Raw genomic sequence first — 57,671 nt, forward strand, 5'->3', positions numbered from 1 at the left:
CCAGGCCCTGGTTACGTGCTGCGGAAACGCCGACGTTCCGTTCGTTGTCGAACAGGCGGATGCGGGGATCGGGGTTGCCCTCCAGGAACTCGCGAATTACCCGGGAGGAGCGATCCGGGGAGCCGTCAATCACCACCAGCAGCTCAAAGTCGGGGTCGGTCTGCGCCAGAACGGATTCAATTGCGGCGACAACGCTATCAGCCGTGTTGTAGACCGGCATGATGATGCTGGTGCGCGGTGATGACATGGTACCCCTTTGGAGCATTGATGACGGAATTACATATAGATACATCATACGGGGGCTAGGAGCATCTGACCCCTATTCCAGCTTCACACTCTCTTCATACTCTGGGAACTTAGGTAACCCTATGGAAAACGCATGGGGTGCTTCCTACACTGGAAGGGCAGATTAATGACCGAGGGGTTGCCCACCCCGCACCACCCGCCAGGTGTACCACCGAAGGAGCCGCGCATGAGCCGACGCACCGACGCGCCCGCCCGATCACCACGACGAGCTGCCCTCGCCAGCTGGATAGGCTCCGCCCTCGAATACTACGACTTCGCCGTCTACGGCACCGCCGCCGCAATCGTGCTCAACCGCATCTTTTTCTCCGAGGACACCGCCGCCATCGGCATCCTCAAGTCCATGGTCGTTGTGGGTGTTGCCTACGTCGTGCGTCCCTTCGGCGCCATGATCGTCGGCCCCCTCGGTGACCGTTACGGCCGCCGATTCGTCCTGATGCTCACGCTCTTCCTGATGGGTAGCGCGACCTTTGCCATCGGCTGCCTGCCGACCTATAGCCAGGCGGGTATTCTTGCACCCATCCTACTGGTGGCCTGCCGTATGCTTCAGGGCCTTTCCGCCGCCGGCGAGCAGGCAAGCTCCATCTCCATTTCTTTGGAGCACGCCCACGAGCACCAGCGCGCCTTCACCACCAGCTGGACCCTGCAGGGCACCCAGTTCGGATCTCTGCTGGCGACCGCTGTGTTCATCCCCTTCGCGGCCCTGCCGGATGAGCACCTGCTCACCTGGGGCTGGCGCGTGCCCTTCTGGCTCTCCGCATTCGTGGTGGTGACCGCCTGGTTGATTCGCCGCACTCTCTCCGAGCCGCCCGCCTACCTGCAGCGCGAGAAGCTCACCGAGTCCCCGCTCGTGCTGGTCTTCAAGCACCACAAGCGCGCCGTGCTCACCATTGCCGTGTGCGCCATGGTCAACACTGTGAACATGGTCTTCACGACTTTCGCGCTGTCCTTCGCCACCAAGGGTTACGGCCTCGACCGAAGCACCATGCTGCTGGTGCCGGTCGCCTCGAATACTCTCGGTCTGGTTGCGATTCCGCTCGCCGCCATGCTGGCCGATAGGATTGGCCGCAAGCCCGTGTTCATTACCGGTGCGGTGGCCTCTTCCCTGGTGATGTTCCCGTACCTCGGCGCGATTACCGAGGGTAACTGGGTGGGCATCTTTGTCTACGGCGTACTCATGCACGGCGCGCTCTACTCCATGGCGAACGGCGTGTGGCCCTCCTTCTACGCAGAAATGTTCCCGACCCGCGTGCGCGTGACCGGCCTGGCGCTCGGAACCCAGATTGGCTTCGCAATTTCTGGAGGCGTTGCCCCCGCCGTGGCGACGAGCCTCGCCGGCGCCGACCTGCATAACGCGGTGCTGCCCGCCGCGTTCACGGTCGCCATGTGCGTGCTCGTGGCGCTGGGCGCACTCACCGCTCGCGAGGGCTACAAGAAGTCCCTGGCCGAGCTGGATGCATAGCCCACGCAATATATTCTGTATATAGAATAAATACGGGTGGGGCTGGATAGTTAGCTATCCAACCCCACCCGTATTCTATGTTCTGGCGTTTCAGGCGTTAGTTACCCCCTGCTGGGCCGCAATCAGCGCCTCAAAATGCGCCGCCATATGCTCGGCGTTCGGTTCTAGTCCGGTGAAGAGGCGGAATGCATCCACCGCCTGGCCCACCGCCATGTAGCCACCCGTCAGCACCTCGCAACCGGCGGCCCGCGCCGCGCGCACCAGCTGCGTCTCTTGCGGCAGGTAGATGACGTCCGCGACCCACAGGCCTTCACGCAGCACCCCGGCGCTCAATGCCGACTCGCTCAGCGGCATGCCCGGATGCACGTGCATACCCACCGGGGTTGCGTTCACCAAACCCTGAGCCTCCAGTAGAGCCTCAATGAGGAGCGTATCGTCGGTCAGCACCTCGATCCGAGTCTGCGGGAAGAGCCCGCCCAGCTGCTCCGCAAGCCCCTGAGCCTTCGCCGCGTCACGCTCGAAGAGGCTCAGGCGGCGCACCCCCAGGCGGCACAGGGCGTACGCCGTGGCGCTACCGGCACCGCCGGCACCCAACTGCACCACGTGCTCCAGGCGCGCCGGATCCTCCGCCACCTGCGGTAGGCCGCGCTTCAGCCCCGCAATGAATCCCGAATAGTCCGTGTTGTCCCCGTAGAACGTACCGTCCTCGCGAATCACCACGCAATTGACCGCGCCCAGGGCGCGCGCCGCATCCGAAAGTTCGTGCAGGTGCTCCATGACGGACTGCTTGCACGGGTGCGTGATGTTGAAGGCGTTAAAGCCCAGAAGGGCCGCCGCATCCAGAAGCGCCGGTGCGGATGCGCCGTCCAGGTTCAGAGCGTCCAGGTCGACGGGGCGGTACAGGTAGCGCACCCCGTGCGCGTCGGCCTCGGCCTCGTGCATGGGCGGGGTGAGGGAAGAGGTGATGCCATCGCCGATGAGGCCCACCAGGAAAGATTCAGTACGCAAACTCATGGTTTCACTCTACGGGTCGGCGCCGGGGGAGGGGAACCGGGGGCCGGACAATTTCACGGGTAACCCCGCCGAACAAATTCAACGGGTAACCCCGTCGAGCCGCCCCGCCGAACCGTCGGGCGAGGGGGCAGAGGTGCGGAGCGAGTATTTTTCGATAAGATTTTGGGCCCGTCGAGCGAATATGGCGAATATATCTGACATCTTCACCGTAAGGGTATAAGCTGGATATAACCCATTTGGGTGGTGCCGTCCGCGCGACCCGCGTGGAGTTGCACAGACACCGTCACAGTGAAGTGATACCTACCTTCGGAGGATAGATTGTCAACGACTGACAAGGCTATGGCACGCTTCGCTGGCGCCGATGCATGGATCGAGCAGTATTTTCTGAACAGTCCTGACGATGAGCGTGAAGAATTCACCTCGGCAGAATTAGAGGATTTGGCTCGCACCCATCGTGCGCTAGCTGAAATCCGCGCCCCTAAGACGCCCGTCGTTGCCGCGCGCAATGATGACTACAACACCACGCTGTACGTCGCCACGGACGACATGCCCCATATCGTAAGCTCCCTGACCGCCTATCTTTCGGCGCATTTCGGCGGATTCCTCGCGATTTTCCACCCCATCTTCCTTGCCGAACGCGATACGGATGGCAAGCTCATCAGCCTGCGCGGCACCGGCACCCGAGCCAACCTGGCCAGCGGCGACACCGCCGCCGTTGGTATGCCCTCTCTGCAGCTTTCCGAGGGCGCTCCCGAGGGGTCCACGGTCACCATTGAATCCTGGATTGCGATTCGTCTGACCCGCTACCTGAACGAAGACGACCTGCGCCTGCTGGAGCACGATGTGCGTCGCGTGCTCGCCGATGTGCGCGCCTGCTACACCGACCTGGAGGGCATGGTCACCGCGGTCTTTGATATCTCCCAGGCCATGTACGAGCTGCGCGGCGCCACTCTCGGCCACGGCGAGGAATCCTACGCCGCCAACCCGCGCGGTGTGGAGCCCGCCTCCCGCGTGGAGGTGGCACAGGACTTCCTGCGCTGGCTCACCCGAGGCAACTTCGTGTTCATGGGCGTTAAGGAGCGCGTGCTTGACGGCACCTCCGGCGCTATCGCCCTGGTGGACCGCCCCGGTTCGGCGCTCGGCATCCTGCGTTCGACCGAGGGCAAGAGCCGCATCCCGCTTTCCGGCGACACCCTGGACCGAGCTCTCTTCCCCCGCCCCGTGTACATCACGAAGGCTAACTCCCGTTCCACGGTGGCCCGCAACGACTACCTGGACTACATTGGTGTGCGCCGCTTCGATATGAGCGGCCGCGTCATCGGTGAGTACGTGATTCTGGGCCTGTTTACCCGGCAGGCCTACTCGCTACCCGCCATCGAGACTCCCCTGGTGCGTGAGCGAATCGCCATGGTGCGCCGCCGCCTGGGTTACCACCCCGGTTCCTACTCTGATAAGGCCCTGCTCGGGGCGCTGGAAGATTACCCGCGCCTGGAGCTGCTGCAGGCCTCGGTCAACGAGCTGACCGAGACGTTCAGCGGCATCATGGGCCTGGAGGAGCGCCGCAAGACCCGTCTCTTCCTGCGCGCGGATCGATTTAATCGGTTCATTACCGCCGTGGTGTACCTGCCCCGCGATCACTACAACACTGACGTGCGGTACCGCATCGAGCGGGTGTTCCGACAGGAATTTGATTTGAGTGCCATCGACTACGAGGTGTACCTGTCCTCCTCGTCGCTGGCCCGCCTATTCTTCCGTATTCGGCTCACCAACCCCAACGATGTGCCGACCACGGATTATCAAGCTCTCGAAAAGCAGATGCAGCAGGTCACTCGCTCCTGGGTGGAATCCACCGCAGCTGCCATTGAGGCATGGAAACCCGGTGCGGAAGGCCGCCGACTCGCGTCAGCCTGGGCCGACGCAAGCAGCGCAGCTTACCGAGCCGATTACACAGTAGAACAAGCAATCGAGGATATCGTGATTCTTGAATCTCTCTCGGGCAAGAAGCCCGCCGCAATCAAGGTTGAAGCCGGCGAAGCCAACACTACCCGACTGAAGACCTACCTGTCCGCACCTCACACTCTCACCGAGCTCCTGCCGGTGATGCAGAACATGGGCCTGGTCGTTGTGGATCAGAAGCCCTACGAGTTCAAGCCTGAGGACGGCGAAGAGTACGGCTACCTCTACGACTTCGGGGTCGAGTTCCCCGAGGGCGTGGACCCCAACGCCGTCGCATCCCTCTACGAGGATGCCCTGAACGCCTACCTGCTCGGTGAGCGCGAGTCCGATACTCTGGACCGCCTGATTCTCTCCGAGGGCCTCACCTGGCAGGATGTACGCCTGTTCCGCGCCCTGAACCACTACCTGATTCAGCTGGGCCTGGGCTACACCCCCTCGTTCATGTCGAACACCCTGCTCGCCAACCCCGGCATCACCAAGCACCTGGTGGAGTTCTTCAACGTCAGCTTCGACCCGAACAACGGCCTGAACGACGAGCAGCGCAACGCACGCCGCGAAGAGATTGAGGTGGCCCTGGTTGAGGAACTGAACAAGATTCCCACCCTGGACGCCGACCGCTACCTGCGCTCCCTGAGCAAGGTTATTCGCGCCATCCTGCGCACCAACGCCTACCTGGGCCGCGAGGCATTCGCCATCAAGGTTGCACCGCAGCAGATTGACTTCGCACCCCTGCCCCGCCCCAAGTTCGAGATTTTCGTCTACTCCCCGCGCGTCGAGGGTGTCCACCTGCGCTTCGGCGACGTCGCACGAGGCGGTCTGCGCTGGTCCGACCGCCGCGACGACTTCCGCACCGAGGTTCTGGGCCTGGTCAAGGCTCAGATGGTGAAGAACGCTGTCATCATCCCCACCGGCGCAAAGGGCGGTTTCTACCCCAAGCAGCTGCCCGACCCCGCCGTGGATCGCGACGCCTGGATCACCGAGGGCCGCGAGTCCTACAAGGTCTTCATCCGCTCCCTGCTGGATGTCACCGATAACCTTGAGGTTGGCACCGACGGCTCCGAGACCGTCGTTCGCCCCGAGGGCGTCATCGCACGCGACGAGAACGACTACTACCTGGTGGTCGCAGCGGACAAGGGTACCGCCGCATTCTCCGACACCGCGAACGCTATCAGCCTCGAGCGCGGCTTCTGGCTGGGCGACGCCTTCGCATCCGGCGGCTCCGTCGGTTACGACCACAAGGCAATGGGCATCACCGCACGCGGTGCCTGGGAGTCCGTTAAGCGTCACTTCGCCGAGCTCGGCCACGACGCTCAGACCGAAGAGTTCACCGCCGTCGGTATCGGCGACATGTCCGGTGACGTGTTCGGTAACGGTCTGCTCCGTTCCAAGGCAACCCGCCTGGTCGCAGCGTTCGACCACCGCGACATCTTCCTGGACCCGAACCCGGACGCAGCCGTCTCCTTCGAGGAGCGTCAGCGCCTGTACAACCTGCCCCGTTCCTCCTGGCAGGACTACAACCGCGAGCTGATTTCCGCCGGTGGTGGCGTGTACTCCCGCGGCCTGAAGTCCATCGAAATCACCCCCGAGGTGCGCGAGGTTCTGGACCTGGACGAGTCCGTCACCGAGCTCGCACCGACCGAGCTGATTTCCGCCATCCTCAAGGCACCGGTCGACCTGATTTACAACGGCGGTATCGGTACCTACGTGAAGGCCTCCACCGAGACCAACGCACAGGTTGGCGATAAGGCTAACGACGCCCTGCGCGTCAACGGCAAGGATCTGCGCGCCAAGATTGTGGGCGAGGGCGGTAACCTCGGCTTCACCCAGCTGGGCCGCATCGAGGCCGCACGTAACGGCGTCATCCTCAACACCGACGCTATCGACAACTCTGCAGGTGTGGAGACCAGTGACCGCGAGGTCAACATCAAGATCCTGGTGGACCGCCTCGTGGCTCGCGGTGAGCTCTCCAGCGAGGAGCGCGCCTCCTTCATCGAGTCCCTGCAGGACGAGGTTGGCGGCAAGGTCCTCGAGACCAACGTCAACCAGAACGTACTGCTGCAGGGCGAGTTCCACGGTTCCTTCCTGGGCACCAACCTGTACAAGCGCCTCATGCACGACCTGGAGGAGCACGCCGGCCTGAACCGCGCCGTCGAGTTCCTGCCCACCGACGAGGAGCTGGACGAGCGCCTGGAGACCACCGGTGACCGCCTGACCCGCCCCGAGCTGGCTGTCCTGGCTGCGTACGTGAAGATTTACCTCACCCACGCCCTGGAGCAGACCGACTTCGCGGACGACCCCTACCTGGAGGGCGTGCTGCGCAGCTACTTCCCGGCAGCACTCGTCGAGCGCTTCGGTCAGCACCTGGACTCGCACCCGCTGCGTAAGGAAATCATCTGCACCCGCGTGGCCAACGAGCTGGTCAACATTGGTGGCATCACCTTCGCGTACCGCATCATGGAGGAGTTCAACGTCGGTATCGACTCCGTCGCCCGCGCCTTCATCGTGGCCCGCGAGCTCTTCGAGCTCGGCACCGCCGCTAAGCTGCACAGCGAGCTGTCCCCGAAGACCCCGCTGGATGCATGGTTCACCGTGCTGCGCGACAACCAGCGCGTTCTGGACCGTGCGGTCCGCTGGTTCATCACCGAGCGTGGCGTGGTTGCCGGCGCAACCATCTCCGAGCTGCTCGAGAACTTCGGTTCCGTCGTCGAGATGCGTCGCAACCTGCCCGAGTACCTCTCCGGCAGCTCCCGCGACCGTGTTCGTGCAAAGCGCGACGCAGGCGAGGCATGGGGCCTGCCCGAGGAGCTCATTGTCATCTGGATCCGCGGCTTCGAGGGCTACGCCCTGCTGGACGTGATTCGTTCGGCCGCCGATCACGACTTCGAGGCAACCTCGCTGGCACCGGTCTACTTCGCCACCTACGACCGCTTCAAGGTGGACGAGCTGCTCGGCCTCATCACCGAGTTGCCCCGTAGCGACCGCTGGGAGATTCTGGCACGCCAGGCAATGCGCGGTGCCCTCTACGAGACCGCCGCAGAGCTGGCACTGTCCGTGGCTGAGGGCGCGAAGGGTGACTTCTCCACCGTGGACGGTGCACAGCAGGCTCTGGCCAGCTGGATTGAGGAGCACCCGACCCGCGTGGGTAACATCGACCGCATCCTCGACGAGATTGCTGAGGCAGCTCCGGATGCAACCGGTCACCCGCGACTGGCTGTGGTCTCCGTGGCCCTGCGCACCCTCGCTAGCGCATCCTAAACGCGAGGCGGTAGCCGCGCCGTACCGTCGCACAGCGGTGAATGCGGTACGGTAACCGTACATTGAGCATCCCGGCTTCCTCCTGCTGGAGGGGCCGGGATGCCTTGCATATGCACCTAACGGCATATGAACATGAGAGCAAAATGTGTTCCAAATCGCCTAAAATTCAAGTTAGGGTTGAATAAAAGTTCAACATTTTGCTTGACGCGTACAGTATATTGATGACGGCGGCATCGTTGCGTGCGCAAGCTCCGCGCTAAATTAGGCGTAGGGGAGGGGCTACACACGCGATGTTTTGGATGCTTGCCCGGCCAAATAACCCCCTCGGGTGGATGAGGCTGATCCGGCATGCATTGACGGTACGAATCCGATGGCCCACCTGGCCGCCGCGAGGGGTGCCATCTCTGTACGACATAACGCACGACACCATCACTCACTCAACGTTAATCTCCGGCCCGTTTGCGGGCTGGGCCCGCATACTCTCTATTTCGACTGAAAGTCTTCAACGTTGTCCACCAACCACGGTAGCGAGGAACAGCGCGCTAGCGCGTGGCGCCTCCTCATTAACTTTCTGCTATACGTTTCCCCGGTCGCGCTGCTGACCACTGTCTTCCCCATCGTCACGCCCACCATCAACAGGTACAACTTGGGTGGCGTGCCCCTGATTCAGGTGATTCTGGCTGCATCCATCACCGTGCCCTGGCTTAGCCAGGCCGCCTGTCTGCCGCTCTATCGAGCCATTCAGATGGAGCATAAGAAGATTGCGGATGCCCGCGAAACCCTGCGCATCCAGGCTGAGACGCTCGAGAATCAGCTCAAGCGTGCCGAGGCGAAGGCTACCCGCGAGCGTCTGAACGAACCCCAGTTCCAGGACATTACCGACCTGGCCGCGTTCAGCCGCAACTGGATTTACCTCTTCTTCGTGACCATGCCGCTGGTGTTGCTTTTCGCAATTCCGGTTGCCCTCGTCCTGAAGTGGAACGCGACTGCCGTCGGTGCCTTCTTCGTACTCGGCGTGCTCAACATTGCCTTCGCGCAGCTGCTGGTCATCCCCAACCTCGCGAAGAACCGCGTTATCTGGTTCATCGCCTGGCTCGGCTACACCCTGGCCCTGTACTTCTTCCCCATCATCTGGTTCCTGCCGCCGCTCGTTGGCTCGCTTATCCTGCTGATTGGCCTGGGTAAGAACTTTGTGCACCTCTTCCGCTTTGCGCATATTCCGCTCAAGGACGTCGCAAAGGATGCTCTGCGTGGCTTCCTGACCGGCTCCATCATCTGGGCCGATAAGTACATGCTCTTCCTGGCCACCTCCGGTGAGATTAACGTTGTGGCCATTTACATGAGCCTGATTCCCGCCGTGATCGCTTACAACTACTTCTTCGTGGTAGAGGCCGATCGCGTCAACGACGCAATTCAGTACCTGTGGACCGTGTTCGAGCGCCTGCCCTACAACCGCGTTCGCGAAGAGGCTCATAAGGCCACCCGTGCCTCCGACCGTTCGATTCGCAACTCGCTACTCGTCTACATCGGTAGCGGCATCATTACCGGCATCCTGATGTTTATCTTCATGCTGGATTCCTTCCCGCTGGCGCTGATGGGTCTGGTCGTCGCGTTCCTCTTCGTGGCCGTCGCCCTGCTCATCTACCAGATTGAGTACATGACCATGTTCAAGACCGTGCAGGTGCTCTCCGCGGCGCACCTCATTCTGCTCATGATCTGCTTCGCAATCCTGCCGAACGAGACCGGATACCTGCCCATCATCGTGGGCGAGGCGGTCCTTGCGTACGCCTGCTACCGGGTGTACCGTCAGGCTTGGCAATCACCCGAATACTCTCTCTTCTGGCGCCGCGCACTCGCCTGGTAACGCCTGCCCGCACGCCGGTCCGCAGACATCGTTCTGCGGGCCCGGCCAAGAACACACCACGTAGCACGGCCCGTGAAAGACACAACCAATGACTGAACAGATGTACCGAAACCACTATGCTCCTCTGCAGCTTCCGGAGCCCGGAGAGCACTACACCGATCCCGAGTACCCGGATGTCGATGTCGCCATCATCATGGAGTCCACCTACCCCTACCTCAAGGGTGGCGTCTCCGCGGTGGTGCACGATATCGTCTCTGAGAACCCCGACCTCTCCTTCGGCATTATCCACATCGCGTGGGATAAGAACTCGCCGCACGAGGATCTCTACGGCATGCCCAAGAACGTCAAGTGGGTTAAGGTGATCTACCTGAGCCTCGACGTCAACCGTGCTGCCTTCGCCGCCGAGTGCGATCCCGACAGCCTGCACATGAAGATGCCGCAGCGTCGAGAGCTGGCTGATCGACTCATCCAGGGCTTCAACGCGCTCATCGCCGGCGACGTCAACCCCCTCTGGAAGCTCTACGACGAGGGCATCAACCCCGCCACCCGCACCTACAACCTCTTTGGGCTCTTCGGTACCCGCGAGTTCATGCAGGTTATCGCCAACCTCGGGTTCTTCAGCGAGGTTCCCTTCGGCGAGCTCTTCTGGAAGGTACGCGACTTCGTTTCCATCCTCTTTGCGCTGCTGCACGAGCGGATGCCCCATGCCCGCGTGTACCACGCCCACACCACCGGCTACGCGGCTCTCATCGCTGCCGCTGCCGCCCGTGACCACGGCACCAGCTTCCTGCTGACCGAGCACAACCTGTACATTCGCGACACCATCAACACCAAGCTCGAGCGCAACATGGCGAAGCCGATTACCACCGACTACGCTTTCCTCGCTGAGGAGCGCGAGCACCCCGGCCTGGGCCCCGTCACCCTTGACGAGCGAGCCTGGTCCGTCTGGTTCCTGGAGATGGGTCGCTTCTGCTACCCGAGCGCCGATATGGCCACCTACCTGTACCCCAAGGCACTGGAGGAGGCGCGCGGCATCGGTGCGCCCATCGACCAGATGAACGAGGGCGAGAAGGACCGCGCCATCATTCTGCCCAACGGCATGCTCATCGAGTCCGTTGCCGAAGCCTACTACGCCCGCCAGGCGGCGCGTGCCCGCATCCTCGCCGAGGGACGCGGCCACGTGTGGCGCTTCGTGTTCATCGCCCGCGTGGTGCCCATTAAGGGCCTCACCGACCTGATTCGCTCCCTCGCGGTACTGCGCGACCAGGGCCTCGTGAACTTCCACCTGGATGTGCTCGGCCCCAAGGACCACCTGCCCGAGTACTACGAGCTGTGCCTGCGCACCATCGAAGAGCTCAACATGGGCGAGTACATCACCTTCCACGGAACCGTGAATGTGCGTGCGATGCTCGACCGCTTCGACCTGCTGCTTATGCCCAGCTACAATGAGGGTCAGCCGATTGTGGCGCTCGAGGCGATGGCTGCGTCCATCCCGCTGGTCAGCACCGACGTGGGCGGTATGTCCCAGCTCATCGACGATGTGCTGGTCGCCCCCGACGGCCACGAAATCGGTAACTGCGGTATCTTGACCATCCCCGGCGATATTCACGGCTTCGCGGCGGCGCTGCGCACCCTTATGGAGGAGCCCAGCATCTACGAACGCTACTGCGTGAACGCCTACGACCGTATCGTGAGCTTCTTCCAGCTGCGACTGGTCATGGACCGCTACAACACGATCTACCGCGAGCTGGGCAAGCTGCCCCCTCGCGCCCCCGAATTCGACCCGGAGTACGATGGCCACGAGTAAGTTTGAACGGCTCGGCGGCCCCGGGAAGTTCGGCGCGTGGGTTCGCTACGGCGGTAAACCCATCACCCAGCAGCAGCTCGACTTTGCGGTCAAGAATTACTCCGTGGCGATTCTGCAGCCCTGGGAGCTGGAGGCTGCCCGCTACCTCAAGAAGCACGCCCCGCAGATGGTGGTCCTGGCCTATAAGTGCCTGTCCTCCACCCGCTCCTACGAGCCGGGTCCCATCTACTCCTCGGGTCTGTCTTTCGCGCAGGCCGTCTCGCTGGCGAATTCCGGTAAGGATTTCTTTGCGCACCGCCTCAACGGCGACCGCATCGAGTGGAAGGGCTATTCCAAGCACTATCAGATGCAGGTGTGGAACCCCGGCTACCGCTGGTACTGGGTGGATTCGGTGGTGCGCGAGATGCGTGACTCGCCCTTCGACGGGGTCATGGGCGATAACGACGTGGAGAACGACTACTACGGCCTGAATCTGCCCATTCAGGGCGTGCAGTCTATGACCACGATTCGTGAGGGCCTGGACCGCCTGGTGGCTTCTGCCGGCGCCGAGCTGAACGGCATCGGCAAGATTCTGGTGCCCAATATTGCCGAGTCGCGCCTGCGCTGGGGCAAGTGGGAACGCCACAGTGCCTACGGCGGCGGTTTCGAGGAGGTGTGGCTCGGCTGGGGCCCGAACGATTACCTGGCTTCGCCCTACGCCGTGATGCAGGGCCGCGATATTGCGCGCGGTTCCGGTGGCGACGTGTCGCTCGGGGTGTACCTCACCGGCCTGAAGCGCGGTGCCTCCACGCAGAAGAAGGTGACGATTCTGCGCACCCCCCTGAGCGGCCGGAAGTCGCCCCTGACCGGTACGGACGAGAACTTCCTCTACGGCCTGGCCGGCTTCTGGGTCTTTGGCGGGGGAGCCTTCACCGGCATTAGCGCGACCCACCATGACGCCTACGACGAGATTCCCCACGCCCCCGAGCTCACCTTTGATCTGGGGGATGCCGCGGGCGGCATCGTGGTTCAGGGAACGGTTCAGACCCGCACCTTTACGCGCGGTTGGGCTGCCCTGAACACCGGCTCGAAGGATGTGACCGTGAAGGTTCCCTCTCATCTGGTGGATGCGGCAAACCGCCCGGTGCCTTCGAGCTTCACGCTGCGGGCGCATCAGGGTGTGGTGTACCGCCGTAAGGCGTAATTTACCGTAAGCGGTAATTTTAAGGGCTGATTCACAGCGTAGTAGCCCTGTACTATGAAACAAGCGGCTGGAATATAGCCAACCGTTCTCGCGGTGTTGAGTTTAAGGAGTGAACTACAGTGAATATTCTTTTGATTGACGGCGGTAAAGCATTCGCCCACTCGGCGGGTCGTCTGAACCACACCCTGCATCAAGTAGCCCGTGATACGTTATCGGCGCTCGGTCATCATGTGCGAGAAACTGTGATTGACGACGGGTACGATATTCACCAGGAAGTAGAAAAATTCCAGTGGATGGATGCGGTCATCTGGCAGATGCCCGGTTGGTGGATGCACGAGCCGTGGACCGTGAAAAAATATATGGACGAGGTGTTTACCGCCGGTGCGGGTACCCTGTACGCTAATGATGGTCGCCACAGGGTCAGCCCCACTGAAGGATACGGCACGGGCGGTCTTCTTCAGGGGCGGCGTCATATGCTGTCGCTGACGTGGAACGCGCCTCGCGAAGCTTTTACCCGGGAGGGCGACTTCTTTGAGGGACTCGGGGTAGATGCCCTCTATATGCACTTTCATAAGGCCCATGAGTTCATGGGGACTACCCAGTTGCCCACCTTTATTTGCTATGACGTGATTAAAAATCCGCAGGTCGAACAGTATCTCGCTGACTATACTGCCCACCTCAACGAGGTCTTCGGTCAGGCGTAAGGGTTTTAAGCCTGCATGCCTTCATAAGCATGTCTGAGGTGGATGCGGAAAACCGCCCGGTGCCCTCGAGCTTCACGCTGCGGGTGCATCAGGGTGTGGTGTACCGCCGTAAGGCGTAATTCACCGCTCGCGTAGCTCTTCTGAGCTTCTGTGCGACACCCCTTATTTGCGCATATAACCTCATAAACAAACCCACCGGCAATATAACCAAATGGCTATATGTACCGGTGGGTTTGTTATATGCGTGCTAGATGAGCTGGGGTAGCTTACTTAGCGGGGTAGGAGGGCACTTCGTAGCCGCCCATACGCTCCAGAACGCGAATCACCTGGCAGGAGTAACCGAACTCGTTGTCGTACCAGACGTAGACAATTGCGGAGTCATCGGTCACCACGGTAGCCAGCGAGTCCACAACACCTGCGGTGCGGGAACCCACGAAGTCGGTGGAAACAGCCTCAGGGGAATCCGAGTAGCCCACCTGGCGGCGCAGCTCGCCGTCGATGGACTCGCGGCGGAACAGCTCGTTCAGCTCCTCAGCGGAACCTGCGGGCTTGGTCAGCTTCACGTTCAGGATTGCCATGGAGACGTCCGGGGTGGGAACGCGGATAGCGTTACCGGTCAGCTTGCCTTCCAGCTGCGGCAGAGCCTTCGACACGGCCTTAGCTGCACCGGTCTCGGTGATGACCATGTTCAGCACAGCGGAGCGACCGCGGCGGTCACCCTTGTGGAAGTTGTCAATCAGGTTCTGATCGTTGGTGAACGCGTGAACGGTCTCAACGTGGCCGCGCTCAACACCGTAGGCGTCATCCAGAACCTTCAGCGCCGGAGTAATCGCGTTGGTGGTGCAGGAAGCGGCGGAGAGAATCTTGTCCTCATCGGTGATGACGTCGTCGTTCACGCCGAACACGATGTTCTTCATGTCGCCCTTGCCGGGAGCGGTCAGCAGAACACGAGAGATACCGGGGCGGTTCAGGTGCTGCTCCAGGCCCGGAACATCGCGCCAACGGCCGGTGTTGTCCACCAGCAGGGCGTCCTTAATGCCGTACTCGGTGTAGTCGACAGTGTTCGGGTCCGAGGAGTAAATGAAGCGAACCGGAACACCGTTAGCGATGATGGTGCTGTTCTCCTCATCCACCTCAATAACGCCCTTGAAGGGGCCGTGAACCGAGTCGCGCTCCAGCAGGGAGGCGCGCTTAACCAGGTCCTTATCACCGTTCTTACGCACCACCACGGCGCGCAGGTTCAGGCCGGAACCCAGCGGCGAGGAGGAACGCTCCAGCAGGATGCGGGCCAGCAGGCGGCCAATACGACCGAAGCCGTACAGCACAACGTCCTGCTCCTTCGGCTGGTCACCCTGGTGGTTCACGGAGGAACCCAGCTGCTCGGGCAGCCACATGGACAGCTCGGGGGAGCCAGCCTCGCGGTGTGCCTTGTGCAGGGCAGCGATGTTAATCGAGCAAGCGCCCAGGTTCAGCTCAGTCAGAGCACGAACCAGCTCGAGGGAGTGCGCGGGGTTCAGGGGCGCACCATCAATGTGGGATACGAAATCGTGCAGCTTCAGCAGCTCAATGACGGACTTGTTGACCAGGCTGCGGCCGTGAATGCTCAGCACCACGCCGTTCTCGCGGTGCAGCTTACCGATGAGGGGGATCAGCTCCTCTGCGGTAGCCTCACGGTTAACCCAGGTAGCGGTTGCAGTCGTCACGTATGACCTTCTTCCTAACTTCGTTGTCGGAGGGTAGGCGCGACGATGCTGTCGCGTCAATACCGGGCCGGGCGTAAGACCCGGCGTCGGTTTAAGTCTAACCCGTACAAACCCTTCCAGAGCCTCAAAATCAGCGATATTGAGGCTAAAAGTCAGAAGAGACCGAAGGCAGTTTGTGAACCCACACGGCAAGCCAACAGAACCCGTCAGAAGGGAAAGCAAAACCACTTGAAATCCCCACAAAAACGCACTCTCCCGAACGGACTGGCCGAGTAGAATTGAAACCATGTTGACTGTAATCGGTGAAGCACTCGTAGACGTCGTCCACCAGCACGACGGAGAAACCCACGCATACCCCGGCGGATCCCCCATGAACGTCGCCGTTGGCGCATGCCGCCTCGGCCACCCCACCAACTTTGTCGGCCACTACGGCCCGGACGCCTACGGTGAAAGCATCAACGCGCACCTGAACGCCTCCTCGGTGCAGCTGCCCTTCGAACCCACCGCGGAGCGAACCTCCGTCGCCCAGGCCACCATTGGCGCCGACGGTGCGGCGGAATACGAATTCGATATCGAGTGGGCCCTGGACGCTATCGCCGAGGAGCTGGCTGAACTGGCCCGCAGCTCCGACGCAGTGCACACCGGCTCCATCGCCGCCATGCTCGAACCCGGCGCGCATGTGGTCGCAGCAGCTTTCGAAGCCGCTCGCGACAGCGCCCTGCTCAGCTACGACCCGAACTGCCGCCCCACCCTCATCCACAACGTTGACGAGGGCCGCGCTTGGGCTGAAAAGTTCGTCTCCTTCTCCAGCGTCGTGAAGGCATCCGACGAGGACCTGCAGTGGCTCTACCCCGACCGTTCCCTCGACGACACCGCACGCGCATGGCTTGACCTCGGCGCCGAGCTGATGGTCATCACCCGCGGTGAAGACGGCCCCATCGCCTTCACCAAGAAGTACCCCGAGGGCATCAGCCAGCCCGCACACCGCGTTGAGGTTGCGGACACCGTCGGTGCTGGCGACTCCCTCATGGCGGCTCTTATTGCGGGCCTGCTGGACCGCGGTATTGCCGGCCCCGAGGCTCGCGCCAAGGTTGCCGCACTGACCGCCGAAGACATTACCGACCTGATGCACTTCTCCGCCACCGCGGCGGGCATCACCGTCTCCCGCGCGGGCGCCAACCCGCCCACCCGCGAGGAACTCGTCGCCGTCCTGAACGGCTAATAAATGGCGCGCGGCCGGCGGATAGCTCACCCTATCCGCCGGCATCGTCATATACACGGCCCCCTACCCCGTGGCAATACAACCATCGCGAGAAATCACGAGGAGAATCATGAGCTCCATTGGCTCCGCGCCCCTGCCCCGCGAACCCTACGCGGGTCTGCCCGAACTTCCTGAATTCACCCTAACCTCGACCGACGTGCAGGACGGCGGCACCGCCCCCGAGTGGATGCGCTCCGCCCTCTTCGGCGTGACAGGCGGTCAGGATCGCTCCCCGCAGCTGTCCTGGAGTGGATTCCCCGAAGGCACCAAGTCCTTCGTGCTCACCTGCTTCGACCCGGATGCGCCGACCCCCTCGGGCTTCTGGCACTGGACCGTCTCTAATATTCCCGCCGAGGTGACCAGCATTGACACCGGCGCGGATGCACCTGCCGGCGCCCTGACGCACCGCAACGACGCCGGTGTGGCGGGCTTCCTGGGCGCTGCGCCTCCGGCTGGTCACGGCCCGCACCGCTACATTTTTTGCGTCACCGCGGTGGACGTGGAGAAGCTCGACATTGACGAGAACGCAACTCCCGCCGTCGTGAACTTCAACCTGCTGGGTCACGGTCTGGGCCGCGCGTTCCTGACCGTCACCTACGCGGAACCGGCGGCATAGCGGCACGCCGGCACAGTCTCACCAGACCCGCGCCCTGACCAGTACCGTACACTGACCAGCACCGATACACCCCACCACTGAAGGCAAACACTGCATGATTAAACTCATCGCCAGCGACCTGGACGGCACCCTCATCGGGCACGATTTCCGGTTCCGTCCGCGTACCTTGCGCGCCCTTGAGGCCGCCCGCGCCGCCGGAATCGACATCGTCTTCGTCACCGGCCGCCCGAGCCGCTGGCTCACGCCCCTGCGCGAGCAGACCGACTTCGACTCCTACGCCATCTGTTCCAACGGTGCTGTGGTGTACCACCTGGGCGCGAACGAGGTGGAAGAAGTCAACGGTGCTGATCCCGCGGTGATTGCCCGCGCCCACGAGCTGCTGGAGCCCATGTTCCCTGACGCCACCTACACCCTGGAAACCGTGGATACCGTCTACATTCAGGGGCCGCACGACGGCGGCGAGGTGCTCGAGGGCGCCCGCGTAGTGGAGGCGAAAATCGCCGAGGCGCTCGAACGTATCGGTTCAACCCAGGTCATTAAGTACCTGATTCGTGTGCCCGGCATGGACCCGGATATTCTGCAGGCCCGTGTGCATCAGGCGGTGGGATCGCTCGTGGCCGTCACCCGCGGCGTGGTCGGTGAGCCGCTCATCGAGATGGGCTCCAAGGACGTCAACAAGGGCCGGATTTTGGAGAAGTTCGCGGCCCGCCACGGCATTGAGACGCACGAGGTCATGGCGTTTGGTGACATGCCGAATGACGCGGAGATGCTCTGCTGGGCGGGGGAGGGCTTCGCCATGGCGTCGGGTCAGCCGGCGCTCATCGAGAAGGTGGGGCGCACCTGCCCGCCCTTCCACGAGGACGGCGTGGCGCAGACGATTGAGGCGATGCTCGCCGAACGGTCCTAGCCGCCTAGCACTAGCTATCCAGCACTAGCTATCCAGCACGAGCCATCCGGTGCTAGCTATCCAGCGCTAGCGGCTGGGTGAGCCTCCGCAGACATAACTTAGACATAAACTTTTATGTCTACACATAAAAAATTTGAGTCTAGACATAAAAATTTATGTCTAGACTCAAATTTTTGTGTCTGATTTACATCTGATTTGTGTCTAAACAGGGTGGCAGTTGTATGTAACGTCCAGAAGACGCAAAAGCGGCCCGGATGGAAACCAATCCATCCGGGCCGCTTTTCTACAGCCTACGCTTCAGGAGCACTACTCCCAACGGGTGTAAGCGTAAGGAGCTCTAGTGTCCCTCTGTACTCTTCTCTGCGTCGAAAGGTTCCAGCGGGTCGCCAGCAGCCTTCGTGTACTTCGCGATGAAGGTCATCAGGTGGAAGATAATCAGGGTTGCCGCGGTACCCAGAGCAATACCGGCGAAGGACAGCTCACCGAAGGTCCAGGTGTAGTCCGCAATACCCACAATCAGCGCCACAGCAGCGGTGGTCAGGTTGATCTGGTTCGAGAAGTTCACACGGTTCTCACTCCAAATACGTGCACCGAGCATACCAATCATGCCGTACAGCACGGTTGCGGCACCGCCCAGAACACCCGCCGGGACGGTCGCAATTGCCGCACCGAATGCGGGGAACAGGGACAGTGCAATCGCGAAGATAGCCGCCACCCAGTACGCCGCGGTGGAGTACACCTTGGTCGCAGCCATCACGCCAATGTTCTCGGCGTAGGTGGTGGTACCCGAACCGCCACCCATGCCCGCGATGGTGGTTGCCAGGCCGTCAGCCATGAGGGCGCGACCCGAATAGTCGTCCAGGTTCTTGCCGCTCATCAGAGCAACAGACTTCACGTGGCCGATGTTCTCAGCCACGAGCACCAGAATCACGGGGATGAACAGGCCGGCGAGCTCCCAGTGGAACTCGGGGGTCTGGAAGTGCGGCAGACCGATGATGCCCTGAGTCTCAACAGCCTTGTCAATCTTGGAGAAATCCACCTCGCCGCGAATCACGGCGGTGATGTAACCAACGCCCACGCCCAGCAGGATGGACAGGCGACCAATGATGCCCTTGAACAGCACAGAAATCAGGATGATGGAGCACAGGGTCACCAGCGCGGTCACCGGTGCCACCATGAAGTTGTCCTTAGCGCTCTTCGCCAGGTTGAAGCCAATCAGCGCCACAATCGAACCGGTCACGACCGGGGGCATGAGCTTGGTGAGCCAGCCGGTGCCGGCGAACTGAACGATCAGGCCGACCAGGAACAGCGCCACACCCGCCATGACGATGCCGCCGAGGGCGCCCGCTGGGCCGTGCGAGTTCATGGCAGCCGCCAGGGGAGCGATGAACGCGAAGGAGGAACCCAGGTAGGAGGGGACGCGGCCGCGGGTAATCAGCAGGAAGAGGACGGTGCCGATACCCGAGAAGAACAGGGTGGTTGCCGGCGGGAAGCCGGTGATAATCGGCACGAGGAAGGTTGCGCCGAACATGGCGACCACGTGCTGCGCACCAATACCGATGGTAATCGGCCAGGCGAGGCGCTCGTTCGGGGCGACGAAGGAACCGGGCTTAATGCTACGGCCGTCGCCGTGAATCGACCAGTCGAAGCCGAAAAGCTTAGAGATGCTCAAAGGGAGCTCCTGAAGTGAATGTGGTGTATAAAATTCCACATTATTCTACGCGCCTATGGGCGTAGGTCACAGCTAAATGCCTATAAATATGAGCAGGGATACCCCTAAACCGCTTATATTCCCAATTCGCTATCTGATTGATGGGTGCGGGGTACATAAAAATACCGTCGCCCCCTATATGCAAGATATTGCATATAGGGGGCGACGGTATTGATGAAGACAGCGTCGCGAACGTTTAGAGAGCTTCCTGAAGAGCCTCGAGGTGATCATACTTCGACAGCTCGTAGCGCAGGTGGCCCTCGGTCGGGGACTGCACCGGCAGGAAGGAAGCCTCACGCAGGCGGCGAGCGGTCGGGGACTCGGCCACGTAACCGGCACCTCCAACAACCTGCAGCTCAAAGTGAGTAGCAATGGTCGCGAAGTGCGAAACCCCCAGGCGCAGGCTCAGCAGGTCACGGCGCTCGGCACGCTCCGGTTCGGACGCCAGGCGAATCAGCTCCTCCCGCAGGCTCTCGTACTCGGAGAGGATTAGCGGGAACTCGGGGCGGAAGATGCCCTTCGACACGTCCAGGTGCTTAGCGGCCTCCTGCAGAGCACCTGCGGCCAGGCCCAGGCAGAAGGAAGACTGAACCAGCAGGAACGGTGCGGTGACATCGTGCAGGAACGCCTCGAGGTTATCGCTCAGGATATCCTCGCTCGGCACGAAAACGTCCTCGAACTTCAGGGTGCCCGACTCGGTGCTGTTGAGCGCCAGCAGGTCGCGGTGGTAGTAAATCTCCAGGCCCGGCACATCCTGGCGAATCGTCACAATGTAGCGGTCCGGGTGACCCTCGGGAGCGTTCTCCAAGGCCACCGGCAGAACAATTACGCCGCTCGGGTACAGGTTCGATGCCCAGGAGATAGAACCGTTGAGCTTCAGGCCACCCTCAACGAGGGTGCCCTTCACCTTAATCGGCTCCAGACCCGACGCCTCCTTGTACGCCGCCGCCATCGCGGTGGTGCCGCTGACGGTCGCATTGGCCAGGCCCTCGGGCAGCTCGCGGCCCACGGCGTCGAAGAACGCGATGGTCGAACGGTGAGCCCAGAGCGAGAAGGCGGTGGTGGCGTCCTCGGTAGCCAGGTCGAATGCAACAGCGACCTGGGGAACCAGGGAGCCGCCGTCGCGACCCAGGGTAATCAGGCCGTCCTTGGCAATCTCACGGAGGGTCTCGAAAGGAGAACGCTCGCCGCGGTCAACGGCCTCCGCATTGGTGCGGGCGAGGGCGAGAACCTGCTCGCGCTGAGGGTAGTCGTACAGGGGTTCCAGGGTGAAGCCGGACATGTGGTTTCTCCTAAGCGGGGAGCGCGCGTCTATGCGTGCAGCTTGAACAGTCGGTCGATGGGGGTGCTGACGGCCTTGCGGGCGCGGACGACAGCGTCTTCGTCGGGTGCATCGTAGAAGCACAGGCACTTGGCGGTGTCTTCACGAACGTAGGTGCGCAGGAAGGAAACCTCGGGCACCTCGGCGTACTTGGGGGCGTTGGCCTTCTTACGGGTCAGGTACTGTTCCATGGTGATCTCTGCGGGGATGTCCCACTCGACCAGGTAGTCGGCGTCCTTCTTGAGCTTCTTGATGTCATCGAGCTCTGCGCCGACGAGGCGGACGGCGTCGGGGCCTTCGACGGAGGCGCGCTCACCGATTGCTGCGGCGAGGTCGGGGCCGAATGCGGTGTTCTCGGCTTCGATGATGACGAAGACGATCTTGTGGTCTGCGGAGACCTGGGTTTCGATGAGCTCCGCGCCGTTGGTCAGGGAGGAGTTGACGGTCTCGATGAGGGCGGTTGCCTCTTCCTTGGACGGGTTAGCGGGGGTCAGTTCTACCAGGTACAGTGCCATGATGTTCTCCTTGGGAGGTTGCGTTGGGGTGGCCGGCCGCGTGTTTGTCCGGCCGTTCTGGAATCACCTTAGACCTGTAGTTGAGGGCTGTCTAATAGATGTCCGTTCGTGGCGTAATGAGTCCTTTTTTGACTCTGATTTCCGTCATGTGCGTTCACGCGGAGACATAAATCGTCACAGTTCCGCGCGCGGGAACCTGCCTGCGGCCGCAGAATTTTCGCGCGGGTTATCGAACCCGATGGCGCATCTATCCGCGGCGTCCTGCTCGTGCCGCAAAGTCATCGAGGGCGCGGTTGAGAGCGGGGACAGTCCACACTTTTTGCCCCTGAATTTTGACGCGTTCTTCACGCAGAATCTGCAGCTCCACCATGCGGTTGAGGAGGCGATACACACTAGCTCGGGACCCCTGCGTGTGCTCCTCCACCATGTGCGCGGTGAAGGCGGGCTCAGTGCAGCACAGGTCAGTGAGGGAACGCAGGAGAGGGGTTTTACGCTGTGCAATGGACAGCACCTCATCGCGCAGGGTTTCAATGTCTTGCGCCAGGATTTCTGCGTTGGTGATTGCCTTCTGCGCGGCGTCGATGAAGAGCTCGATGATGGGCTCAGCATCGCCTGCACGGTAGTCGGTGAGCGCCTGAATGTACCCGTCGGTATCGTGCAACAGCCCGGAGGAGACGGGCAGAATCACGTGGCGAGTGACGCCGCGGGCGAGCAGGAGCGCGGAGATGAGGGCTCGCCCGGTTCGACCGTTGCCGTCAGTGAAGGGGTGGATGGTCTCAAATTGGGCGTGCGCAATAGCCGCCTGTGCGAGGGGGTCAATATCGCGGCGGTTCATGAAGGCTACAAGGTCTTTGAGGGCGGCAGGAACCCGCTCGTAATGCGGTGCCACATAGTCGGCGGTTACGGGTGAATCACCCTTAATCCACACCCACTGGGTGCGGAGTACACCGGAGTCCTGCTGCAGGCCGCGGGTCAGTTCGCGGTGCATCGCCAGGATGTTGTCGACGCTAATGTTCTCTGCGGTATTCAGGGCTGCACGCATGGCGTGAACATTGCGCGCCACCAGCTCGGCGTTAACGCCGACCTTCGACCCGCTTGCCCCCAGGACGGCAAGAGAGAGCCTGCGTGCGCTAACGGTGAGGTTTTCAATCTGTGAGCTGGAGGCGGATTCGCCGCGCAGAAGAACTGCCGAGAAGGGGATGCCGCCGATGTGGTGGAGTCGCTCATCGAAGCGGGTCATTGCGGTGGCGTTCTCTTGGAGGCTCGCTCGCAGTGCGGGGCTGAGTTCGACGTTGCGTTCGGCAATGGAGGCGGGTACGGCGCTGGAGAAGGCGCCGGAGTTGCGGCGCGTTGCGCGTCGGGAGGCGAGGGCGTCGCGGTGAACCCCGGGGGTTTGCGGCTCCCATGTGAGGGCGGGCCAGGTGATGGCTGTGGGCATGGTTCCTCCTCCCTCCTCCTCTTCATCGGTGTCGTCTTGCTGGTCGTATGGGGGGTCTTAATAAGACAATACACTTCGATTTTCTTATTGGGGCGCTTAATAAGAAAATCCGCGCGGATTGTCTCATTGAGGAAAACGCCCGGAGTGTGCATCCAAAGCCTCTTTACCCTTCCCCTCCTGAACCTGTCCTCAACATTTCGGCGCTCCGGCTACCGGCGCATACAGCAGGGCCCCGAACCCTTGGTAATTCAAGGATTCGGGGCCCCTAGCCTATACACGCTCGCCTATACACGCTCACGCCGCCTGAAACAGCGAGTCAGCAGTGCAGGCAAGTAACTTTGTGGTTACTTCACGCCGCGCATCATCTTCTGAACCGGCTTGTGCACCAGGAACAGCAGCACACCGGTCGCGATGGTGATAATACCCATCCAGGTGAAGTAGGGAATTTCGGTTTCCATGCTGTAGAACGGAGCCAGCCAACCGGACAGCACGGTACCCATTGCCACGGAGGTGAAGTACAGCGCCATCATGTTCACGCGGTGCGCCTTCGGTGCGAGCTTGGTCGCCAGCGAAATACCCACCGGCGAAATGATCAGCTCGGCGATGGTGCAGACGAACAGAATCAGCACGATCCAGCCGACGTTCACGCTCTGAACGCCCGCCTGAGCGAGGAAGATCCAGAACGCCAGACCGATGATAATTAGCGCTGCGGAGAACTTCAGGGTGGTGACCGGCTGGCGGTCGCCCCACTTGGTCCACAGGGCGGAGAACATCATGCCGAAGACGATGATGAAAATCGGGTTGATGGAGTTGACCAGGTTCGGGCTCAGTTCCATGCCCAGGATGTTCCAGTTGAGGCGCTCATCCGAGTACACCGCCATGACGGTGAACTGCTGCTGGTACAGTGCCCAGAACACGGCGTTTGCAATCCACAGGGGGATGAACGCGGTGACGCGGGAACGCTCGTCGGAGGTGACGTCCTTGGCGGTCAGCATCTGTGCGAACAGGGCGATAGCGCCGATGAAGATGAAGCCCATGACCCAGTTCTTGAGGTTGTCTGCGGTCATCAGACCGGTTGCCAACAGGATGCCGAGAACGACGACGATACCGACCAGTGCCAGGAAGAAGTTACGCTTCTGAGCGCTGGTGAAGGGGGTGCCCACGTGGTGTACGGAGGCGGGCAGGTTCTTGCGGGTCAGCGAGTACTGGATCAGACCGGCAGCCATACCGATTGCGGCAAGACCGAAGCCGAGGTGGAAGCCGCCAGCCTGCCAGCCCCAACCGGTCAGGATCGGGCCGATCAGTGCACCGGTGTTAACGCCGATGTAGAAGATGGTGAAGCCTGCGTCGCGGCGTGAGTCGTTGTCGCTGTAGAGCGAACCGACCAGCACGGATGCGTTACTCTTCAGGCCGCCGGAGCCGATAGCGACCAGCAGCAGACCAATCACCACGCCGGGGATGCCGGGGATGAGGGAGAGGGAGATGTGACCCGCCATGATGCCGATGGCGGAGTAGAAGAGGGTACGCTCGGGGCCGAGGATGCGGTCACCGAGGATACCGCCGAGGATTGCCATGAGGTACACGACTGCACCGTACGCGCCGATAACGCCGGTGGCGAGGTCCTTGTCGAGGCCCAGGCCGCCCTTGTCGGCGGTGTAGTACAGGTAGTAGATCATGATGCCCTGCATGCCCTAGAAGGAGAAGCGCTCCCACATTTCTACGGTGAACAGGTTCGCGAGCATACGCGGGTGGCCGAAGAAGGTCTTGGTGTCCTTGGGTTCGGCACCTGTGATGGTGTGAGACATGGTGGTAATTCTTTTCTGTGCAAGCCCGGGGTTCTGTGTGACCCGGGCAATATGTGTTTAAGTCTATACCCTTGTGGGTGCATATGTATACATATTGTGTTCATGTATTTCAAAGATTGAACCATTAATCAGTGCATGAAAAACCATTTCGATTTTTTCGTATGCATCATTTCCAAATCTCACAAACCCCCAAATACCGGGCTAGATGCGCCACGCACCCCCAAAGCGCTAGAGTGGAACCACAACTATGCCCACCCGGCACCCCACCGTGCCGATCGGCCCGTCCTCATTCAATTCAAAGGAGAACCCCATGACTGCTGTACCCCAGGTTGACCCCCGCGACGTTCCCGCCGGTGCAACCATTATCGACGTTCGTGAAGACTACGAGTGGGAGGGTGGCCACGTGACCGGCGCAAAGCACATCACCCTCAGCACCCTCGCCGACCGCCTGGCCGAGCTGCCCGCACCCGGCGAGGACTTCTACGTCATCTGCCACGGCGGTGGCCGTTCGAACCGCGCGGCAACCTTCCTGCGCGGATGCGGCTACGCGGCCCACAACATTGCGGGCGGCACCAGCGCGTGGTTCGCCGCCGGTCTGCCGATGACCAGCGAGAACGGCGAAGCACCCGCAGTCGTTCACTAAACCGCGGGTTCGCCTGCACGCCATACAATGGAGTCCGTGACTGAAACTTCCGCGGACCGTATGTTTTCTACCTCGAACGCTCCCGCTTCTGCGCCCGATTCCCACGCCCTGCCGAGTATTCTGCAGGGCATCCCGTGGGATGCGCAGACGCGGGAGCTTGTCGTGCGCCCGCTTCCTTTCGTGGTGAACTGCGAGGAGGCGTACCCGCTGCTGAGCGGTGGTGCCGAGTATTCCTTCTGGCTGGATTCGGCGCGCGAGGAGTCGCCCATGTCGGTCGCCTCGTATGTGGGCGTGGTTCCGGCGCAGCTGTCGCCCCTGCGCGTGGATTCGGCGCGTGCGGCGGCTGAGTCTGGCGGGGAAGACCCCTTCGCCCAGTTGGAGGCGGCGCTCGCCTCCGCACCGCGCGTGCACCCGGACGCCGTGGTGGCAACCGGTCTGCCCGCGGGTTTGCGTGGCGGTTACGTGGGTTATTTCGGCTATGAGGCGCGTGCCGCCATGGGCATGGAGCATGGCCACCCGGTGCCCGGCTACCTGCCGGCGCATGAGGCGCCGACCCCGGATTCTCTGTGGTTGCCGGCGGTCCGCTACCTGGTGCATGAGCATGCCCGCCCGGGGGTTGCGGCGCGTAGCTGGCTGGTGGGCGATGAGTCGTGGTGCGAGGCGGCGGAACAGCTGCTGACTGCGGCGCTGACTCCGGTGCTGAGCGCGGCACTGAGTGCGGCAGGGGAGTGCGCCTCCGAAAATACTCCCGTCAACACCCCTGACAATGCCCCTGAGCTCGCCGAGCTCCTGCTCTTCCCGGCACCCGCCGCGGAAGCCTACATGGACTCCGTTCGCGCTAGTCAGCACGAAATCTACGAGGGTAACAGCTACGAGGTGTGCCTGACCGCGCAGACGGTCGCGCGCATCCCCAACCCGAGCCCGGAGCTTTTCTTTGAGCTGTACCGCCGCCAGCGCGCCCACAATTCTGCACCCTATGCGGCGTATCTGCGGTGTGGTGATTTTTCGGTGCTTTCTTCTTCGCCGGAGCGTTTTTTGAGTGTGGATACGCACCGCAACGCGCAAACCAAGCCGATTAAGGGTACGGTGCCGCGCGGCGCCACCCCGGAGGAAGATGCCGCTGCAGCGGCATGGTTGCGTACCGATGAGAAGACCCGCGCCGAGAACCTCATGATCGTGGACCTGCTGCGCAATGACCTGTCGTTGGTTTCCGAGCCGCACACGGTGCGCGTGCCCGTGCTTATGGGTGTGGAGAGCTATTCGACGGTGCATCAGCTGGTGTCTACGGTCAGTTCGCGTCTGCGTGAGGGAATTTCCGCGGTGACTGCCGCGCGGGCGTGCTTCCCGGGTGGTTCGATGACGGGTGCCCCGAAGCCTTCGACCATGCAGATTATTGAGGGTCTGGAGGGTCGCGCTCGCGGCGTGTATTCGGGTGCTCTGGGTTTTGTGTCGGTGGATGGTTTGGCGAACCTGTCGATTGTGATTCGCACGCTTGTGGCGCACGATGAGGGCACGGTGACTCTTGCCGCGGGCGGCGCTATCGTGGCTGATTCCGACCCGACCGCCGAGTATGAGGAGATGCTGACGAAGCTGCGTGCCGCGTTGCCGCCGTCGGTGGGTCGCGTGGTGGAATAGCCTAGCGCTGGAATAGCACAGGGAATAGCCTGCGCCGCCTGCACGTGAGCCGCTACACTTGAACTATGACTAAGCTTTCTGAAAACCTCCCCATTGAAGAAGCCCGTGAACGCCTGCGCCAGCTGATTTCTGAGCTGGCTGTGGTGCGCGGGCACGTGGTCCTCGCCTCCGGCAAGGAAGCCGACTACTACGTTGACCTGCGCCGCATCACCCTGCACCACGAGGCTTCTCGCCTGGTGGGTCAGGTCATGCTGGACCTGCTGGATAAGAACGGCATCGAGTTTGAGGCTGCTGGCGGCCTGACCATGGGTGCTGACCCGGTGGGTACCGCGATTATGCGTGCCGCTGGTGATCAGGACCGCGCGATTGACGCGTTTGTGGTGCGTAAGGCTCAGAAGTCTTACGGCATGGGCCGTCAGGTGGAGGGCCCCAGCGTTGAGGGTCGCCGCGTGGTTGCTGTTGAGGACACCTCCACGACCGGTGGTTCGGCGCTGACCGCTGTTGAGGCGCTGCGTAAGGCTGGCGCTGAGGTTGTGGCGGTTGCTGTGATTGTTGACCGTGCGACCGGCGCTAAGGAGCATGTGGAAGAGGTTGCGGGCGTCCCGTGCCTGTACGCGTACTCGAAGGATGAGCTGGGCCTGGACTAGTCTCTACTGGCTTGGACTAGGACCTCGTGAATTTTTAAGACGTTCCCGTTGCGGCGGGTGAACCCGTGCCGCTGGCTGCTGTGTGTGGCCGGTGGTGCGGGTTTTTGTCTGTAAGATGGCTCTGTGGGCGCCGGAGTGGCGCTGGTTGTTGGCGTGAAGGTGGTTGTGATGGTTGAGAATCGTGAGGCGGCTGAGGCTGTGCCTGCGGAGGCGGCTGTAGCTGAGGCTGTTGAGGGTACTGAGCAGGGTACTGCCCGTTTTGAGGTGGGTGTGGGCCCGTGGGAGGGTCCGTGGCCTGAAGGTGACCATTGGGATGAGGAGCTGCTGCGTGAGGGCGACCGCCGTAACGTGGTGGATAAGTACCGTTACTGGTCGATGGACGCGATTATTGCTGACCTGGATACGCGCCGCCATGATTTTCATGTGGCGATTGAGAATTGGCAGCATGATTTGAATATTGGCACGGTGGTGCGTACTGCGAATGCGATGTTGGCGAAGGAGGTCCATATTATTGGGCGTCGCCGTTGGAATCGTCGTGGTGCGATGGTGACGGATCGTTATCAGCATGTGCGTCATCATCCGACGATTGAGGATTTTGTGGCGTGGGCGCAGGCTGAGGGTCTGGAGATTATTGGTATTGATATTTTTCCGGATTCGGTGCCCCTGGAGACCTATGATCTGCCGAAGAAGTGTGTGCTGGTTTTTGGTCAGGAGGGCCCGGGCTTGTCGGAGGAGTTGCATGCGGCGGCTAGGGATACTCTGTCGATTGAGCAGTTTGGGTCGACGCGTTCGATGAATGCGGCGACGGCTGCGGGTATTGCGATGCATGCGTGGGTTCGCCGCCATGTGTTTGGCCAGATTCCGTCGTAGTTTGGCGGCTGTTTATGAGGTGTTTAAAGGTTCCGATGCGTTGTGTGCGCGTCGGAACCTTTTTGTTGGGGGTTGGGGTGGCTTAAACCACGCATGGAATTACCTAGGCGTGTTAGTGTTAATTCAAGTCACAGGGAATATGAGAATCGCACTCTCAGTTTCGGTTTGGGGCATGCGATGGATTTCCTGGCTTCGGCTCGCCAATGGTTGCGGCCTGTGTGGCTGCGGTGACTTTCGGTGCGGTAGCACCTCCGGCACAAGCATTAATTTTGTGGGAACACGAGAACTATAAGGGTTACCTTGGGACCTACAGTGGTGAGACTTGGTATGTTGGTGATAAGGCAAACGACAAAGCTTCATCGCTTACTAAAGGTAAAAATGAACTGGGAAGTATGTATTACGAAGACTACGGATATCTTGGTCGACGTTTCTTTGCGAGCTCTGATCTGAACTGTTTGCGTTGTATCTCAGATGGTCTACATTGGGGAGAAACCTGGGAAGATCGAATTAGTTCTATTAAGACTTACTGATTGATATGTGGAGGAGGAAATCCTATGCGTAAGGCTCTCTCTGCGGTAACAGTATTCTGCCTACTGGGGGCGTGCGTATCCTGCTCCAACAGCGCCGAGCGGGACACCTCACGAAAAGCTGTTCTCGATTATTCAAAGAACTACATACACCTTCCACTGGACGAGTATGCCTTCGATGAACTAACAATCCGTACGGTGAGCACGGCGTGGCACACGCTCATGTCCGAATGCTACGCGCACCACGGGCAGTCCTACGCTGTGCCCTCAATAGACACCCCGCAACCCGGGGGGCTATACGGCAACTGGAACGTCGAGTACGCCAAAAAGTACGGGTACTCCCAGAAGGAATCCCGAGGCCCAGACGATTCAGCACCAGACGACATCAACACCCAGTGCCAAGAAGAGGTGAAAACCGCATTCTCTGACGTCGAACTTGACGAAAAAGAATACCGGTTCGTAGGAGAGCTCAACTCACAGGCATACACCTACGCCTCCCAAACCGATGAGTGGAAAAATATTCGCTCAGAATGGTGGACCTGCCTGCGTGAACGCGGGCTAACCCCCAGAGAAGGAGAAGGTGACTGGATGTCCGAAGAAAGCGCACATCTCATGACTTCCTCCCAAGATAACGAAGAATCTAAGCCGGAGGAAATTCGCCTCGCAACGATTGAAGCGGAATGTAACCAGAAGGTGGGTATGGCTCAGCGCCTGGGTGATATTGAGGCGTCCTACCAGGGGCCGCTGATTGAGAAGAATCAGGCGAAGCTCAACCAGCTGAAAGAGGAAAAGGAAAAGCATGTGGCGAGGGCGCGTGAAATTATCGCCACCCGCCAGTAGCCGCACCCGCTGAATGGCAGAACGGGCGAACCAGCCGCAGAATGACAAGCTGCCCATAAGAAAATCCGCGCACAAGAAAATTTCACAAAGAAGGAGCCGGGGAGTGTCACCACTCCCCGGCCCTCACTTTATTCACTCTCAACCTCGCAGCCTACGCCAGCGCACCTACAGACCCGCCAGCTCAAGGCCACTCAGCGTCAGGCTGCTAAGCCTTTAGCCCACCGGAACGTTAACGTTCACCAGCGAGTACAGATCCTTCGGATCATCCGGGCTAGCAACCAGGTCAACGAACTGCTGCAGGTCGGTGTCCTGCGTAGCCGCACGGGCATAACGCAGACCCGAGAAGTCAGAAATCGCGAAGCCCACCGAATCAAACAGGGTAATCTGCTCATCCGACACGCGGCCCGGCTCCTCACCGGTCAGAACCTTCCAGAACTCCACCACCGGGAAGTCCGGGTCCTTCTGCTGAATCTCGCCCTCAATGCGGGTCTGCGGCGGGAACTCAACAAACACGGTGGAACGGTCCAGAATTTCGCTTTCCAGCTCAGTCTTGCCGGGGCAGTCGCCACCAATAGCGTTCAGGTGCACGCCGGGCTTCACCTGGCGGTCCAGCAGAACCTTCGCCTGCTGCTTATCGGCGGTGCAGGTGGTAATAATGTCTGCGCCCTCGACAGCCTCGTCCACGTCCTTAGCCAGGTGGATGCGGAAGCCCAACGGCTCCAGGTTGCGGCGGAACTTCTCCATCGCGTGCGGATCAACGTCGTAGACGGACAGGTCCTCAATGCCGAGTACAGCGCGCATACCCAACGCCTGGAACTCAGACTGCGAGCCGGTACCGATCATCGCCATCTTCTTGGAGTCCTTGCGTGCCAGGTGCTTAGCAACCATGGCGGACACGCCGGCGGTACGCAGCGCGGTCAGTAGGGTCATCTCAGCCAGGAACACGGGGTAGCCGTTATCCACGTCAGCGAGCAGACCGAACGCGGTCACGGTCTGGAAGCCGCGTGCCGGGTTCGACGGGTGACCGTTCACGTACTTGAAGGAGTAGGTGATGTTGTCGGAGGTGGGCATCAGCTCAATCACACCGAAGGGGGTGTGGGAAGCGACGCGCGGAATCTTGTCGAAGCTCTGCCACTTCTTGAAGTCCTCTTCGAGGAAGTCGACCATGCCGGCAATGATGTTGCCCACGCCGTCCTTCTGAATCCACTTTGCCATCGAGGCGACGTCAACAAATTCCACCGCGTGTGCGCTAGGACGTTCAGTCATGATTTTCTCCTTTGAATAATTATGCTGCAAACAATGCGTTGGCAGTGAGTGCGTTTAGCGCGGATATTAGCAATAATTATGCCAAAAATATTCCAGAACACACTCTTAAAAAATTTATTTTGTGTTTTTGGCGCGTGCACGGTGAGCTAAGCACCGTGCACGCGGGCGGGTGGGTTAGGGCTTGTCGTGGTGGCCCTTATGCGCGGTGCCGTGGTCTTCATCGTCGGCAAATTCGTCGAGCGCGATGTGGGTGCGCGGCTCCGAAACGAGCTTCTTCACCACGGGGCGGGCAGCAATCACAGGCACGGAACCGGTGTAGCCTTCACGGACGCGAGCAATCTCGTTGACGCGGTCACGAACCGTGTACCAGCCGATAATCAGCAGCGGGATAACCACCAGCAGCGATGCCAGGGTGTAGGTACCCACCGGGTAATCCAGTGCCATCAGCACAATCACAATCGCGAGGAACACCATCACGGCCCAGTCGCTGAAACGACCGCCGGGTGCGCGGTAGTTGGGGCGCTTGTACTTGCCCTCGCCGACCAGCTTCAGGTACTTCTGATGCGACATTGCGATAGCCGCCCAGCTCGCCATGGTGCCCACCGAGGCGATGTTCAGCACGACCTCGAACGCCTGCTCGGGAACGAAGAAGTTCAGCACAACACCGAAGAGGCCAATCACGCCGGTCAGCAGAATACCTGCCACCGGAACGCCGGAGCGGGACACCTTGGTGGTGAACTTCGGTGCGGAACCTGCAACACCCATCGAGTGGAGGATACGGCCGGTGGAGTACAGGCCAGCGTTCAGCGAGGAAGCAGCCGCGGTAATAACGACCAGCTGCATAATCGGTGCGGTACCGTCAATGCCGATAGCGTCGAAGAAGGTCACGAACGGCGACTCTGCATCCTTGTATGCGGTGTAGGGCATGAGCAGGCAGAGCAGAACCACGGAACCAACGTAGAAGATCGCGATACGCCAAATCACGGTGTTGATAGCGCGGGGGATAACCTTCTCAACGTTCTTGGTTTCACCACTGGTGGTGCCGACCAGCTCGATACCGGCGTAGGCGAACACAACGCCCTGAACCACGATAAGAGCGGGAAGGATACCGTTGGGGAAGAAGCCGTCATTGGCTGCAATAAGGCTCAGGCCGGGGGTGACGCCGTTGATGGGTTCACCGAAGACCAGGTACCAGATGCCCACCGCCATGAAGGACAGCAGGGCAAGAATCTTAATGAGTGCGAACCAGAATTCCAGCTCACCGAAGAGCTTCACGGAGATAAGGTTCAAGGCAACGGTGATGACAACGACGATGAATGCGCTGAGCCACTGGGGAATATCTGCGAAGAACTGGTTGTATCGACCGAACCAGCTGATGTAGATAGCGATTGCGGTGGCGTCTGCAACGGCGGTCATTGCCCAGTTCAGCCAGTACAGCCATCCGGAGACGAATGCGGCCTTTTCGCCGTAGAATTCGCGGGTGTACGAGACGAAGGAGCCCGAGGAGGGGCGGTGAAGAATCAGCTCGCCGAGGGCTCGAAGGATCAGGTAGCCGAAGAAGCCGATGACGGCGTAGATGACGGCGAGCATGGGGCCTGCGTCCTGCAGGCGGCTACCGGTGCCCAGGAACAGGCCGGTACCGATAGCGGAACCGATGGCGATCATCTGGAGCTGGCGTGCGCCGAGCCCCTTGTGGAAGCCTTCCTGCTCGTGTGCGAACGGGTCATCTGTGGGGGGCTTAGTGTACTGATCCGCTGCAGAAGTCTGCGGGTTCTTGTTCGGCGAGGTGCTCACGCTATACCTCCTTGGATAGTTACGTCTGAAGCACGTGCTACACGAAATGTGGTTGGGAACACGTCTGCGGGTTATAACGACTATAGCACGGTAATTTAGGTAATATAACTCGCATCACGTAACAATTTATATACATATAATGCATATCTTATGAATATATTTGGTTCATGTTGTAATGTGTGGTTTTCATTGTTTTGTGAAATAGATTAATTGAATCCTGAGTCCAAAAAATCAATTACCCCACCACCGCACAGCACAAGAGCACCCACAACGGGGTGCTCTCACAACCTATCCAAAACGGGGACTTAGCCCTCCATCAGCCGGTCAATCTTCGCCCGCAACGCGCGCTCGCGACGGTTCAACCACCACCAGCTCGGCCAGTGCAGGAACGAACGGCGACCCACCTGCACGACCGAGGGTAGCTTTGCCTTGGCCAGCGCCTCGTCAATCTGTGGGTCCTCCGCACCCTCGGCGCGCATCCGCTCGATAAGCGTCAGGGACTTGGCGACATCGCCGTGACCCATCACGTGGCGGCTCTTGCGCTCCAGCACCGCGTCCAGACGGGCGCGCACCGGAGCAATAGCGGCGGCGTTCGGGTGCTCACGTTCAGCGCGCCGCTGCGCCTGACGAGCCCGTTTTTCGCGGTTAAGCTCGCGCCGCTTCGCGCTATTTTTTGCCTTTGATGCGCCCATGAGAGTCCCTTTCGGTGCCGCAATATCGTGTGCGTTATCCCCGTAGCGGGTCGGGCTGGTGATTGAACCGCGGGCCGAACCCCACTCGAGGCATTAGGTCATTAATACCTCTACTTTACCGCGCAATTCCGCGGAATCACCGGCCGAGCAAACCCCAAAAAACCCCACAAAAAGATAGAGCTTCTTAGTTATGCCTTGGTAAAATAGTGCGAGTAGGAGGCGCCCCGCGCGCCAACAAAATGGTGAACCGGTCCACTAGGCGTCCGGTCGCATCTATCCAAGGAGTCAGCATATGGCTATTGCAACCCCCGAAGTCTACGCAGAAATGCTGCAGCGTGCGAAGGAACAGGGCTTCGCATACCCCGCAGTGAACGTGACCTCCTCGCAGACCCTGAACGCCGCAATCCGCGGCTTCGCAGAGGCCGGTTCGGACGGTATCATCCAGGCATCCACCGGTGGTGCAGCATACTGGTCCGGCGCTTCCAAGAAGGATATGGTCGTTGGCTCCCTGGCCTTCGCAGCCTACGCACGCGAAGTTGCTAAGCAGTACGACGTGAACATTGCACTGCACACCGACCACTGCCCCAAGGACAAGCTGGAGGGCTTCGTTCTGCCCCTGCTGGCAGAGTCCGAGAAGGCTGTCGCCCGCGGTGAGGATCCCATCTTCAACTCCCACATGTGGGACGGTTCCGCAATCGACCTGGACGAGAACCTGAAGATCGCATCCGAGCTGATCGAGCGTACCTCCAAGGCAAAGATTGTGCTCGAGGTTGAGATCGGCGCCGTCGGTGGCGAGGAAGACGGCGTTGAAGGCGCTATCGACGACTCCCTGTACACCACCGTTGCAGACGCCATCAAGACCGTTGAGGCCATCGGCCTGGGCGAGAAGGGCACCTACATGGCGGCCCTGACCTTCGGTAACGTTCACGGCGTGTACAAGCCCGGTAACGTTCACCTGCGCCCCGAGCTGCTCAAGGAAATCCAGACCGAGGTCGGCGCCAAGTACGGCAAGGGCGACAAGCCCTTCTACCTGGTGTTCCACGGTGGCTCCGGCTCCACCGAGCAGGAAATTGCAGACGCAGTGTCCTACGGTGTTATCAAGATGAACATCGACACCGACACCCAGTACGCCTTCACCCGCCCCGTTGCCGGCCACATGTTCAGCAACTACGACGGTGTGCTGAAGGTTGACGGCGAGGTCGGCAACAAGAAGACCTACGACCCCCGCGTTTGGGGTGCCGCTGCTGAGGCAGGCATGGCCGCTCGCGTGGTCGAGGCTTGCCAGCAGCTCGGCTCCGTCGGTACCTCCCTGAACAAGTAAGGTACCGCGCGCCTAGCGCAGCCGCAGAGCAAAGAGCGGTGCCCGCCTCCTCTTCACGAGGGGGCGGGCACCGCTCTTTTAAATCTCGGGTGAGGGTCGGTCGGGACCGACGCTCGCACCGGGTCTCAGCTGGGCGGGGTTGACCTGCCGCCGCGGTCAGCTAGTGGCCGCCGCAGCCGCAACCACCGCATCCGCAGCCGCCAGACTTGACGGCCACCGAGCCGGAGGCGGGAATACCGTCGCCGGTGTCGCCGCCCATGAGGTTTACGCGGTTGCCGATGTCCGGGCCGCCCACCGGCTGGGTGGTCTTGCCGGCCAGGGTGGCCGCAAAACCGGCGGGCTCGGCCAGGGGGCTGAGGTTCGGCACCATGGAGGAGCCGGTCGGGCCGCACGCCGCGGCGGCCGCGTTCGCCTTCGGCTGCGACACCATGTGCGCGCGGGAGAAGCGCTTGATCTGCTCTGCGGTCGGGTAGGTGAAGGACACCTTCACCTCGCCGTTGACGAGCATGAGCGGCAGCACCTCGCGGCCGTTCATCTCAATCTGCTCGGCCACCGGGGCGCACTCCTCAAATGCAGAGGGGTACGAATCGGTGGAGTACACCTCAATCTCAACGCCCGAATCCAGGGCTTCCTGAGCTGCCCCCAGGAAGACGGAGCGCTCCATGTCCTGCGGGTCCTCCGGGTTCTCGCCCGGGCCGGGGATAAATACTTCAAGAACGGTCTCGGTTGCCGTTTCAGTCATCGTGTAGCCTTCTTACTTTATTGGCGCTCGCCTGTTCGCGGCGCCGGTTCTTCCCTAAGTGTACTCGCGCGCTACCCGCGCATTGAAGCGAGGCTAAAATGCCAGATTTGCGGAATATTTGCAGAAATTCGCTGAAACCGATTGCGGTTCATATGTAGCGGCCCCGGGTGCGGTATTCTGAGTTCATATGCACCGGAGTGTCTAGAGCGGCTTCCCTCAACTGGCCTCCCCGGGAGCCCCGGTGCGGAATCCATCAGGCAATGACGCCGCATCCGTCGCGGACGAGCCTGCGCTACGAAAAATACGCTACCCCTAGCGCTAGAGAAGGAGCATACATGTTTGGTTTCGGCAAGAAGAAGAAGGAAGCCGCCGCACAGGAAGCCGCATCCGCAGACGTCTACGTCGCACCCGTCACCGGCGAGTACCTGCCGCTGAGCGAAGTTTCCGACCCGGTCTTCTCCCAGGGCGTCATGGGTGACGGCTACGCCGTGAACCCCACCGCAGGTACCATCGTTGCCCCCGTTGCGGGCACCATCGCCCTGATTCAGGACACCCTGCACGCCTTCATGCTCCGCACCGACAACGGCGGTGAGGTGCTCGTGCACATCGGTATCGACACCGTTGAGCTCGGCGGCGAGGGCTTCACCAAGATTGCAAACGTGGGCGACAAGGTGGAGGCAGGCGCCCCCATCATCGAGGTGGACTGGGCAGCCATCGAGGGTCGTATCCCCTCCAAGGAAACCATGGTGATGATCACCAACACCGCCAAGTTCAACATCTCGAAGGACTCCGAGGCACGCCGCCCCGTCAACGCCGGTGACCGCGTGGCCCAGGCTACCAAGAAGTAATCGAGGCCCCTACGTTGGGTGAAGATCTCGCGCAGTGACCGCACGAAAGGTCGCGTTCTGCAGGCTCGCACGAGTCTAGAACGCGGCCTTTTTCGTTATTCGAGAAATTTTTTAACGACCCCGAGGTGTTAAACCCGAAAAGCGGCGGAAAAGGTGAAACGCCCAACCGCCCCTTGCGCCGAGAGTAAAAAGGAGGTGTGCATAATACCCCAGAATCCCTAAATACCCGTGAAGAAACGATAAAAAATCGTTATTCTACTTAGAGTTACAGTTTGAGTTGAGAGATTCCGGCATCTCAGCTATAAACGGAAACTTTGAACCCAACCACACACATAACGCTCAACTCACTACAGAAAAAAGGACCACTACGGTGACCGTACTCTCGAACACCACCAAGAAGATGAGCCGCCGCGGCTTCCTCGGTGCCTCCGCACTCGTGCCCGCAGCCCTCGCGCTGCAGACCGGTGAGGCCCACGCAGCCGCCAACACGACCGCACAGCTTGCCGCCGTGCGCAGCGGATCCCCCGCGCACCAGCTGCTGTACAAGACCGATGAATTCTTCATCGCACACCGCGGCGCGGGCAACATCAGCCCCGAGCACACCGCCTACGCATACGCCGAGTCCGTACGCCGCGGCGCCCTGGCCGTCGAAATTTCCGTGCGCACCACCCGCGACGGCAAATTTGTCTGCATGCACGACGCCAGCATCAAGCGCACCACCGGCGCCAACCTGGTCGTCCGCGACACCAACCTCGATGAGCTGCGCCGCCACCGGGTCGACATGCGTGAAAACCTGGGCGATAACATCGGCCTGTACGACATCCCCACTCTCGAAGAGGCCATCGAAGCCATCAACAACGTGCCCGAAGGCGGCGAATACGCCTCCATCGGCGGCAAGAAGGTTGTGCTCTTCATCGAGGCGAAGGACGGCCAGGCACAGCAGGGCCTGCTCAAGTTCATCACCGACCGCGGCCTGCAGCGTCGCACCGTCATCAAGATGTACCGCGACGGCAGCGGCGGCTTCAACCCCACTTCTCGCTACCTCAAGCTCGTGAACGCCGCGGGCTGCGGCACCTGGTGCTACTTCGACGGCGGCGACCCCATCGACAAGATTTCCGCTATGGCCCGCCACAAGAACGTGGACGCCCTCGGCGTGCCCTTCTACGAGAAGCCCACCGGCGCGGGCTACGGCTCCATGAGCGAGGACGCCGTGCGCACCCTCACGAGCCTTGGCAAGGCTGTCATCGTGTGGGAGGTCCACCGCCGCTCCGTCTACGAAAACTACAAGGCGCTCGGTGTGAAGGGTTTCATGTGCCCCGACCCCTACTGGGTGATCGGCGACCCCTTCGACTCCAGCGTGAAGATTAACACCGGCCGTCGCCAGCACGGCATCCTGCCGGCCGACCCCTCCACCGCGGCCGACATGCCCGAACTGAACGGCAAGGCCATCGTGCACCGCCAGCGTTACGACGAGTCCGTGCTGCTCGGCCCCCTGTCTAACTTCACCACCCGCGATAAGTACACCCTGGACTTCTCCATGAAGTGGACCGGTGAACTGCCCAAGCAGCAGAGCCACTACGGCTACGTTGCCTTCGGCCGCCAGCACGATGGCGCCTTCGGCATCGGCAAGAAGTTCGCCGCCAAGCAGGATGACGGCACCTACCTGCTCGCGGTGCGCCCCTCGTACCAGGGCGGCTCGGTCGCGCAGATTCTCTGTTTCGCCCCCGGCCAGTCCACCCCGCGCGTGCTGCACACCATGAAGCTGCGTCAGAAGGTCACCACCGGTCAGGCGCTGAACTGCAAGATCGTGGTGAACAAGAACAGCTTCTACTACACGATTAACGGCCAGTACTCCAGCCCGATTAACCACAGCGCCTACCGCGGCCCGTACGTGCACTTCGGCCGCTTCCACGGCACGAATGACGGTGGTCCTCTGGAGCTGACCCGCATCGAGGCACGCCAGTCCTGGGTTTGAGAGCGCAGGTGGGCTTAAACCACCGCCGAGTACCCCGCCACTCGCGGCTCACCACCGCGGAGAGCGAGGCGCAGGGCTTCGCGGATGCACACCGAGCATCCCTTCCGGGCTAGGCCTCCCATAATCCCCCCAGCTGCTCGCGCACCGAGCGAGAATCCACCCCGAAGGGGGCTGCATCCGTGGCGGATGCGGCCCCCTTCGGCGTGCTCGGGCGGGTTGGTCGAGTGGGGGAGAGGGGCATCGGCGGCGCGCGAGGGCACCCCGTGCGCGTTTTGGGGCGAGTAGCGGGCCGCGGGGTAGGGGAGAAGCGCGGGACTAGAATTAAAAGCGTCAGAGTCGACCGCACCGGCCGCCCCAACCCGAAAGGCACGCCATGACCACCTCGCCCGAAAACTCCGCCGCCGAGAGCGCTACTTCCGAAAAGCCCGTCGCAAACACGGCACCAGAGAGCCCCACTTCCGAAAAGCCCGCCGCGAAATCAGCCCAGCTGCGAGGCCGCACCGAACCGCACAAGCAAAGCATCAACATGCCGCAACGCGAACCCATCGACCCCTACGAGCGGCCCTCCTACCCCTTCTTCTACGTGCCCACCGACCTGCTCATCGGCGGCAGCTGGGTCACCGGCGACAACGGCTCCTTCCCCGTGCACAACCCCTCCTGCGACCAAATCCTCGCGCACGTCGCCGACGCCAGCGTCGAACAGGGCATCGAAGCACTCGACGCCGCCTGCGACGCCCGCACCTCATGGGCGGCAACCAGCCCCCGCGAACGCGCCGACATCCTCAACCGCGCCTACACGCTCATGACGCAGCGCACCGAAGTCATCGCCCGGCTCATGACCCTCGAAATGGGCAAGCCCCTCGACCAGTCCCGCGGCGAGGTCGCCTACGCGGCAAACTACCTGCGCTGGTACGCCGAAGAAGCTGCCCGCAACTTCGGCCGCACCGCCGTCGCCCCCGAATCCGGGCTGCAGATCACCACCGTACGCCGCCCCGTCGGCCCCTGCCTGCTGATTACCCCCTGGAACTTCCCGCTCGCCATGGCGGCACGCAAGGTCGCCCCGGCGCTCGCGGCGGGTTGTACCGCGGTGCTCAAGCCCGCCTCCCTGACCCCGCTTAGCTCCCTGTACTTCGCGTCCCTGATGCGTGAGGCGGGCCTGCCGGACGGCGTGCTGAACGTGGTGACCACCTCCCGCACCAGCGAGGTTGTCTCCGCGCTGATGGCTGATGAGCGCCTGCGGAAGGTCTCGTTCACCGGCTCCACCGCCGTGGGCCGCACCTTGCTCGCGCAGGCCTCGCAGAACGTTCTGCGCACCTCCATGGAGCTGGGCGGCAACGCACCGTTCATCGTCTTTGAGGATGCGGACATCCCCGCCGCCGTGGAGGGCGCTTACGCGGCGAAGATGAGGAATATGGGCGAGGCCTGCACCGCCGCCAACCGATTCATCGTGCACGAGGACATTGCCGAAGAGTTCACCCGCGCTTTCGTGGAACGCATGGAGGCGACCGTCGTGGGTGACGGAACCGTCGACGGAACCGAATGTGGGCCGCTAATTCAACCTTCAGCGGTTGAATCCATGCTTTTTATGGTCGAAGACGCCCTGGGCAAGGGCGCGCTCCTCGCCTGCGGTGGAGACATTCCCGAGCTTGAGGAGAACGTTCCGAGCGATACCGGCGGCATGCCCAAGAACCTCAACAAGGGCAACTTCATCAACCCCACCGTGCTGACCGGCGTGACCGATTCGATGCGCGTGTGGCGTGAAGAAATCTTCGGCCCCGTCGCCCCGATTGCAACGTTCGGCGGCTACGGCGAGGAAGGCGAACGCACCGCGCTGAAGCTCGCCAACGACACCGAGTACGGCCTGGCGGCGTACGTGTACACGAGCAACCATCCGCGCTTTACGCGCATGGCGGCGGGCCTGGAGTTCGGCCTGATCGGTTACAACTCCGGCGTCATCTCGAATGCGGCGGCACCCTTCGGCGGTGTGAAGCAGTCCGGCATGGGCCGCGAGGGCGGCCCGGAGGGCCTGGAAGAGTACACCGAGCTGCAGTACATCGGCGCGCCGAACCCGTTCGCCGGGTAAGCCTGATACAGCGAAGCCCCGGAGGGTACCCGAGAAGGTGCCCGCCGGGGCTTCGCGCTATCTAAGTCATGCGCGGGTTTTAGAGCTGGTGCAATGCGAGCAGTTCGCGGCTGAAAGCATCTGCGGGACCCTTGCCGCAGGAGTTGGGGCGCGGCTCAAGGGTGACCCGCCCGAAGAAGGCGACCCAGGTGCGTCCGTCGGTGTGGGAGGTGAGCGCCGCCTCCATGGTGGGGTGTTCGGAGAAATCTTTAGGCGAGAACGCCGCAAAAAATTCAGGGGAGAATTCAGTGCTTGTCTCGACGTTCACATCGACGCCCGCCTCGCAGAGCGCAATGAATGCCTCCCGCCCCGATGTTTCACGTGAAACCAAACCTCCAGAGGTTACTTCTTCGCCCTTTTTCTCTAGTTCGAGGCGTACGGCAACCTCCGCCGCCTGCTCCACCGGAGTATCCGTGCTGCGGCCTCGCAGACCGTGCAGTGACGGAATGGAACGACCCGCCAGCGACAGGTACGCCGCCAGCGCCGAAGGCTCCGACAGGCGACCGTAGGTGTAGCCGGTGGGTAGCATAATGCCGACTGGGGCAAAGCGGTGGCCACCCGTATGCGAGCACTCCCAGACCGCATTACCCGGCAGGATATCCGCCAGGTGCGCCGCAATGGGGCGACCGCGCAGGGCACAGCAGCGGTCGCGCTTGGAATGAGTGCACACGAGAATGGCGGGGGAGTCCATGAGCTCCGCGTCGGTCGCCTGAATCAACGCCTCCGGGTTGTCCAGGGGCAGGTCGAGCAGCTGCTCGGGGGTGCTCACGCTGAACGAGTAGAGCTTCTCCTCGCCCGGGGTGCAGAGCGCGTAGAGTACCCGGTGGGTCGGGTTGCCGGATGCATCCAGCGCGCCGTGCAGTACACGCCCCGCCCTGCCCGCCTGGCGGATCAGCAGGAACTTCAAACCCGCCTGTGAGACTGCCTCGCCCAACGCCTCCGAAAGCTCCTCGCCGAGGGCGGAGCCGTCCAGCACGTCGCGGCCCCACTGGCCCACGTGTTCGAGTGCCAGCCAGGCGGTGGCGCGTCCGGCGGTGCCGCCGAGAGCCTCGTCGTCGTAGAGGGAGCAGGAGTCCGCCGGGATGCTCGTGGCGCGGGTGCGTGAGGATAGCTCATCGGCGTGTGCGGCACGCAGGTTGTTTAGCTCGGCGGGGTTGGTGGCGCGCGGCTCGGGGGTTGCGGGGGTGCAGGATTCAGTCATGGTTCCTTGATTCTACGCCTGCGGGATGTGAATGATCTATGTTGCCCCTGCACGGTCTAAATGCTGAAAGACAACCGTATAAGGGTGATTTTTAGGGGTTATCGGGCGGTCAACTACTCAGGAAGAAGCGCACCGCCCCGCACCGGTGGAGGCATAAGCGCCTCGGGTTAGACCGCCGGTACAACGTAGCCGGCACAATATAGCCGGTGCAACGTAAGAAGGGTGTGTGCCGTGTTCAGTGAACACGGCACACACCCTTTCGGCATACCGACTATTACCGGCTGCTATTCGCTGTTACTGGTTGTCGAGGACGTACTGTTTGAACTGCTCGTCCCGGCGTTTGAATTCTTTAAGTTCATTCTCCAAGGCAGCCTGGTTCTTGGCGACGAGCGGCTTCTGGTACTGCGCCTCCAGGTCGTAGAGCTTCTGTGAACGGCCTACATCCTGATTGCACTGCGCCTGGATAGTGGCGATTCGAATTTCCTCTTCTGAGGGGGTGGTGCTCTGACGAATATTCTTTTCTTCCTTGACGGTCATCTCACTATCGGGGGTGAGACCCTTATCCTTGACGCATCGCTTCCATTCGTCGTCGAGAGATTTTTTGAGCTGCCTATCCCCTGCGGCGTTTCGAGCGTCGGTTTCCAAACGCCTATACGTGGCGGAGCCGAATGGTATCTCTCCGATTTTTGCCATCTCTTCGCTGGCGCGCTGATAGCATTCGGTACTGACATCCGGGCCAGGGTCGGATGAGGGCGCAGGGGAGGACAGATCCAGCGTATTCGAGTCGTCGCTCTTGTGGAGGCCGTACTTTTGGGCGTACTCAACGTTCCAGATTCCGTAGGTCCTGCCGAAGTTCCTGCCGGCCCCCTCGGTGCGGACAAACATCTTGTAGTGTTGCCCGTGTTCGGCAAAGCACTTTTTGCGGGCGAGCTCAAGGGCTTTGGTGAAGTATTCGTCCTTGCCGGTGGTGTCGTATGCGTCCAGGGGTAGGATCACCTGGTCATTTTCTACGTCGAAAATCGCGCGGGCACTTTCGTCCTTCTCCAGAGAAGGGCCGAAGGAGCAAGAGGACAGCACAGTGCTGATGAGGGCAGCCGCCATAAGCTTTTTCAAAGCTGACATGGTGTATATCCAATCTGTTACGGGGAGCCCGTGGCGTCGCGGCCACAACCCCCCCCGTAGACCACGCGAACGATGTGGCCTTGAGAACACTTCTTGAGAAGGTGACTTAACAATACCCCTAGTGGAGGCTAGTTTGCCCCCAATAGGCTGGTGCGTGCAATAGAAAATTTTCTGCCGCGTGGCGGGTTCGGTGTCGGTTGCGGATTTGCCCGGTGAGATTGCGCAGGATAGGTGGGCGCACCTGATTTGGTGCCCCGCCCGCCTCGCGCCACAATGAACACATGACCGCAGAAGACACCAACACACTAACCAGCGCCAGGCTCGACCTCTGGCTCTGGTCGGTGCGCATCTTTAAAACCCGTTCCCTCGCCGCCGACGAATGTAAAGGCGGCCACGTGCGCGTCAACGACGCCCCCGCCAAACCCTCCCAAAAACTCAAAAAAGGCGACGTGGTGCGCGTGCGCTACCCCGGCTGGGAACGCGTCTTCAAAGTTGAAAAACTCCTCGTCAAACGCGTAGGCGCCCCCATCGCCGTCACCTGCTACGAAGACCTTTCCGGCCCGCGCCCCGCCTACCTCTCCATGCCCCCGGTCGCCAAACGCGAACGAGGCAGCGGCCGCCCCACCAAGAAGGAACGCCGCGCCCTCGACGAACTACGCGGCCGAGGCGCCTAACCGCGCATCTCGCGCGCCTATCTCGCAGAGTGCACCCCGCCCCGCGCGCAGGCACCCGCCGCCGCGGCGGAGAGTAGCCTAGAAGGATGAGCACACAGAAGCACCCTATTGCTGAACCCAGCGGCACCGAACCCGGCGCGCCCGCTAAAAATGCCGCGAATACCGCCGCGAGCCCCAGCACCAATGCCGGTACCAACACCGCCGAGCCTTCGCTGAACCGACGCATCCTCGCGCTCGCCGTACCCGCCTTCGGCGCGCTCATCGCCGAACCCATCTTCGTGCTCACCGACTCCGCCCTCATCGGCCAACTCGGCAAGGCAGAACTCGCCGGCATGAGCATCGCCGCCACGCTCGTCACCACGGTCGTGGGCCTCATGAACTTCCTCGCCTACTCCGTCACGCCCGCCGTGGCGCGCGCCTTCGGCGAGAAGAACCTGCGCCGCGCCTGGCAGATCGGTGTGGACGGCGTGTGGGTCGCCTTCGGCCTCGGCATGCTCCTCATGATCGCCGGATACGCCTTCGCAGACCCGCTGCTGCGCGGCCTCGGCGCGACCGACGAAACCATGAGCTACGCCCTCGACTACCTGCACCACTCGCTGTGGGGTATTCCGCCGATGATGATTATCCTCGCGCAGGTCGGCACGCTCCGCGGACTGCAAGACACCGTCACCCCGCTCAAAGTCGCCACGGTCGGCACGCTCGTCAACATTGTGCTGAACTGGTTGCTCATCTACCCGGTCGGCTGGGGTGTCGCCGGTTCGGCGACCGGCACCTCCCTCACCCAGTGGGGCATGGCTGCCGCGCTCGGTGTGGTCATGATGCGCGGCACCCGCGAGCACGCCGTCCGCTGGGCACCCGACGTCGCCGGCATGCGTTCGGTGCTCTCGCTCGGCTCCTGGCTCATGCTGCGCACCCTGTCCATGCGCATCGCCTCCCTGCTGACCGTGTTCGTCGTGGCACGATTCGGCACCGAACACACCGCCGCCTACCAGCTCGGTATGGGCGTATTTAACCTCTTCCTCTACGCCCTGGACTCCCTCGCCATCGCCGCCCAGGCGCTACTCGGCAAGGAACTCGGCGAACGCGACCTGAACGTAGAATCCGAGCGCGTGAAGGTGCGCCAGCTGAAAAACCGGCTGCTGCGCATGAGCCTCATCTACGGCGTTATCACCGGCCTAATCTGCCCTCTCATCGGCTTCTTCGGCTCCTGGCTGTTCACTAAGGATGCGCAGGTGGCGTTCCTCTTCACCATCGCCACCGTTATCATTGCCCTCGGCCAGCCCATCGCCGCCTACGTGTTCACCCTGGACGGCATCCTCATGGGCGCGCAGGACGTGAAATACCTGGCAATCGGCTGCTTCATCATGCTCGTCATGTACGTGCCCGTCATGCTCGGCCTGCACTGGGTAGTCGGTGCCGGCACCATGGATGCGCTCGCCGGGTATTGCGGCTTGTGGGCGGCGTATATTCTGTACTTCCAGGGAATCCGCGCGGTCATTTTCGGTCGCCGCGCCCGCTCGGATGTGTGGATGAAAGCCGGTGCCTAGTAGGGGCTTCGCAGAGGGACTTGTAGGGGGCTCTGGAGGTGCTTCTCCGGGGAACTTTGGTGTGCGCCGGGGCGGCTGGACTGGGCATTTTGTGGCGGTACTTCACGCTCTCGCGGAGTATTTCCTGCGGGCGTAACTCGCCACATTTCGTACCGCCGGCACCCTCCGCAGGTGTAGCATGACAGGATATTGAAACCCTCATGCAAAGGATGAAACCGTGACCGTAACCCGCGAAGAAGCCCTCGAAATTTTCGCCCGCCGCCGCGCAACCCGCGCCTACGACCCCGACCGCCGCATCAGCGACGAAGACTTTGCCGCAATCCTCGAATTTGCGCGCCTGTCGCCCAGCTCCGTCGGCACCGAGCCGTGGAAGTTCCTGGTCATCCAGGACCCCGAACTGCGCGAAAAGCTCAAGCCGATCGCCTGGGGCATGGCGGGCGCCCTCGACGACGCAAGCCACCTGGTTGTTCTGCTGGCGAAGAAGGGCCTGCGCTACGACACCCCGTGGATGCGCCGCACCCTCGAAAGCCGCAACCTCACCGAGGAGCAGATGGAGGCCGCACTCGAACGCTACGGTAACTTCCAGAAGAACGACATGAAGGTCCTGGAAAGCGACCGCGCGCTCTTCGACTGGGCATCCAAGCAGACCTACATCGCCCTGGGCAACATGATGACCGGCGCCGCAATGCTCGGCATCGACTCCTGCCCCATTGAGGGTATGAACTACGAGGCAGTGAACGAGCTGCTCACTTCTGCCGGCCTGTTCGACCCGGAGGAGTACGGCGTGTCCGTGGCTGTGACCTTCGGTTACCGTGCCCGCGAGATTGCCCCGAAGAGCCGCCGCTCCATCGAGGACCTGGTCACCTGGGCGTAAGGTTCTGCCGGGCTGTCGGCGAGATGTTCAAGCCGCCGCCCGTGAAAACTGAATATAAAGAAATGCACCGCCCTTACACAGGCGGTGCATTTCTTTATATCTTTACCGCGCGAAAGCACGGTAAGATGCGCTTTTGAAATTTTCGTTCAGGCTATTTCAATAGCTAATGTTCGGACAATTTCGCGTTATGTTTTACTACTTCCTAAACGCCGTCAGACGCATAGAATTCAGCACCACAAACACCGAACTAAACGCCATAGCCGCACCCGCAATCATCGGGTTCAGCAGGCCCGCCACGGCGACCGGAACAGCCACCGAATTGTAGGCGAACGCCCAGAACAGGTTCGACTTGATGGTGCGCAGCGTAGCCCGGGAGAGGCGCAGCGCCGTGACCACCGAGGCGACATCCGAGCGGGTCAGCACGATATCGGCGGCCTCCGCGGCAACGTCCGTGCCCGAACCCATCGCGATGCCCAGCTCGGCCAGAGCCAGCGCCGGGGCGTCATTCACGCCGTCGCCAACCATCGCCACGCGGTGACCGGCCTTCTGCAACTGGCGGACCACCTGCGACTTACCCTCGGGGGTCACGCCGGCGTACACGTTATCTGCCGAAATGCCGACCTGCGAGGCAACCGCCTGCGCAACCTGCGGGGCGTCGCCGGTGAGCAGGATGGGCTCCAGACCGAGCTCGCGCAGCTGCGCCATGGTCTCTGCAGCCTCCGGCTTGGGGGTATCGGCAACCGAAATCATGCCGACCGGCTGCGGGTCGGGGGTGCTGTTCGGGGCTTCACCGTTCGGAGCCTCGCCGCGGGCGACGACCACGGTCGTCAGACCCGCCCGGCGAGCCTGATCCAGCAGCGCCAACTGGCCCTCGCTCAGCTGCGCACCCGCCGCCTGCAGGTACTCGGGAGTACCCACCACAACCAGCTGGGGGGCGCCGCTCTCGGCGCCTTCACCCGCGCCGCTCAGCACGCCGCGCACGCCTCCGGGGACACCCTCAAAGCCGCTCACGCTGGGTGCTGAAGCGCCCTCAGCCAGCACGCCCTGCTCACGGGCAAAACCGGCAATCGCGCGGGCAATCGGGTGCTCGCTCAGCGCCTCCACGGCGGCGGCATCACGCAAAACAGACAGGGAACGTTCGCTCTTGGAATCTGCAGAATCCGGCGAAATACCGGACAAGTCACCCGCCGACTCGTAGTCGCCAAACGTGCCGTAGAACGCCACGGACATCTCGCCGGTCGTCACGGTACCGGTCTTATCCAGTACCACGCGATCAACCGTGCTCGTCGCCTCCAGTACCTGCGCATTACGAATCAAAATGCCCAGCTGCCAGCCGCGACCCGTACCCGCCAGCAGAGCCGTCGGGGTCGCCAAACCCAGGGCGCACGGGCACGCCACCACCAGCACCGACACCGCTGCGTTGAACGCCGCCGCACCGTCACCGGAAATCAGCCACCAACCGACCAGGGTCAGCGCCGAAATCGTCAAAATCACCGGCACGAACACGGCAGAAACACGATCTGCCAAGCGAGCAATAGGAGCCTTCGTCTCCTGGGCGCTGGCCACCAGCTCACCCATCTTCGCCAGGGTCGTCTCGGTGCCCACGCGGGTGGCGCGCACCGTCAACGAACCCGAAGTGTTCACCGTGGCACCCGTAACCGTATCGCCCGGATGCACCTCAACCGGCACAGACTCGCCGGTCAGCAGGGACGCATCCACCGCGGAGGTACCCTCGACCACCACGCCGTCCGTGGCAATCTTCTCGCCCGGGCGCACCAGGAACAGGTCATCCGGCATGAGGTCCTCCACCGGAACCTGCACCTGCTTGGTCACGCCCTGCTTATCGGTGCGCAGCAGGGTCGCCTCCTTCGCGCCCATGCTCAGCAGGGTGCGCAGCGCATCCGAGGAGCGGTGGCGGGTGCGGTGCTCAATTGCGCGGCCAATCAGCAGGAACAGCGTCACCATGGACGCCGAATCGAAGTACAGCGGCGCATGGTGGCCGGTAAACATCGACCAGAAGCTGCCGCCCGCATGGTGCACGTGCGCCGTCAGTGCCGGGTTCATGAGCAGCTGCGCCAGCGAATAGAAGTACGCCACGACCACGCCGAGGGACACGAGCGTATCCATCGTGGAGGAGCCGTGACGGGCATTGATGAGCGCGGCGCGGTGGAACGGCGCGGCGCACCAGAACGCGACCGGCGCGGTCAGAATCGCCACGACCCAGCCCCAGTTCGGGAACTGGAACGCCGGGAACATGGAAATCAGGAAGATGGGCACACCCAGAATCGTCGCGTAGATAATGCGGTCGGTGAAGCCGCCCTTCATGCTCGGGGTGGTGTGCTGACCGCCGCCGTCGGATGCGCTCGCATCAGTCGCGGCGCCCACGCGCGGGCCGTTTTTGAGGTGCGCCTTGTAGCCGGCGTTGTTGATGGTCTCAACAATCTGCTCGTCGCTCACGCCCTCGGGTACGATGACGCGCGCGGACTCCAGCGGCAGGTTCACCGCCGGGTCAACACCGGGGATTTTGCGGAGCTTACGCTCCACGCGGCCCACGCAGGATGCACAGGTCATGCCCTGAATGTCCACGTGGATAATTCGGGTTGACTCCGTTGATTTTGCGGTCGTTCCGGCAGGATTAAAAAGAGAGCGCTCACTCTGTGATGAGGTCTCGCGGGTGCTTGTTGAAGGCAGTGTAGAAGACACAATACTTCCTCAAAAATAAAAACAGAGGGTAGAAAAAAGGTACACCAAGCCGGGGGAGGGGCCCCGAAGGACCCCGCCCCGGCGGTGTTTGGCGCAATGTTTAGGGTGCGCCGTCGAGAGCGCGTGAGGGTGAAAACCGCGAGGCTGTGAAAGTGGCGGCGCGAGTAATGCTGCCGCGGCTTAGTGGTCGCCGGGCAGCCCATCCGGGCGGGTCGTGTGCGGGCGAATACCGGTCACCTTCGCGCCTCGATCGGAGACGCCGTACGCGCGTTTCACAGCGGCCCGCGGGAACGGCGAAGCGTTCGCCTTCTCGCGAGCCTTCAGACCTTGCTCGTGCTCGGCGGAACGCTTATTCGCGCTCGTGCCGCCACGTCGTGCGGCACCGGGCGCATCCTCACGCGCCGTATATTCGGGGCTCTGCTTGACCCAGGAATCGACCAGGGCGGGGTCCAGGCTCATCTGCCGGGCGACGCGGGCAATCGCGTCGCGCAGGTGCATGTTATCGACGCCGACGAGGGTGCGAACCGCGCCGACGACCATTGCGATGTAGTTAGCCGGGTATGCCATGGTGACTCCTGGGTGTGGGTTGCTATGTCTAGCGTACCGGTTTGAGTTGTCCCGGGGCTGTGTTGTGTGGCGGTCGATTAGACGGCGGGGGTGTAGCCAGCCTCCACGATAGCGTCCGCGACAGCCTGGGTGTTGAGGGTGCCCTCGTGCTCAATGGTCACGGTGGAGACGCCGTCCTTGACGACGTCCACGGTCACGCCGGTCACGCCGGGAACTTCGCTGACCTCTTCGCTGACGCTCATAGCGCAGTGGTTGCAGGTCAGGCCGGTTGCCTTAACGGTGGTGGTGCTCATGATGATTTCCTTTCGGTAATGGGTTGAAAACTTGGGGCCGCCGGATGTTTAGTGCGGGGCGTTTAGCTGCGCATGAGGCGGGAGATGGCGGCGGTTGCCTCTTTGACCTTGGCCTCTGCGATGGTCGGGTCGCCGGTGCGTTCGGATTCGACGGCGGCGCCGGTCACGCAATGGCCGATATGCTCTTCGAGCAGGTTCAGGGAGACAGCGTGGAGCGCCTTGGAGACCGCGGCAACCTGGGTGAGGATGTCGATGCAGTACTTATCTTCGTCGACCATGCGGGCGATGCCGCGAACCTGCCCTTCGATGCGGCGCAGGCGCTTGAGGTGCGCCTCTTTGGTGGAAGCGTAACCGTGCTGGGTTTCGGGCGCCTCGCCGCCGCAGCATGCGCCGGTGTGCGCCTCGGTGGGCTCCTCAGTGGGGGCGCCGGATGCGGTGCTGACCTGGTCGGATGTGCTGTGGCAGCACTGGTTGCTAGTGGTTTCCATGGCTTAAGTGTATACCCTAGGGGGGTATCCCGCAAGGGGTTGTTACGAGTTGTTACGCGGTAAGGATTTTCATGCCGAGCTGTTTATGCCGAGCTGGTTACGCCGAGAAGCCACATGTGTTTCGAACAGCCACATCATAATTGGCTTCTGGAAACACATGTGGCTTCTCGCTATGGGGCTGTAATCCGTACAGAATTTGTGCCATGGTTTAGTGTCTTCGACCATGGCTTTTAACTACGACCAAAGACACTAAACCACAGCAGAACTTTTGGGCACACAAAGCTGGCGGCCCCGAACACTTCCGTATCCGGGGCCGCCTGCTGCGGTTATTTATGTGTTGAGTTAGAACTGGTTTACATGTCGGGCCAGTCGCGGTGTAGCGAATACTCCGTATCCCCATCGCCATTATCGTTCAGGTGCCAGCGCTGACCGGTGCGAATATCGGCCTTGCGCAGACGCGGGTTCGGGTTATCCTTCTTACCCATCGTCGGGTCATTCTGGCAGCCCCAGCGGGTGTCATCCTCTTCGCAGGAGCCGGCCACACGGCCCACATCAACCCACCACACACGCATCAGCAGCGGGTCAACGGTATCTTTCGTCAACACGACATCCAACGCCTGCCAATCGCCGCCGTTCACACGGAAACGACCAGAGTATGACACCGTTGCGTAGGCGTGGAAATTGCCTGAGCGTTTGTACACATAACTGGTGGCGGTCTTGCGTGACTCTTCGCCGCGTGCCCTGCTAACCGGCTTGCCCATGGTGTAGAAAGTATCCTCGTCGCCGTTGCCGTATTGGATGGTCATTTGGGTGGGGTAGGATTCTATTTCTACGTGGCCGATCATGAGGTCGCCTTCCCAACGTGCGGTGGGTGCGTCGACGTAGAAGTTGACGGCTTGGTTCTTGTAGACGTTGGGGTTGTCGTTACCCTGACCAGAGCCAAGGTTGTAGGACTGTTTTAGTACGGGGGCCTGGATATTGGTGTTAGCGAATTGGTCTTCGATTTCTTGGAGCATTTCTTCGATAGTGGGTCCCTTGGGGGTTTCTTTGGGGTTGGTGGGGGTGAGGGTTTTAGTGTCGTTGGGCTTGCAAAATACCGTGTCCCCATTGGTAGTTGATTCAATTGGCTTTTCTTTGACGCGGGCGTATTCGCCGGGTTTCATAGCTTCATCATGGCACGCAGCCTCGCCGGGGCGGCGGTTTGCTGTTTTGCGGGCATACATTTTGGCGCCTGTTTCATCGGTTATTGATTGGTAGTTGTTATTAAACCAATTGACCCAATTCTGGTAGTCGTTTGAAAGAGCCTGGGGATTGTTCGAACTATCACTGGGGACCTTGGAATTATCCTCTTTATTTGTATTGGTTGAATCGCCATCGCGTTCTACTGGCCTATTTTTATGGGTTTGAGATGTCTTATAACAGTGCCCATTAGAATTTTTACATTCTTCACTGTATGCATTTTGGATACTTAGAAGGGATATCGACAGAATGGATGCAAATAATATGCGCATGCACTTAGAATTAATCATGGTTTATGCATCCTTAAAATTATTTTCTGTTCCGCTTCCGATAATTTTCCAATATCCCTCGGTATATTTAAAAAAGTAGTTGAAGAGATCATCATTTTTATCTGTATTTGCTCGCTTGGTAATTTCTCCATCGGAGTCGATATACATAACGGTGCTCCAGAATCGGCGGAACTTCATGCGGTAGATTTTCTGTTTTTCGTCATAAATTAGGTCGCCCTCAACTTGATAGGAATCCAGACCGTCCACAACCCAACCACCACGCTTGTAGAGATCTTCAATATATTCATAAAATGGATATTCTTTAGAAGTTTTTTCAACATACTGGATGACTGGCGCACAATTTCCCGTTTGAATAGCGTAGTTATGGGCATTCAGCCAGTCTTCCATCATGCGGCTGAGGCCTTCTTCGGTCTCGGGGTACTGTTGCGGCTTGGCTTTCGGTAGAGGAACATTCTGTGCAGGGCCATACGCGTCAGCCTTACGGTACTCGCCGTCGGGGGCCTTCGAGCCACCGGAATAACCGCGGGTAATGACCGGGCTCGGAGTAGCCGATGCAGAAGTAGCGTCAGATGCCGCAGCAGAAGCCGACGCCGACTCGCTCGGTGCGGCGGATGCGGTGGCTGCCGCCTCGTTAGAAGCCTGCTGGCCGCAGGCGGTAAGCAAGGCTCCCAGGCCCACAAGCACGCCGCTGCCCAGCAGGGTGCGGCGGGTCAAAGCGGAATCAGGTCCCATTGGGTGCTCCAATCGTCGGTGATGGTGTGTATATGTACTAGTCGAGAAGCTTTCTTTAGGTACAGCAACGTATCCAAAAGCGCCCAGACTAGGTGCCTCGCATTATCGATGCACCGGTGCATCGCTTTGGGTCCCGACACCACCTTACAGGATGTTTGCCATCTTTTGCAGTCTTTTGAGGTTTTTGGTGGTGAAAGTTCGTTGTTCGAGCGTCTTCGTCTGCCGGGTGGTGTGTGCGGCTTCTCGTGTTGAGACTGGTCGATAGGGCGCCTTCACCGCGGGTTTAAAACCCGCGGTGAATACACGATCTATCGAAAACATCCACCTAAAAAAGCAGGCGGCCCCGGACACACACGCATCCGGGGCCGCCTGCCGCGGTTATTTACATTCGATTATTAGTCCCATTGACCTTCAATAATCTCCCGAACAAACCTTTTAGGAAGCCAGAAGGAGTGCTTTGTGATGTGGCGACCGTCGGGAAGCTCATCGGTGTCCTCGATGCGACCCCTTCCGACAAACTTACCAGGCTCAATCTCGTAATAACTATTATTGGCGTGCACCTTGGTATAAATGATTTTATTCTTCCTGCTCTGAGGGAAATTAGTTGAAACCCTGACTCCATTCTTGCCGTTTGGCCGGGGTGTGAGCTCAACACCTCGGTTGATAATATCTTTTGTCTCCTGCCGTACCCTCATTAATTCAGGCTCAAGAGATTCGGGGAATCCCCAGAACTTGACCTGATCCAGGCAGAAATCACCGGATTCATTCTCGCGGAAAATTACGAACAGAATCTTCTTTGAAAAAATTTCGGTATATACGTGAGAATCTTCCCATTCCTCATTATCTTCATTTGCAAGTTCAATAAATGAATATGATTTAAAGGAAACATCTTCTTTAATGCTATTGTTTCGCTTAACTCGAATAGCTCGAATCATCATATTTGCCTTTTTGAACTCGGTGGTATTTTCAATTTCCTGAGGGAGGTCAAGAAGTTGCATCATTTTTGTTACAATAGAGTTATTGCGACCCTTGGCGTTAAATTTAACATCAAACTCCTTGCAGAGTTCTTTCTCGCTTTTACCTTGATACTGCAGAATTTTTTCTTCAAGAATCTGAGTAAAAGGCTTCGAGGTATCCTTGGTAGCTTGAGCAATACTCTCCAGTTCCTCGGAAGTAAAGATAGTCTCCTGGTAGAGACGTGTTATGTAGCTCTGTTTGAAAGACCAGGCTCTTTTGTTTGCCGGGGTGTCACTAAAAGGCTGAGAGGTAAGGTCCCTTCCCTTGCCGGCACCTTTGCGTGAGGTGGATAGGTACATGCCGTCCCTTTCGGAGAGCTCATGGGCACGCCCTTCTTTAATTTTTTGTGCAATTTTCTGGTAATCGCTAATAATTGTTGGCAAGTCCTCTTCAAGGATTTTTAGAAGATGAACTTTAGCAATTTTATTTTTTAGAATATCTTGGTTTTTGATGAAATGGTAAGGAAGGAGGAGGATGGCCCCTCCTTTCTTCCATGCATGAGATTTGTAAAAATCATCTAGGTTTTCATTCATATAATTAATATTTCCAAGGACCAAGCGTTCTTTGGCGGAAATTTTTTCATCTTTATTTACTTTGAAGGGGGTAACTTTAAGTTCGACTCCTACCTTGTTAAAGTCGGGTTCGGTTGAGCTGTTGGTGGGTATGCCAAAATAATATTTTTCAATATATGTCCCGTACTGCCCCTTTGACGCACTACTAATTTTTTTGTCTGGTGTGGTGGAGGGGGTTTGATTGATGTAGTCCTGATAAGTCTTGTAGGGGGATTCCTGGAAGGCCTTGAGGATATCGACAAACTCCACTCCTACTACTTTTTGAGCATATTTGTAGATGCTCTCGATATCTGAGTCATCATAGTTGAATAGCTCCACTGTCTTTGCTCCTCTGCTTGATTGATATTGCCGATAATCATGCTGTGTTCTTGTTTCATGCTACGTCAGATACGACTGCTGCGCTCTTTGGATCGTCACGGATTCTTGCATAACCCGCTTGATCTGAACAACTATTCTATGCTATAGTATTAGTATTCGAATATATTTACAGAGGACTATAAGGACTACTGACTCATGGATCAGAAAACCACCAGCAGTAGCCAGCCTATCCGAGTTATCGAGCTTTTCGCCGGTGTAGGTGGCTTCCGCTTAGGATTTGAAGGCTATAACGCCAACGGCATGACCCTGCCCTCCGCAGGCCCCTTCACGACTGTCTGGGCGAACCAGTGGGAGCCCCCGGGAACGGTTGGCCGTCAGTTTGCGGCCCGCTGCTACCAGGAACGTTTCGGTGAAGAAGCAAACCTCGAAAACCGTGACATTCACGCCGTACTTGATGACGTCGAGGCGGGCCTCTACGAAATTCCCGACGCTGACCTGCTCTGCGGTGGCTTCCCCTGCCAGGATTACTCGGTTACCAAGCCGCTTTCGCAGTCGCACGGCATTGAAGGTAAGAAGGGCGTGCTCTGGTGGGATATTCACCGCGCGCTCGAACTCAAAACCCCCAAATACGTTGTTCTGGAGAACGTTGACCGCCTGCTGAAGTCGCCCGCTAAGCAGCGAGGCCGCGACTTCGCCATTATGCTCTCCTGCTTCTACGCGCTCGGCTACAGCGTCGAATGGCGCGTTATCAACGCGGCAGAGTACGGCTACCCGCAGAAGCGTAAGCGCGTCTACATTTACGCCGAACACAACGCCCCCGAATGGGATTTGTCGCGCCGCATCACCCACACCGGTGTTTTGGCAGAAGCGTTCCCGGTCAAAACTGCAGAATCTGAGGGTCTTCTCTCCGTCTTCGAAGAGCTCAATGAGGCCGATGAGTTCACCATCTCCGATGACCCCTACTACGAGACGGAACACTTCGGAATTGGCGCTAAGACCTCGCCCTTCCAGATTGCCGGTGTTATGCAGAACGGCACCGTGCTCACCAGCAAGGTAGAGCCCGACTACCGCGGCGAATTTAAGACGCTCGGTAACGTCGTTCTTCCCGACTCTGAGGTGCCGGAACAGTTCTTTATTGCTCCTGACAAGGTGCCTTCTTGGGAGTACCTCAAGGGTGCGAAGAAGGAAAAGCGCATCAATAAGGCAAGTGGCTTTGAATACTTCTACACCGAAGGCTCAATGTCTTTCCCTGACCCGCTCGACCGCCCGGCGCGTACTATCCTGACCGGCGAAGGAGGCTCGGGTGCCTCCCGCTTCAAGCATGTTGTGATTGGCGATTCTGGTGCGTACCGCCGTCTTGTGCCCGATGAGCTGGATCAGCTGCAGGGATTCCCCCGCGGCTGGACTGACACCGGCATGAGCGACGGTAACCGTGCCTTCTGCATGGGTAATGCTCTTGTGGTGGGTATTCCGCACGAAATCGGTAAGGCTATCGCCCGCCGACACAACCAATAAGACATAACCAGTAAAACGCACAGGAGGTGCAGTAGCCCAAAAGCTACTGCACCTCCTTTTGCATGCCCGACGGCCTAAACCAGAGCAGACCTAGACTAGCGCCTCCTCAAGCCAGTTCAAGCCCGAGCGGTGCTCATCCAACAACTCAAGAGCCCGGTTAGGCAACTCAACCTTCAGACGAGCACCCGCCAACGACTGATACTGCGTATTCCCCAAGCCGGGATGCAGAAGAAGAGTCCGCGAAGAACTCACACCCACCAGCTCACTATCAAAAAGCTTATGCAGATCCTTGCGCAGAAGCAGACCCTCATCCACACGGTGCTCGCCCTCGCGCGCATAGCTGTACAGGTGCGCCGCATCCAGCGCCGCCGTGTGGCAAGCACCCGTAAACGCACACATGTTTCCGAAGCGGTTCAACAGCTCCTGGCGGAACTGCGGCTGACCTTTACGAGCCCTGACGGTGCGCATCGTAAAACCGCCACGAGGATTCACAGGTACCCCGTGGGCATCCCCCAGAGGAAGCAGGTGAATACCCGAAGTGTTCAGGCTTTCAAGCCACTCAAGGACTTTCGCGGTATCGAGGGCAACAATGCTGTTCTGAGTGTTGTACTTGCCCGGAACGCTCAGATTCTTGAATGAGTCCTTATCTGCTGCGCCAATCAGCTCAGTCCAGGTATCGCCGTAGTAGGCGACGAACCGTTGAACCCTCTTTGCCTCTTGGGGTGGATTCTTGTGTAGTCGTTGAAGGGGTTTCAGACCATCGGGACGCAGGCAACGTCCATCGCATCGCCACAATCCGTCAGACCTGAGAGTCATACGGCTGTTACCGCATCGGGGGCAGACAGTCAGGATTTTGTTCTCATCCGTGACCTCAATCTTGCGAATAACTGCACTCCCAAGAAGAATCGAATTATCTCGAATCAGTACGAAATCTCCTTCTCGGATGTCTTGTCCGTTGGGCACCCTCGAGTCGTAAACGTAGCGGAACTCCAGGGCGTCATCGTAGACTTTGCCGCTGGCGGCGCTTCGGTTCTCTTCGTCGGGAACGGAGCGTAGCAGCCATGCCTGTGGGAGCCGCATGTCAGTTGAAGCGTGTTTGCTCGGGAGGCTGAGGGTAGTCACCACGGACGGGAGAACGAGGTCCGGCAGTGAGGGCGTTGAGTTGTTGTCCATAGAAGCAGCCTAGCAGCCCGGGCGGTTTGTTGCTGCCTGGGTGGTCACCGGCTCACGGGGTAGGGGTTGTGGGCGGCGGGATCCTGTAATTACAAAAATCCTGCCCCGCATCTTCCTCGAAAAGCCACATGTGTTTCGAGAAGCCACGTAACATGTTGCTTTTCGAAACACATGTGGCTTCTCGGCGATTAAACTTGGCGCAATAAAAACAGCACCCCGCATAAGTAACATTCACCAGTCACAATGCTATTGATTCGCATCACACTCCGGTGTTTTTAGGTATTCTTGGGGTAACACTCAGACAGAAGCCCGCCCTCCTCCTCGAAAGGGGCCGCATGAAAACCTTCTGGACCAACCTACCCCTCACCATCCGCGCGGCAGTCATCTTCTGCTACGCCTACGCCGCGGTGCGCATCCTCAACCTCTTCGCTGAGGTGGGCACCGCACCGCTGACCCCGCGCACGCTCCTTGACGGTGCCCTCACCGCCGCGCTCGTCGTCGGTGCTCTCGCCCTGTACCTGGGTAACGCCCTGGGTGCCGCTCTGCGCGCCCGGCGAGAAGGCTACGAGCCCCGTCCGGTCGGCATCATCGTCGCCTAC

44 protein-coding genes and 1 pseudogene (2 of these 45 cut by a window edge) are annotated in these 57,671 nt (G+C 60.4%); 23 read left to right on the forward strand and 22 right to left on the reverse strand.

The features are described 5' to 3' along the window. Positions 1-247, reverse strand: the 5' end (the start) of a protein-coding gene (locus ADJ95_RS02660) for a glycosyltransferase family 2 protein (RefSeq protein WP_049332313.1). Its footprint begins 740 nt before the window's first position; the window shows 247 of its 987 coding nt (coding positions 1-247); the start codon lies at positions 245-247; the stop codon falls past the left edge of the window. Positions 248-472: 225 nt separating this feature from the next. On the opposite strand from ADJ95_RS02660, the gene ADJ95_RS02665 reads away from it, so the two are divergent. Then, on the forward strand, positions 473-1,765 hold the full coding sequence (locus ADJ95_RS02665) for an MFS transporter (RefSeq protein ID WP_049332315.1): 1,293 nt from the start codon (positions 473-475) through the stop codon (positions 1,763-1,765). A gap of 90 nt (positions 1,766-1,855) precedes the next feature. On the opposite strand, the gene ADJ95_RS02670 is transcribed toward ADJ95_RS02665, so the two are convergent. Further along, a complete protein-coding gene (locus tag ADJ95_RS02670) occupies positions 1,856-2,779 on the reverse strand; it encodes a shikimate dehydrogenase (protein ID WP_049332316.1) in 924 nt (307 codons plus the stop codon). Positions 2,780-3,118: 339 nt separating this feature from the next. Here ADJ95_RS02670 and ADJ95_RS02675 point away from each other — a divergent pair, with 339 nt between their 5' ends. The 5 genes from ADJ95_RS02675 to ADJ95_RS02695 all read left to right on the forward strand — a co-directional run bounded on the left by ADJ95_RS02675 (position 3,119) and on the right by ADJ95_RS02695 (position 13,548). Continuing rightward, positions 3,119-7,990: an NAD-glutamate dehydrogenase domain-containing protein gene (locus ADJ95_RS02675; RefSeq protein ID WP_049332317.1), complete on the forward strand. Its 4,872-nt coding sequence runs from the start codon at positions 3,119-3,121 to the stop codon at positions 7,988-7,990. A gap of 508 nt (positions 7,991-8,498) precedes the next feature. Further along, on the forward strand, positions 8,499-9,854 hold the full coding sequence (locus tag ADJ95_RS02680; protein ID WP_049332318.1) for a membrane protein: 1,356 nt from the start codon (positions 8,499-8,501) through the stop codon (positions 9,852-9,854). Between the two features lie 88 nt (positions 9,855-9,942). Then, the gene (gene pelF / locus ADJ95_RS02685) at positions 9,943-11,661 is read left to right on the forward strand and encodes a GT4 family glycosyltransferase PelF (RefSeq protein ID WP_049332319.1); all 1,719 of its coding nucleotides are present in this window, start codon (positions 9,943-9,945) and stop codon (positions 11,659-11,661) included. Continuing rightward, a complete protein-coding gene (locus ADJ95_RS02690; protein ID WP_049332320.1) occupies positions 11,648-12,844 on the forward strand; it encodes a putative glycoside hydrolase family 15 protein in 1,197 nt (398 codons plus the stop codon). Before pelF ends, ADJ95_RS02690 begins: the two co-directional genes overlap by 14 nt. Positions 12,845-12,963: 119 nt before the next feature. After that, positions 12,964-13,548 (forward strand): NAD(P)H-dependent oxidoreductase, encoded by a 585-nt coding sequence (locus ADJ95_RS02695; RefSeq protein ID WP_005504206.1) that lies wholly within the window; start codon positions 12,964-12,966, stop codon positions 13,546-13,548. Positions 13,549-13,814: 266 nt separating this feature from the next. On the opposite strand, the gene ADJ95_RS02700 is transcribed toward ADJ95_RS02695, so the two are convergent. After that, positions 13,815-15,251, reverse strand: a complete 1,437-nt coding sequence (locus ADJ95_RS02700; protein WP_049332323.1) for a glyceraldehyde-3-phosphate dehydrogenase — start codon at positions 15,249-15,251, stop codon at positions 13,815-13,817. 286 nt (positions 15,252-15,537) lie between these two features. Here ADJ95_RS02700 and ADJ95_RS02705 point away from each other — a divergent pair, with 286 nt between their 5' ends. The 3 genes from ADJ95_RS02705 to ADJ95_RS02715 all read left to right on the forward strand — a co-directional run bounded on the left by ADJ95_RS02705 (position 15,538) and on the right by ADJ95_RS02715 (position 18,035). Next, complete coding sequence (locus ADJ95_RS02705) at positions 15,538-16,473, forward strand: carbohydrate kinase family protein (protein ID WP_049332324.1); 936 nt, start codon at positions 15,538-15,540, stop codon at positions 16,471-16,473. A 109-nt stretch (positions 16,474-16,582) separates the two neighbouring features. Then, positions 16,583-17,128, forward strand: a complete 546-nt coding sequence (locus ADJ95_RS02710; RefSeq protein WP_049332326.1) for a YbhB/YbcL family Raf kinase inhibitor-like protein — start codon at positions 16,583-16,585, stop codon at positions 17,126-17,128. A 94-nt stretch (positions 17,129-17,222) separates the two neighbouring features. After that, positions 17,223-18,035 (forward strand): HAD-IIB family hydrolase, encoded by an 813-nt coding sequence (locus ADJ95_RS02715; protein WP_049332328.1) that lies wholly within the window; start codon positions 17,223-17,225, stop codon positions 18,033-18,035. A 337-nt stretch (positions 18,036-18,372) separates the two neighbouring features. On the opposite strand, the gene ADJ95_RS02720 is transcribed toward ADJ95_RS02715, so the two are convergent. The 5 genes and pseudogenes from ADJ95_RS02720 to ADJ95_RS02740 form a co-directional block, all read right to left on the reverse strand. Then, positions 18,373-19,707, reverse strand: coding sequence for a uracil-xanthine permease family protein (locus ADJ95_RS02720; RefSeq protein ID WP_049332330.1), 1,335 nt, complete (start codon positions 19,705-19,707; stop codon positions 18,373-18,375). A 235-nt stretch (positions 19,708-19,942) separates the two neighbouring features. Further along, positions 19,943-21,028 carry an acyl-CoA dehydrogenase family protein gene (locus ADJ95_RS02725; RefSeq protein ID WP_049332331.1) on the reverse strand — a complete coding sequence of 362 codons (1,086 nt, stop codon included), beginning with the start codon at positions 21,026-21,028 and terminating at the stop codon, positions 19,943-19,945. Between the two features lie 29 nt (positions 21,029-21,057). Further along, positions 21,058-21,582 (reverse strand): DUF4242 domain-containing protein, encoded by a 525-nt coding sequence (locus ADJ95_RS02730; protein WP_049332333.1) that lies wholly within the window; start codon positions 21,580-21,582, stop codon positions 21,058-21,060. A gap of 247 nt (positions 21,583-21,829) precedes the next feature. Beyond that, positions 21,830-23,020 carry a Fic family protein gene (locus ADJ95_RS02735; RefSeq protein WP_049332335.1) on the reverse strand — a complete coding sequence of 397 codons (1,191 nt, stop codon included), beginning with the start codon at positions 23,018-23,020 and terminating at the stop codon, positions 21,830-21,832. Between the two features lie 344 nt (positions 23,021-23,364). After that, positions 23,365-24,825 (reverse strand): annotated as a pseudogene (locus ADJ95_RS02740) (peptide MFS transporter). 310 nt (positions 24,826-25,135) lie between these two features. On the opposite strand from ADJ95_RS02740, the gene ADJ95_RS02745 reads away from it, so the two are divergent. From ADJ95_RS02745 to ADJ95_RS02765, 5 genes are all read left to right on the forward strand, one after another. After that, positions 25,136-25,468, forward strand: coding sequence for a rhodanese-like domain-containing protein (locus ADJ95_RS02745; RefSeq protein WP_049332336.1), 333 nt, complete (start codon positions 25,136-25,138; stop codon positions 25,466-25,468). A gap of 27 nt (positions 25,469-25,495) precedes the next feature. Continuing rightward, the gene (locus tag ADJ95_RS02750; RefSeq protein ID WP_049332339.1) at positions 25,496-27,103 is read left to right on the forward strand and encodes an anthranilate synthase component I family protein; all 1,608 of its coding nucleotides are present in this window, start codon (positions 25,496-25,498) and stop codon (positions 27,101-27,103) included. A gap of 65 nt (positions 27,104-27,168) precedes the next feature. Beyond that, a complete protein-coding gene (gene pyrE, locus ADJ95_RS02755; protein ID WP_005507935.1) occupies positions 27,169-27,750 on the forward strand; it encodes an orotate phosphoribosyltransferase in 582 nt (193 codons plus the stop codon). 123 nt (positions 27,751-27,873) lie between these two features. Beyond that, the gene (locus ADJ95_RS02760; protein WP_152691858.1) at positions 27,874-28,620 is read left to right on the forward strand and encodes a TrmH family RNA methyltransferase; all 747 of its coding nucleotides are present in this window, start codon (positions 27,874-27,876) and stop codon (positions 28,618-28,620) included. 554 nt (positions 28,621-29,174) lie between these two features. Continuing rightward, a complete protein-coding gene (locus ADJ95_RS02765; RefSeq protein WP_049332342.1) occupies positions 29,175-29,987 on the forward strand; it encodes a hypothetical protein in 813 nt (270 codons plus the stop codon). A 213-nt stretch (positions 29,988-30,200) separates the two neighbouring features. On the opposite strand, the gene ADJ95_RS02770 is transcribed toward ADJ95_RS02765, so the two are convergent. The 3 genes from ADJ95_RS02770 to ADJ95_RS02780 all read right to left on the reverse strand — a co-directional run bounded on the left by ADJ95_RS02770 (position 30,201) and on the right by ADJ95_RS02780 (position 33,739). Further along, positions 30,201-31,253 (reverse strand): ornithine cyclodeaminase, encoded by a 1,053-nt coding sequence (locus ADJ95_RS02770; protein WP_049332345.1) that lies wholly within the window; start codon positions 31,251-31,253, stop codon positions 30,201-30,203. Positions 31,254-31,427: 174 nt separating this feature from the next. Continuing rightward, on the reverse strand, positions 31,428-33,047 hold the full coding sequence (locus ADJ95_RS02775; RefSeq protein WP_049332347.1) for an amino acid permease: 1,620 nt from the start codon (positions 33,045-33,047) through the stop codon (positions 31,428-31,430). Positions 33,048-33,352: 305 nt separating this feature from the next. Further along, on the reverse strand, positions 33,353-33,739 hold the full coding sequence (locus tag ADJ95_RS02780) for a hypothetical protein (protein WP_049332349.1): 387 nt from the start codon (positions 33,737-33,739) through the stop codon (positions 33,353-33,355). Positions 33,740-34,031: 292 nt separating this feature from the next. Here ADJ95_RS02780 and fbaA point away from each other — a divergent pair, with 292 nt between their 5' ends. After that, on the forward strand, positions 34,032-35,060 hold the full coding sequence (fbaA, locus tag ADJ95_RS02785; RefSeq protein ID WP_049332351.1) for a class II fructose-bisphosphate aldolase: 1,029 nt from the start codon (positions 34,032-34,034) through the stop codon (positions 35,058-35,060). Positions 35,061-35,220: 160 nt separating this feature from the next. Here the strand turns inward: fbaA and ADJ95_RS02790 are convergent, their stop codons facing one another. After that, complete coding sequence (locus ADJ95_RS02790) at positions 35,221-35,802, reverse strand: arsenic metallochaperone ArsD family protein (protein ID WP_049332353.1); 582 nt, start codon at positions 35,800-35,802, stop codon at positions 35,221-35,223. A 335-nt stretch (positions 35,803-36,137) separates the two neighbouring features. Between ADJ95_RS02790 and ADJ95_RS02795 the strand changes: the two genes are divergently transcribed. The 3 genes from ADJ95_RS02795 to ADJ95_RS02805 all read left to right on the forward strand — a co-directional run bounded on the left by ADJ95_RS02795 (position 36,138) and on the right by ADJ95_RS02805 (position 40,708). After that, entirely contained in the window at positions 36,138-36,650 is a 513-nt protein-coding gene (locus tag ADJ95_RS02795; protein WP_049332355.1) for a PTS sugar transporter subunit IIA, read from the forward strand. A gap of 370 nt (positions 36,651-37,020) precedes the next feature. Next, a complete protein-coding gene (locus ADJ95_RS02800) occupies positions 37,021-38,625 on the forward strand; it encodes a glycerophosphodiester phosphodiesterase (RefSeq protein WP_239662756.1) in 1,605 nt (534 codons plus the stop codon). A 373-nt stretch (positions 38,626-38,998) separates the two neighbouring features. Then, on the forward strand, positions 38,999-40,708 hold the full coding sequence (locus ADJ95_RS02805) for an NAD-dependent succinate-semialdehyde dehydrogenase (protein WP_049332358.1): 1,710 nt from the start codon (positions 38,999-39,001) through the stop codon (positions 40,706-40,708). Between the two features lie 79 nt (positions 40,709-40,787). On the opposite strand, the gene ADJ95_RS02810 is transcribed toward ADJ95_RS02805, so the two are convergent. Together ADJ95_RS02810 and ADJ95_RS02815 are read right to left on the reverse strand one after the other, a co-directional pair. After that, positions 40,788-41,948 (reverse strand): sucrase ferredoxin, encoded by a 1,161-nt coding sequence (locus ADJ95_RS02810; RefSeq protein ID WP_049332362.1) that lies wholly within the window; start codon positions 41,946-41,948, stop codon positions 40,788-40,790. A 294-nt stretch (positions 41,949-42,242) separates the two neighbouring features. After that, positions 42,243-43,070: a hypothetical protein gene (locus ADJ95_RS02815; protein WP_049332363.1), complete on the reverse strand. Its 828-nt coding sequence runs from the start codon at positions 43,068-43,070 to the stop codon at positions 42,243-42,245. A gap of 281 nt (positions 43,071-43,351) precedes the next feature. Here ADJ95_RS02815 and ADJ95_RS02820 point away from each other — a divergent pair, with 281 nt between their 5' ends. From ADJ95_RS02820 to ADJ95_RS02830, 3 genes are all read left to right on the forward strand, one after another. Next, on the forward strand, positions 43,352-43,744 hold the full coding sequence (locus tag ADJ95_RS02820; RefSeq protein WP_049332365.1) for an RNA-binding S4 domain-containing protein: 393 nt from the start codon (positions 43,352-43,354) through the stop codon (positions 43,742-43,744). A gap of 86 nt (positions 43,745-43,830) precedes the next feature. Continuing rightward, the gene (locus ADJ95_RS02825; protein WP_049332368.1) at positions 43,831-45,291 is read left to right on the forward strand and encodes an MATE family efflux transporter; all 1,461 of its coding nucleotides are present in this window, start codon (positions 43,831-43,833) and stop codon (positions 45,289-45,291) included. A 217-nt stretch (positions 45,292-45,508) separates the two neighbouring features. Then, positions 45,509-46,165, forward strand: coding sequence for an NAD(P)H-dependent oxidoreductase (locus tag ADJ95_RS02830; RefSeq protein ID WP_049332370.1), 657 nt, complete (start codon positions 45,509-45,511; stop codon positions 46,163-46,165). 195 nt (positions 46,166-46,360) lie between these two features. On the opposite strand, the gene ADJ95_RS02835 is transcribed toward ADJ95_RS02830, so the two are convergent. The 7 genes from ADJ95_RS02835 to ADJ95_RS02865 all read right to left on the reverse strand — a co-directional run bounded on the left by ADJ95_RS02835 (position 46,361) and on the right by ADJ95_RS02865 (position 54,384). Further along, positions 46,361-48,856, reverse strand: a complete 2,496-nt coding sequence (locus tag ADJ95_RS02835; RefSeq protein WP_049332424.1) for a heavy metal translocating P-type ATPase — start codon at positions 48,854-48,856, stop codon at positions 46,361-46,363. Positions 48,857-49,048: 192 nt separating this feature from the next. Next, on the reverse strand, positions 49,049-49,435 hold the full coding sequence (locus ADJ95_RS02840; protein WP_049332371.1) for a hypothetical protein: 387 nt from the start codon (positions 49,433-49,435) through the stop codon (positions 49,049-49,051). Between the two features lie 77 nt (positions 49,436-49,512). Then, positions 49,513-49,728, reverse strand: coding sequence for a heavy-metal-associated domain-containing protein (locus ADJ95_RS02845; protein ID WP_049332373.1), 216 nt, complete (start codon positions 49,726-49,728; stop codon positions 49,513-49,515). 62 nt (positions 49,729-49,790) lie between these two features. Then, positions 49,791-50,216 (reverse strand): metal-sensitive transcriptional regulator, encoded by a 426-nt coding sequence (locus ADJ95_RS02850; RefSeq protein ID WP_049332374.1) that lies wholly within the window; start codon positions 50,214-50,216, stop codon positions 49,791-49,793. A gap of 353 nt (positions 50,217-50,569) precedes the next feature. Then, the gene (locus ADJ95_RS02855; protein WP_152691692.1) at positions 50,570-51,379 is read right to left on the reverse strand and encodes a hypothetical protein; all 810 of its coding nucleotides are present in this window, start codon (positions 51,377-51,379) and stop codon (positions 50,570-50,572) included. A gap of 369 nt (positions 51,380-51,748) precedes the next feature. Then, on the reverse strand, positions 51,749-52,477 hold the full coding sequence (locus ADJ95_RS02860; protein ID WP_049332375.1) for a DUF6318 family protein: 729 nt from the start codon (positions 52,475-52,477) through the stop codon (positions 51,749-51,751). A 395-nt stretch (positions 52,478-52,872) separates the two neighbouring features. Next, the gene (locus tag ADJ95_RS02865; protein WP_049332376.1) at positions 52,873-54,384 is read right to left on the reverse strand and encodes a Sau3AI family type II restriction endonuclease; all 1,512 of its coding nucleotides are present in this window, start codon (positions 54,382-54,384) and stop codon (positions 52,873-52,875) included. 195 nt (positions 54,385-54,579) lie between these two features. Here ADJ95_RS02865 and dcm point away from each other — a divergent pair, with 195 nt between their 5' ends. After that, on the forward strand, positions 54,580-55,899 hold the full coding sequence (gene dcm, locus ADJ95_RS02870) for a DNA (cytosine-5-)-methyltransferase (RefSeq protein WP_049332378.1): 1,320 nt from the start codon (positions 54,580-54,582) through the stop codon (positions 55,897-55,899). Between the two features lie 90 nt (positions 55,900-55,989). On the opposite strand, the gene ADJ95_RS02875 is transcribed toward dcm, so the two are convergent. Continuing rightward, positions 55,990-56,979, reverse strand: coding sequence for an HNH endonuclease (locus ADJ95_RS02875; RefSeq protein WP_239662758.1), 990 nt, complete (start codon positions 56,977-56,979; stop codon positions 55,990-55,992). 428 nt (positions 56,980-57,407) lie between these two features. Here ADJ95_RS02875 and ADJ95_RS02880 point away from each other — a divergent pair, with 428 nt between their 5' ends. Continuing rightward, positions 57,408-57,671, forward strand: the 5' portion of a protein-coding gene (locus ADJ95_RS02880) for a hypothetical protein (RefSeq protein WP_049332382.1). Its footprint extends 177 nt past the window's final position; the window shows 264 of its 441 coding nt (coding positions 1-264); it begins with the start codon at positions 57,408-57,410; its stop codon lies beyond the right edge, outside the window.

The sequence above is a fragment of the Rothia mucilaginosa genome (genome assembly GCF_001061665.1).
In the GTDB taxonomy this organism is placed as follows: Bacteria; Actinomycetota; Actinomycetes; order Actinomycetales; family Micrococcaceae; genus Rothia; species Rothia mucilaginosa_A.

Coding starts and splice junctions, on each gene's coding strand:
- ADJ95_RS02665 (WP_049332315.1), top strand. CDS start 473: ATGAGCCGACGCACCGACGCGCCCGCCCGATCACCACGACGAGCTGCC.
- ADJ95_RS02670 (WP_049332316.1), bottom strand. CDS start 2,779: ATGAGTTTGCGTACTGAATCTTTCCTGGTGGGCCTCATCGGCGATGGC.
- ADJ95_RS02675 (WP_049332317.1), top strand. CDS start 3,119: ATGGCACGCTTCGCTGGCGCCGATGCATGGATCGAGCAGTATTTTCTG.
- pelF (WP_049332319.1), top strand. CDS start 9,943: ATGACTGAACAGATGTACCGAAACCACTATGCTCCTCTGCAGCTTCCG.
- ADJ95_RS02690 (WP_049332320.1), top strand. CDS start 11,648: ATGGCCACGAGTAAGTTTGAACGGCTCGGCGGCCCCGGGAAGTTCGGC.
- ADJ95_RS02705 (WP_049332324.1), top strand. CDS start 15,538: ATGTTGACTGTAATCGGTGAAGCACTCGTAGACGTCGTCCACCAGCAC.
- ADJ95_RS02710 (WP_049332326.1), top strand. CDS start 16,583: ATGAGCTCCATTGGCTCCGCGCCCCTGCCCCGCGAACCCTACGCGGGT.
- ADJ95_RS02715 (WP_049332328.1), top strand. CDS start 17,223: ATGATTAAACTCATCGCCAGCGACCTGGACGGCACCCTCATCGGGCAC.
- ADJ95_RS02725 (WP_049332331.1), bottom strand. CDS start 21,028: ATGTCCGGCTTCACCCTGGAACCCCTGTACGACTACCCTCAGCGCGAG.
- ADJ95_RS02730 (WP_049332333.1), bottom strand. CDS start 21,582: ATGGCACTGTACCTGGTAGAACTGACCCCCGCTAACCCGTCCAAGGAA.
- ADJ95_RS02735 (WP_049332335.1), bottom strand. CDS start 23,020: ATGCCCACAGCCATCACCTGGCCCGCCCTCACATGGGAGCCGCAAACC.
- ADJ95_RS02745 (WP_049332336.1), top strand. CDS start 25,136: ATGACTGCTGTACCCCAGGTTGACCCCCGCGACGTTCCCGCCGGTGCA.
- ADJ95_RS02750 (WP_049332339.1), top strand. CDS start 25,496: ATGGAGTCCGTGACTGAAACTTCCGCGGACCGTATGTTTTCTACCTCG.
- pyrE (WP_005507935.1), top strand. CDS start 27,169: ATGACTAAGCTTTCTGAAAACCTCCCCATTGAAGAAGCCCGTGAACGC.
- ADJ95_RS02765 (WP_049332342.1), top strand. CDS start 29,175: ATGCGTAAGGCTCTCTCTGCGGTAACAGTATTCTGCCTACTGGGGGCG.
- ADJ95_RS02770 (WP_049332345.1), bottom strand. CDS start 31,253: ATGACTGAACGTCCTAGCGCACACGCGGTGGAATTTGTTGACGTCGCC.
- ADJ95_RS02780 (WP_049332349.1), bottom strand. CDS start 33,739: ATGGGCGCATCAAAGGCAAAAAATAGCGCGAAGCGGCGCGAGCTTAAC.
- fbaA (WP_049332351.1), top strand. CDS start 34,032: ATGGCTATTGCAACCCCCGAAGTCTACGCAGAAATGCTGCAGCGTGCG.
- ADJ95_RS02790 (WP_049332353.1), bottom strand. CDS start 35,802: ATGACTGAAACGGCAACCGAGACCGTTCTTGAAGTATTTATCCCCGGC.
- ADJ95_RS02795 (WP_049332355.1), top strand. CDS start 36,138: ATGTTTGGTTTCGGCAAGAAGAAGAAGGAAGCCGCCGCACAGGAAGCC.
- ADJ95_RS02805 (WP_049332358.1), top strand. CDS start 38,999: ATGACCACCTCGCCCGAAAACTCCGCCGCCGAGAGCGCTACTTCCGAA.
- ADJ95_RS02810 (WP_049332362.1), bottom strand. CDS start 41,948: ATGACTGAATCCTGCACCCCCGCAACCCCCGAGCCGCGCGCCACCAAC.
- ADJ95_RS02815 (WP_049332363.1), bottom strand. CDS start 43,070: ATGTCAGCTTTGAAAAAGCTTATGGCGGCTGCCCTCATCAGCACTGTG.
- ADJ95_RS02820 (WP_049332365.1), top strand. CDS start 43,352: ATGACCGCAGAAGACACCAACACACTAACCAGCGCCAGGCTCGACCTC.
- ADJ95_RS02825 (WP_049332368.1), top strand. CDS start 43,831: ATGAGCACACAGAAGCACCCTATTGCTGAACCCAGCGGCACCGAACCC.
- ADJ95_RS02840 (WP_049332371.1), bottom strand. CDS start 49,435: ATGGCATACCCGGCTAACTACATCGCAATGGTCGTCGGCGCGGTTCGC.
- ADJ95_RS02845 (WP_049332373.1), bottom strand. CDS start 49,728: ATGAGCACCACCACCGTTAAGGCAACCGGCCTGACCTGCAACCACTGC.
- ADJ95_RS02850 (WP_049332374.1), bottom strand. CDS start 50,216: ATGGAAACCACTAGCAACCAGTGCTGCCACAGCACATCCGACCAGGTC.
- ADJ95_RS02855 (WP_152691692.1), bottom strand. CDS start 51,379: ATGAAACCCGGCGAATACGCCCGCGTCAAAGAAAAGCCAATTGAATCA.
- ADJ95_RS02860 (WP_049332375.1), bottom strand. CDS start 52,477: ATGGGACCTGATTCCGCTTTGACCCGCCGCACCCTGCTGGGCAGCGGC.
- dcm (WP_049332378.1), top strand. CDS start 54,580: ATGGATCAGAAAACCACCAGCAGTAGCCAGCCTATCCGAGTTATCGAG.
- ADJ95_RS02875 (WP_239662758.1), bottom strand. CDS start 56,979: ATGCGGCTCCCACAGGCATGGCTGCTACGCTCCGTTCCCGACGAAGAG.